The 49347-nt window shown below is 64.3% G+C and carries 49 protein-coding genes and 1 pseudogene; 26 read left to right on the plus strand and 24 right to left on the minus strand.

Going from position 1 to position 49347, the window contains the following annotated elements:
- Positions 1-97: 97 nt before the first annotated feature.
- Both AC0L3A_RS30600 and AC0L3A_RS30605 read right to left on the minus strand, forming a co-directional pair.
- Positions 98-508 carry a DUF2000 family protein gene (locus AC0L3A_RS30600; protein ID WP_007602437.1) on the minus strand — a complete coding sequence of 137 codons (411 nt, stop codon included), beginning with the start codon at positions 506-508 and terminating at the stop codon, positions 98-100.
- Between the two features lie 63 nt (positions 509-571).
- Positions 572-961 (minus strand): DUF4189 domain-containing protein, encoded by a 390-nt coding sequence (locus AC0L3A_RS30605; RefSeq protein WP_007602435.1) that lies wholly within the window; start codon positions 959-961, stop codon positions 572-574.
- 177 nt (positions 962-1138) lie between these two features.
- Here AC0L3A_RS30605 and AC0L3A_RS30610 point away from each other — a divergent pair, with 177 nt between their 5' ends.
- Positions 1139-1630, plus strand: a complete 492-nt coding sequence (locus tag AC0L3A_RS30610) for an avidin/streptavidin family protein (RefSeq protein WP_007602433.1) — start codon at positions 1139-1141, stop codon at positions 1628-1630.
- 51 nt (positions 1631-1681) lie between these two features.
- Here the strand turns inward: AC0L3A_RS30610 and AC0L3A_RS30615 are convergent, their stop codons facing one another.
- The 8 genes from AC0L3A_RS30615 to AC0L3A_RS30650 all read right to left on the minus strand — a co-directional run bounded on the left by AC0L3A_RS30615 (position 1682) and on the right by AC0L3A_RS30650 (position 8563).
- On the minus strand, positions 1682-3286 hold the full coding sequence (locus AC0L3A_RS30615; protein ID WP_219684946.1) for an NTP transferase domain-containing protein: 1605 nt from the start codon (positions 3284-3286) through the stop codon (positions 1682-1684).
- Positions 3283-3984, minus strand: coding sequence for an XdhC family protein (locus tag AC0L3A_RS30620; protein ID WP_219684945.1), 702 nt, complete (start codon positions 3982-3984; stop codon positions 3283-3285). The genes AC0L3A_RS30615 and AC0L3A_RS30620 overlap by 4 nt, the downstream gene beginning before the upstream one ends.
- Positions 3985-3986: 2 nt before the next feature.
- Positions 3987-4310, minus strand: a complete 324-nt coding sequence (locus AC0L3A_RS30625) for an XdhC family protein (protein ID WP_007602422.1) — start codon at positions 4308-4310, stop codon at positions 3987-3989.
- Between the two features lie 9 nt (positions 4311-4319).
- On the minus strand, positions 4320-5522 hold the full coding sequence (locus AC0L3A_RS30630) for a vWA domain-containing protein (RefSeq protein WP_007602421.1): 1203 nt from the start codon (positions 5520-5522) through the stop codon (positions 4320-4322).
- A 122-nt stretch (positions 5523-5644) separates the two neighbouring features.
- Positions 5645-6565 (minus strand): AAA family ATPase, encoded by a 921-nt coding sequence (locus tag AC0L3A_RS30635; RefSeq protein WP_219684944.1) that lies wholly within the window; start codon positions 6563-6565, stop codon positions 5645-5647.
- A gap of 61 nt (positions 6566-6626) precedes the next feature.
- Positions 6627-7433, minus strand: a complete 807-nt coding sequence (locus AC0L3A_RS30640) for an FAD binding domain-containing protein (protein ID WP_007602419.1) — start codon at positions 7431-7433, stop codon at positions 6627-6629.
- A 33-nt stretch (positions 7434-7466) separates the two neighbouring features.
- Positions 7467-7952, minus strand: coding sequence for a (2Fe-2S)-binding protein (locus AC0L3A_RS30645; protein WP_007602418.1), 486 nt, complete (start codon positions 7950-7952; stop codon positions 7467-7469).
- 164 nt (positions 7953-8116) lie between these two features.
- Entirely contained in the window at positions 8117-8563 is a 447-nt protein-coding gene (locus AC0L3A_RS30650) for an SRPBCC family protein (RefSeq protein WP_007602417.1), read from the minus strand.
- 182 nt (positions 8564-8745) lie between these two features.
- Here AC0L3A_RS30650 and AC0L3A_RS30655 point away from each other — a divergent pair, with 182 nt between their 5' ends.
- The 3 genes from AC0L3A_RS30655 to AC0L3A_RS30665 all read left to right on the plus strand — a co-directional run bounded on the left by AC0L3A_RS30655 (position 8746) and on the right by AC0L3A_RS30665 (position 11415).
- Positions 8746-10101 (plus strand): 3-carboxy-cis,cis-muconate cycloisomerase, encoded by a 1356-nt coding sequence (locus AC0L3A_RS30655; protein WP_473255752.1) that lies wholly within the window; start codon positions 8746-8748, stop codon positions 10099-10101.
- A gap of 35 nt (positions 10102-10136) precedes the next feature.
- On the plus strand, positions 10137-10919 hold the full coding sequence (gene pcaD, locus AC0L3A_RS30660; RefSeq protein ID WP_007602415.1) for a 3-oxoadipate enol-lactonase: 783 nt from the start codon (positions 10137-10139) through the stop codon (positions 10917-10919).
- Between the two features lie 103 nt (positions 10920-11022).
- Positions 11023-11415, plus strand: a complete 393-nt coding sequence (locus AC0L3A_RS30665; protein ID WP_354159062.1) for a carboxymuconolactone decarboxylase family protein — start codon at positions 11023-11025, stop codon at positions 11413-11415.
- Here the strand turns inward: AC0L3A_RS30665 and AC0L3A_RS30670 are convergent.
- Entirely contained in the window at positions 11377-11913 is a 537-nt protein-coding gene (locus AC0L3A_RS30670; protein ID WP_007602413.1) for a hypothetical protein, read from the minus strand. The genes AC0L3A_RS30665 and AC0L3A_RS30670 overlap by 39 nt on opposite strands.
- Positions 11914-12257: 344 nt before the next feature.
- Between AC0L3A_RS30670 and AC0L3A_RS30675 the strand changes: the two genes are divergently transcribed.
- The 5 genes from AC0L3A_RS30675 (at position 12258) to AC0L3A_RS30695 (ending at position 17349) form a co-directional block, all read left to right on the plus strand.
- Positions 12258-13175, plus strand: coding sequence for an ABC transporter permease subunit (locus tag AC0L3A_RS30675; protein ID WP_354159066.1), 918 nt, complete (start codon positions 12258-12260; stop codon positions 13173-13175).
- 9 nt (positions 13176-13184) lie between these two features.
- The gene (gene livM / locus AC0L3A_RS30680; protein WP_354202571.1) at positions 13185-14504 is read left to right on the plus strand and encodes a high-affinity branched-chain amino acid ABC transporter permease LivM; all 1320 of its coding nucleotides are present in this window, start codon (positions 13185-13187) and stop codon (positions 14502-14504) included.
- Entirely contained in the window at positions 14501-15334 is an 834-nt protein-coding gene (locus AC0L3A_RS30685) for an ABC transporter ATP-binding protein (RefSeq protein WP_007602409.1), read from the plus strand. Before livM ends, AC0L3A_RS30685 begins: the two co-directional genes overlap by 4 nt.
- Positions 15331-16071, plus strand: a complete 741-nt coding sequence (locus tag AC0L3A_RS30690; protein ID WP_007602407.1) for an ABC transporter ATP-binding protein — start codon at positions 15331-15333, stop codon at positions 16069-16071. Before AC0L3A_RS30685 ends, AC0L3A_RS30690 begins: the two co-directional genes overlap by 4 nt.
- A gap of 159 nt (positions 16072-16230) precedes the next feature.
- Entirely contained in the window at positions 16231-17349 is a 1119-nt protein-coding gene (locus AC0L3A_RS30695; RefSeq protein ID WP_007602405.1) for a branched-chain amino acid ABC transporter substrate-binding protein, read from the plus strand.
- Between the two features lie 82 nt (positions 17350-17431).
- On the opposite strand, the gene AC0L3A_RS30700 is transcribed toward AC0L3A_RS30695, so the two are convergent.
- Positions 17432-17818 carry a response regulator gene (locus AC0L3A_RS30700; protein WP_473255755.1) on the minus strand — a complete coding sequence of 129 codons (387 nt, stop codon included), beginning with the start codon at positions 17816-17818 and terminating at the stop codon, positions 17432-17434.
- Positions 17819-18056: 238 nt separating this feature from the next.
- Here AC0L3A_RS30700 and AC0L3A_RS30705 point away from each other — a divergent pair, with 238 nt between their 5' ends.
- Genes AC0L3A_RS30705 through AC0L3A_RS30715 form a run of 3 tightly spaced genes read left to right on the plus strand, consistent with a single transcriptional unit; the run spans position 18057 to position 22184 of the window.
- The gene (locus AC0L3A_RS30705; protein ID WP_473255756.1) at positions 18057-20867 is read left to right on the plus strand and encodes a PAS domain S-box protein; all 2811 of its coding nucleotides are present in this window, start codon (positions 18057-18059) and stop codon (positions 20865-20867) included.
- A gap of 58 nt (positions 20868-20925) precedes the next feature.
- Positions 20926-21921 carry a P1 family peptidase gene (locus AC0L3A_RS30710; RefSeq protein ID WP_473255757.1) on the plus strand — a complete coding sequence of 332 codons (996 nt, stop codon included), beginning with the start codon at positions 20926-20928 and terminating at the stop codon, positions 21919-21921.
- A gap of 50 nt (positions 21922-21971) precedes the next feature.
- Complete coding sequence (locus AC0L3A_RS30715; protein ID WP_007602387.1) at positions 21972-22184, plus strand: KTSC domain-containing protein; 213 nt, start codon at positions 21972-21974, stop codon at positions 22182-22184.
- 12 nt (positions 22185-22196) lie between these two features.
- Here the strand turns inward: AC0L3A_RS30715 and AC0L3A_RS30720 are convergent, their stop codons facing one another.
- On the minus strand, positions 22197-22991 hold the full coding sequence (locus tag AC0L3A_RS30720; RefSeq protein ID WP_473255758.1) for an EF-hand domain-containing protein: 795 nt from the start codon (positions 22989-22991) through the stop codon (positions 22197-22199).
- 250 nt (positions 22992-23241) lie between these two features.
- On the opposite strand from AC0L3A_RS30720, the gene rpe reads away from it, so the two are divergent.
- From rpe to AC0L3A_RS30740, 4 genes are all read left to right on the plus strand, one after another.
- Positions 23242-23943: a ribulose-phosphate 3-epimerase gene (rpe, locus tag AC0L3A_RS30725; RefSeq protein ID WP_473255759.1), complete on the plus strand. Its 702-nt coding sequence runs from the start codon at positions 23242-23244 to the stop codon at positions 23941-23943.
- 150 nt (positions 23944-24093) lie between these two features.
- Positions 24094-24234 carry a hypothetical protein gene (locus AC0L3A_RS30730; protein WP_354128091.1) on the plus strand — a complete coding sequence of 47 codons (141 nt, stop codon included), beginning with the start codon at positions 24094-24096 and terminating at the stop codon, positions 24232-24234.
- Between the two features lie 4 nt (positions 24235-24238).
- Positions 24239-24415 carry a hypothetical protein gene (locus tag AC0L3A_RS30735; protein ID WP_219684962.1) on the plus strand — a complete coding sequence of 59 codons (177 nt, stop codon included), beginning with the start codon at positions 24239-24241 and terminating at the stop codon, positions 24413-24415.
- 21 nt (positions 24416-24436) lie between these two features.
- Positions 24437-24628 (plus strand): hypothetical protein, encoded by a 192-nt coding sequence (locus AC0L3A_RS30740; RefSeq protein ID WP_007602380.1) that lies wholly within the window; start codon positions 24437-24439, stop codon positions 24626-24628.
- A 24-nt stretch (positions 24629-24652) separates the two neighbouring features.
- Here AC0L3A_RS30740 and AC0L3A_RS30745 read toward each other — a convergent pair whose 3' ends face one another.
- The 5 genes from AC0L3A_RS30745 to AC0L3A_RS30765 form a co-directional block, all read right to left on the minus strand.
- Positions 24653-26077: a bifunctional serine/threonine-protein kinase/universal stress protein gene (locus tag AC0L3A_RS30745; RefSeq protein WP_007602379.1), complete on the minus strand. Its 1425-nt coding sequence runs from the start codon at positions 26075-26077 to the stop codon at positions 24653-24655.
- Positions 26078-26083: 6 nt separating this feature from the next.
- On the minus strand, positions 26084-26824 hold the full coding sequence (locus AC0L3A_RS30750; protein ID WP_473255761.1) for a metallophosphoesterase family protein: 741 nt from the start codon (positions 26822-26824) through the stop codon (positions 26084-26086).
- Between the two features lie 117 nt (positions 26825-26941).
- A complete protein-coding gene (locus tag AC0L3A_RS30755; protein ID WP_473255763.1) occupies positions 26942-27547 on the minus strand; it encodes a hypothetical protein in 606 nt (201 codons plus the stop codon).
- Positions 27540-28226: a hypothetical protein gene (locus tag AC0L3A_RS30760; RefSeq protein WP_007602364.1), complete on the minus strand. Its 687-nt coding sequence runs from the start codon at positions 28224-28226 to the stop codon at positions 27540-27542. The genes AC0L3A_RS30755 and AC0L3A_RS30760 overlap by 8 nt, the downstream gene beginning before the upstream one ends.
- Positions 28223-29011 carry a MotA/TolQ/ExbB proton channel family protein gene (locus AC0L3A_RS30765; RefSeq protein ID WP_473255764.1) on the minus strand — a complete coding sequence of 263 codons (789 nt, stop codon included), beginning with the start codon at positions 29009-29011 and terminating at the stop codon, positions 28223-28225. Before AC0L3A_RS30765 ends, AC0L3A_RS30760 begins: the two co-directional genes overlap by 4 nt.
- Positions 29012-29190: 179 nt before the next feature.
- On the opposite strand from AC0L3A_RS30765, the gene AC0L3A_RS30770 reads away from it, so the two are divergent.
- From AC0L3A_RS30770 to AC0L3A_RS30795, 6 genes and pseudogenes are all read left to right on the plus strand, one after another.
- Positions 29191-30561, plus strand: coding sequence for a sensor histidine kinase (locus AC0L3A_RS30770; protein ID WP_473255766.1), 1371 nt, complete (start codon positions 29191-29193; stop codon positions 30559-30561).
- Positions 30562-30568: 7 nt separating this feature from the next.
- On the plus strand, positions 30569-31219 hold the full coding sequence (locus AC0L3A_RS30775) for a response regulator transcription factor (protein ID WP_354202564.1): 651 nt from the start codon (positions 30569-30571) through the stop codon (positions 31217-31219).
- Positions 31220-31459: 240 nt separating this feature from the next.
- Positions 31460-32497, plus strand: a complete 1038-nt coding sequence (locus tag AC0L3A_RS30780) for an MBL fold metallo-hydrolase (RefSeq protein WP_473255779.1) — start codon at positions 31460-31462, stop codon at positions 32495-32497.
- A gap of 102 nt (positions 32498-32599) precedes the next feature.
- Entirely contained in the window at positions 32600-32899 is a 300-nt protein-coding gene (locus AC0L3A_RS30785; protein WP_007612080.1) for a hypothetical protein, read from the plus strand.
- Positions 32900-32985: 86 nt separating this feature from the next.
- A pseudogene (locus AC0L3A_RS30790) lies at positions 32986-33102 on the plus strand (DNA-binding response regulator); the annotation flags it as partial.
- A gap of 180 nt (positions 33103-33282) precedes the next feature.
- The gene (locus AC0L3A_RS30795) at positions 33283-34479 is read left to right on the plus strand and encodes a calcium-binding protein (RefSeq protein WP_473255768.1); all 1197 of its coding nucleotides are present in this window, start codon (positions 33283-33285) and stop codon (positions 34477-34479) included.
- Between the two features lie 133 nt (positions 34480-34612).
- On the opposite strand, the gene AC0L3A_RS30800 is transcribed toward AC0L3A_RS30795, so the two are convergent.
- Positions 34613-35200 (minus strand): TetR/AcrR family transcriptional regulator, encoded by a 588-nt coding sequence (locus AC0L3A_RS30800; protein ID WP_473255769.1) that lies wholly within the window; start codon positions 35198-35200, stop codon positions 34613-34615.
- A gap of 578 nt (positions 35201-35778) precedes the next feature.
- Here AC0L3A_RS30800 and purB point away from each other — a divergent pair.
- Together purB and AC0L3A_RS30810 are read left to right on the plus strand one after the other, a co-directional pair.
- Complete coding sequence (gene purB / locus AC0L3A_RS30805; RefSeq protein ID WP_473255771.1) at positions 35779-37086, plus strand: adenylosuccinate lyase; 1308 nt, start codon at positions 35779-35781, stop codon at positions 37084-37086.
- A 106-nt stretch (positions 37087-37192) separates the two neighbouring features.
- A complete protein-coding gene (locus AC0L3A_RS30810; RefSeq protein WP_473255773.1) occupies positions 37193-38365 on the plus strand; it encodes a M20 aminoacylase family protein in 1173 nt (390 codons plus the stop codon).
- A 115-nt stretch (positions 38366-38480) separates the two neighbouring features.
- Here AC0L3A_RS30810 and AC0L3A_RS30815 read toward each other — a convergent pair whose 3' ends face one another.
- The 4 genes from AC0L3A_RS30815 to AC0L3A_RS30830 all read right to left on the minus strand — a co-directional run bounded on the left by AC0L3A_RS30815 (position 38481) and on the right by AC0L3A_RS30830 (position 46092).
- Positions 38481-40313: a caspase family protein gene (locus AC0L3A_RS30815; RefSeq protein ID WP_473255780.1), complete on the minus strand. Its 1833-nt coding sequence runs from the start codon at positions 40311-40313 to the stop codon at positions 38481-38483.
- Between the two features lie 23 nt (positions 40314-40336).
- Positions 40337-42169, minus strand: coding sequence for a caspase family protein (locus AC0L3A_RS30820; RefSeq protein ID WP_473255782.1), 1833 nt, complete (start codon positions 42167-42169; stop codon positions 40337-40339).
- A gap of 5 nt (positions 42170-42174) precedes the next feature.
- Entirely contained in the window at positions 42175-44019 is a 1845-nt protein-coding gene (locus AC0L3A_RS30825; RefSeq protein ID WP_473255774.1) for a caspase family protein, read from the minus strand.
- Between the two features lie 165 nt (positions 44020-44184).
- Entirely contained in the window at positions 44185-46092 is a 1908-nt protein-coding gene (locus tag AC0L3A_RS30830; protein WP_473255775.1) for an acyl-CoA synthetase, read from the minus strand.
- A gap of 259 nt (positions 46093-46351) precedes the next feature.
- On the opposite strand from AC0L3A_RS30830, the gene AC0L3A_RS30835 reads away from it, so the two are divergent.
- Entirely contained in the window at positions 46352-47446 is a 1095-nt protein-coding gene (locus tag AC0L3A_RS30835) for a SecDF P1 head subdomain-containing protein (RefSeq protein ID WP_354128084.1), read from the plus strand.
- 275 nt (positions 47447-47721) lie between these two features.
- Positions 47722-48528 (plus strand): Crp/Fnr family transcriptional regulator, encoded by an 807-nt coding sequence (locus AC0L3A_RS30840; RefSeq protein ID WP_219684973.1) that lies wholly within the window; start codon positions 47722-47724, stop codon positions 48526-48528.
- Positions 48529-48544: 16 nt separating this feature from the next.
- Here the strand turns inward: AC0L3A_RS30840 and AC0L3A_RS30845 are convergent, their stop codons facing one another.
- Positions 48545-49186 carry a glutathione S-transferase family protein gene (locus tag AC0L3A_RS30845; protein WP_473255776.1) on the minus strand — a complete coding sequence of 214 codons (642 nt, stop codon included), beginning with the start codon at positions 49184-49186 and terminating at the stop codon, positions 48545-48547.
- Between the last annotated feature and the right edge of the window lie 161 nt (positions 49187-49347).

Below are 49347 nucleotides of genomic sequence, written 5' to 3' on the forward strand. Positions count from 1 at the left end.
GCCGCACAAAAAAATACCCCATATCGAGCCTCACTCCCGCTCGGCCAATTAAGCAAAGCCCTCGCAAGCGGGAGAGGTGAAACAACAAGCACCCGCCTCAACTATGAAACCTCAGCCCATCGACGATCTTGTCGATCACCTTGCGCTCGGCGCGCACGGCGAGACCGACGAGGTTGAGATCGGTCCGCGCCACCGCCCTCACCGCTTCGCGGTTGGCAGCATCGTGCGTGGTCTTAAACATGTCCTCGGTATAGACCGCCGGCTTGACGCTGCGCGTCAGCGCCCGATCGAGCGCACGCGTCAATGCGGGACCGTCGGCGCCATAGATCAGGATCGGCTGACCGATCAGCGCGTGATATTTCGTACCCGACGCGTCCTCATAGGGCTCGCCGATGCATTCCGGAAAGGCCGCGGCAATGCCGCTGGTAAGGAAGGCCGCGACGTTGAGCTTCTGCCAGGCCTGAAGATCGGTGCGGATCACGACGGCGATCTTGGTATCGAACTGCATGCAACTCCTCGACTGTCATTCCGGATTCGACGCTACGCAACATCGGAATGACGGCAACAGGAATCAACCCTTCGCGTCGCAGGCCCAGGCGCGGATCACGCATTCCTTGCCGCCGTATTTGTAGCATTCGCGCGTGGCGGCATTGAGCGTGGCCGAGATCTTCGGCTTGACGGCATAGCCATAGGCGCCGCAGGGATTGGAAAGATCGACCGACATCGCGGCGCAGGCGCGCTTCATCGTCACGGTCGTGCAATCGCCCTTGCACTGCTTCTGCGCCGCCGCACGCGCATCGTGCTCGGCGCCATAATCAAAGGCCTGGCCATAGGCGCCGCACTTGCCGACCGCAAATGCTCCGGCGGCGTGCGCATCCGTGATATGGCGAGCGCCCGCGACGCAGACGGACAGCGCAAAGAAAAACATCGCGCAACGGCGCGCGACGACGTTCGAAGCCATGAAAAACCCCTCCCCCCAAGGCAGGCGAAGGCGACTCTAAGCGTCGGTCGTTTCCACTTGGTGAACGCGTGGTTGAAAAGCCGCGCCGGAATAGCGGCATGAATATGCACTTTATAGTTGTGTTTTTCAATCGCGTTATTTAAGGTCGTGAAGCTCAGAGAGCCGGAGGAAGCGACCATGCGCCACATCAATGCAATGCTGTTCGGAATGCTCGCGTCGGCCTGTCTCGTCGGACCCTTGCCCGCATATGCGCAGTCGGTGAACTGGACCTGGACCAACCAGTATGGCTCGACCCTGGCCATCACCAACGTCAACACGACGACAGGTGCCATCACGGGGACCTATACCAACAATGCTGCGAACAGCTGCGACGAAGGCAAGCCGCAAGGCGTGACGGGTTGGCTGGCCTACGGTAGCACTGGCACCGCGATCAGTTTCTCGGTGAACTTCCTTGGCTGCGGATCGACCACCGTGTGGACCGGACAATTGAACAATTCATCGGGATTCCAGGGATTGTGGTATCTGTCCATCGCAGAAGCCGTCGCGTGGAACGGCATCAGCGCGGGCGCCGACACGTTTACGTTCAACACCGGCGACAAGACCCTGTTGACGAAGAGCGGTGTCGAGCTGAAGGCCGGGGTCGAGAAGCTATCGAATACGAAGAAGTAGGCGAGCCGCGGACATCGGCGCTGTGCGCCTTTGCCCACTTCTACGGCAGCGTCAGCCCCGCCGTGCCGCTTCCAATGCCTGCGGCGTGTCGATGTCGAGAAAGGCGCTCTCGCCGTCGACCGGCACTTCGGCGACCGCCTCGGTGTGCTTCGCGATCAGGTGACGCGCGCCGACATCGCCGTCGAGCGTCATCAACTCCTTGAAGAAGCGGCGCGACCACAGCACGGGATTGCCGCGGCGGCCCTCGCTGACGGGCACGACGATGAGATTGCCGCGATCGGGTGCGAACGCGTCGATGAGACGGTCGATCAGACCGGCATCGATCAGCGGCATGTCGCCGAGGCAGACCACAGCGCCGTGGCAAGCTTCGGGAACGGCCGCGATGCCCGCCTTGACCGAGCTTGCGATGCCGCCGGCGAAATCCGGATTCTTGACGATACGCACCTTCAGACCTTGCAAGGCTTGCTCGATCAGCTCGGTCTGATGGCCGGTGACGACGATGACCTCCGATGCTTTCGAGGCCAGCGCCTGCTCGGTCGCAATCCGCACCAGCTTCTTGCCGTCGAGCTCGGCCAGTAGCTTGTTCGGCCCACCCATCCGGGTCGAACGGCCCGCTGCGAGCACGATGACCGCGACGTGGTTGTTGCCCTCGATCTCCGGTTTTGCGCGCGGCTGCGGGCGCGTGACGATCTCCATGAGGAGGCCACCGACGCCCATGCCCATCAGCTCGGACCGCGTCACCTTGATGCCGGCCAGCAGCCGCATCAGTACCCAATCGAACCCGTTCTCGACCGGCGAGCGCGCGCAGCCGGGCGCGCCCAGCACCGGCACGGTGCCGGCCCGGGCAATCAGCAGCAGATTGCCGGGATCGACCGGCATGCCGAAATGCTCGATCTCGCCGCCGATTTCGGTCACGGCCGCAGGGATCACGTCGCGGCGGTCGGCGATCGCAGATGCCCCGAACACGATCACGAGCTCGGCGCCAAGTCCCAGTAATTCCTTGATCGCAGCCGAAAGCGCCTGCTCCTCATGCGGGACCCGCCGCTCGGCGATGATGCCGGCGCCGGCCGGCGCCAGCCGCTCGGCGGTGACGCGCAACGTCTTGTCGATCACCTTGGAGGACAGGCCGGGCAGCAGCGTCGAGACCACGCCGACACGCTTGATGACGTAAGGCGCGATCTTCAGAACGTCGCGACCCGCGGCCTTTACCGCGGCATCACGCAAGTTTCCTTCGACGCCGAACGGGATGATCTTGACGGTGCCGACCATCTCGCCCTCGACCACCGGCTTGAAGGCCGAGAGCGTGGCAAAGGTAATGGCCTCGTCGATATTGTTGATGCGATCCACCGCGGCGCGATCGATCACCAGCACGCCCGGGCGCGCGGCGAACAGATTGGCGCGACCGGTGAAGGCCCGCTCGACATGAATGCCATCACCACCGACGGCGAGCGCGATGCTGGCAGCCGCGATGTCCTCGGAGACATCGCCCTCCTCCATCCGCACCACCACGATTTCCTGGATGCCGGCGCGCTCCAGCGCCTCGACCTCGGTGGGCCCGATCGTCGTGCCCTTCTTCAGCACCAGCGGTCCCTGGCGCAGGGTGTGGACGGTCACCCCGCCGATCGCATCCCTGGGGCTCGCTGGGCCGAACTTCATGCGGCTTCTTCTTTTTCCTTGGGCGGCAGCCGAAGCACCGCCGTGATCTCGGCCATGATCGACACCGCGATCTCGGACGGCGAGACCGCGCCGATCGCAAGCCCGATCGGCGCGTGGATGCGCGCGATGTCGCTCTCCTTGGCGCCCTGCGCCCGCAGCCGGTCGCCGCGCTTGGCGTGCGTCTTTCGCGAGCCGAGTGCGCCGATATAGAAGCAGTTGCGCTCGAAGGCGTGCAGCAACGCGGGGTCGTCGATCTTGGGATCGTGCGTCACCGCGACGAATGCCGTGTAGGCATCCACATTGAGCGGCGGCAGCGCCGTGTCGGGCCATTCCGCGACCAGTGGAACGTCGGGGAAGCGCTCGGGGCTCGCAAAGGCCGTGCGCGGATCGACCACGGTGACGTCGTAGCCGAGCGAGCGCGCCAGCGGTGCCAGGGCCTGGCTGATATGGACGGCGCCGACGATGACGAGCTTCGCGGTCGGGGCATAGACGTTGAGGAAGAGCTTCTTGCCGCCGGCTTCGACGCTGGCGCTTTTGCCCATGCGAAGCTGCTTGTCGAGTTCGGCGCGCAGGGGATCCTTACTGAAGTCCTCGGCCTTCACCAGGCGCTGCTCGCCGCTTTCGGTGTCGGTCACCAGGATCACCGGGCGGCGGGCGGCGCGCTCGGCATTGAGTTCGTGCAGGATTGCGAGCTTCACGGCTAGCCGACTTTCTCGACGAAGACGCGGATGGTGCCGCCGCAGGACAGCCCGACATTCCAGGCAGTCTCGTCGGCAACGCCAAACTCCAGCATCCTGGGCTTGCCGCTCTGGATCACATCCATGGCCTCGGTGACCACGGCGCCCTCGACGCAGCCGCCGGAGACGGACCCCAGGAACGTGCCCTCGTCATTGATGACGAGGCTCGAGCCCGCCGGACGCGGTGCCGAGCCCCAGGTCTCCACCACGGTGGCGAGCGCGACGCCACGACCGGCCTTCTGCCAGTCCTCCGCCGCCTTCAGAATATCCTCGTCGCGATCGAGCATGGCTACCTCTCAGGCTGCGGAGCGGATCAGGCTGCGGTGATGCGGCGGCAGCGGCCCGGAGAGTGTGATGATCAGCTCCTGGATCGAGCTCAAATTATGTACCGGACGGAATTCGTCAACGTGCGGGAGCATCATTTTGATGCCCTGCGCCTTGGCCTCGAAGCCGCCGAACCGCAGCAGCGGGTTGAGCCAGATCAGCCGCCGGCAGGAGCGGTGCAGCCGGTCCATCTCGAAGGCCAGCTTGGAATCGGCCTCCCGCTCGAGCCCGTCGGAGATCAGCAGCACGATGGCGCCCTGGCTCAGCACGCGCCGCGCCCACAATTTGTTGAAATTGTGCAGGGACGCCGAGATCCGGGTGCCGCCGGCCCAGTCCTCGACGGAGGCCGAGCAGCTCGCCAGCGCCTCGTCAGGGTCGCGCTGGCGCAGCGCCCGGGTCACGTTGGTGAGGCGAGTGCCGAACAGGAACACCGAGACACGTTTTCGCGCGTCCCCTATGGCATGCAGGAAATGCAGGAACAGGCGGGTGTACTCGCTCATCGAGCCCGAGATGTCGAGCAGCGCCACGATCGGCGCCGGTTTCTCGATCCGCCCGAGGCGATGGATGTCGATGATGTCGCCGCCAGTGCGCAACGAGGCACGCAGCGTGCGGCGGAGATCGAGGCGCAGGCCGCGGGGATCGGGCCGGTGCCGACGCGTCAGAAGCTCGGCCTGCGGCAACCGCATTCGCTCGACGGCGCGGAGCGCTTCGGTGATCTCGGCCGCGCTCATCTGCGCAAAATCCTTTTTCTGAAGGATTTCCTTGTCCGAAACCGACAGGCGCAAATCCTGCTCCTGGTGCTGTGGCGTCTCCGTCATGCGCGGCTGCGACATCGCTTCCTGCACACGGCGCGAGCCTGCCTGCGGCTTCTTCTTGGCCTGCTCCGGCAACGGCACCGAATCCAGCATGTGCTTCCACTCTTCCGAGGCGCGGAAGAATAGGTTGAAGGCCTGCTTGAAAATCAGCGCATGCTCGTGGCGCTTGACGAAGATCGCCTCAAGCGTGGTGAAGACGTCGGCGCGGTTGCCGATGTCGATCACCTCAAGCGCGCTCATGGCATCGATGACCGCACCCGGCCCGACCGGCATGCCGGCCGAACGCAGCGCGCGGGCGAAGCCCACGATGTTGTCGGCGAACTGCTCGGTCTGCTCAGGCGCCAGGTGATTGATGGCCATAGTCTGCTGTCTCTGCCGTCATTCCGGGGCACGCGAAGCGTGAACCCGGAATCCATTTATCCATAATCCCCGCCGCACAATGGATTCCGGGCTCGCGACTTCGTCGCACCCGGAATGACAAGTTAGTCGCTCGTCGCTTCCTTCAGCACCTTCTGCAAGGTGTCGCCCTGCATCCGCGTGATGTCGTCCTGGTATTTGAGCAGCGCGCCCAGCGTGTCGCCGACCACTTGCGGGGTCAGCGAGCGGGCGTCGAGCTCCGACAGTGCGGTGGCCCAGTCGATGGTCTCGGCGACGCCCGGCGATTTGTAGAAATCCTGATTGCGCAGTGCCTGGACGAAGCGCACGACCTGCTGCGACAATTTTGCGGAGATGCCCGGCACGCGCGACTTGACGATCGCGAGCTCGCGATCGGCGTCGGGATAGTCGACCCAGTGATAGAGACAGCGCCGCTTCAGCGCGTCGTGGATCTCGCGGGTGCGGTTGGAGGTGATGATGACAATCGGCGGGCTCGGCGCCTTCACGGTGCCGAATTCGGGAATCGTCACCTGGAAGTCGCTGAGGATTTCGAGCAGATACGCCTCGAACGCCTCGTCGGCGCGGTCGAGCTCGTCGATCAGAAGGACCGGCGGCCCGGCGACGTCGGGCTCCAGCGCCTGGAGCAGCGGTCGCTTGATCATGTAGCGATCGGCGAAGATGTCGGACGACAATTGATCGCGATCGGTGTCGCCGGCGGCCTCGGCCATCCGGATCGCGATCATCTGCGCGGCGCTATTCCACTCGTAGACCGCCGAGGAGACGTCGAGGCCTTCGTAACACTGCAGGCGGATCAGCTTCCGCCCCAGTGCCGCCGACAGCACTTTTGCGATCTCGGTCTTGCCGACGCCGGCCTCGCCTTCCAGAAACAGCGGCCGACCCATGCGCAGCGACAGATAGGTCACCGTGGCCAGCGATCGCTCGGCGAGATAGCCGCGCGACGTCAGGAGTTCGAGCATCGAATCGACCGATGCCGGCAAGGCACCGGACGTGTTGGCCACTGAGGTCATGAAAAAGCCAGTCTCGCTACGCCCTCACCGGGACAAGTTTGGGCCGAGGCGTGAGGATCACTCACTCCTTGGCGTTGGCGGCGTCGAGGGCACGCCGCGTCAGCACGCCGATGAGGTGCGCGCGGTATTCGGCGCTGCCATGGATGTCGCTGTTGAGGCCGTCCGCCGGCACCTCGATGCCGTCAAGCGCTTTCGCGGCGAAGCGCTTTTTCAGGGCTTCCTCGAACGCGGTGACACGGAACACGCCTTCGGAGCCGGCGCCGGTGACCGCGACGCGCACGTCGGAGGGACGCCGCGCCACGAACACGCCGACCAGCGCGTAACGCGAGGCCTGGTTGCGGAACTTGATATAGGCCGCCTTCTTCGGCAGCGGGAACATCACCTTGGTGATGATCTCGTCGGCTTCGAGCGCCGTCGTGAACAGGCCTTGGAAATACTCCTCTGCCTTGAGGCGGCGCTTGTTGGTGACGATGGTGGCGCCCAGCGCCAACACGGCAGCCGGATAGTCGGCAGTCGGATCGTTGTTGGCGAGCGAGCCGCCGATCGTGCCCTTGTGGCGCACGGCGGGATCGCCGATCTGGCCGGCAAGGTTCGCGAGCGCCGGGATCGCCTCGCCGACGATAGCCGAGGTTGCGACCTCGGCATGCCTGGCGGTGGCACCGATCACGAGCGCGCGGCCCTTCATCTCGATCGTGTTGAGCCCATCGATATGGGAGAGGTCGACCAGATGCGGCGGGCTGGCGAGGCGCTGCTTCATGACGGGAATCAGCGTGTGGCCGCCGGCGATCACCTTGGCGTCTTCGTTCTTCACCAGGAGGTTGGCGGCCTGCCGAACTGTCCCGGGGCGATGGTATTTGAAGTCGTACATCTGAATGTCCTGATCGCAGAGTGCGCGCGCGGTTTACGCGAGATCGGATTTCGCCATCGCCTTGGCGCCGGCGGAGATCGAGGTGACGATGTTCTGGTAGCCGGTGCAGCGGCAGAGATTGCCTTCCAGCTCCTCGCGGATGGTGTGGTCGTCGAGCTCGTTGCCCTTGCGATGGACGATGTCGATCGCGGTCATGATCATGCCGGGCGTGCAGAAGCCGCACTGCAGTCCATGGTGTTCGCGGAAGGCCTCCTGCATCGGATGCAGCGGCGCGCCGTCGGCGGCCAACCCCTCGATCGTCTTGACCTCGTGGCCATCGGCCATCACGGCGAGCGTGGTGCAGGACTTCACGGCCTTGCCGTCCAGATGCACGACGCAGGCGCCGCACTGCGAGGTGTCGCAGCCGACATGGGTGCCGGTGAGCCGCAGATTCTCGCGCAGGAACTGCACCAGCAGGGTGCGGGGATCGACGTTGGCCGTGACAGGATTGCCGTTCACGATGAGGGAGATTTTTGCCATAAGCACTCTCTATCAGCGCCCCGACGGGTCCCGTCGAAGCGGTTCTTATAATTATTCCGACCCATCATATGGGCCATTATGCCCCGGGGCAACATCACCGGGAATGCAAGGCGCCATGACAAAACGCGATATGCCGGAAGGCGCAATGCTTGAGGTATCGGCCCTCAGCCCTGTACCGCCTTGGCGAAGTTCGCGAAAAATTCGTCGGCCAGTTTCTTGGCGGCGCCGTTGATCAGGCGCTGGCCGAGCTGCGCCAACTTGCCGCCGATCTGGGCCTCGACCTCGTAGGACAAAAGCGTGCCGCCGTCCTTCTCCGCAAGCTTAACCACGGCGCCACCCTTGGCGAACCCAGCCACCCCGCCCTCGCCTTCGCCGGAGATCTTGTAGCCGTTCGGCGGATCGAGATCGGACAGCGTGACCTTGCCCTTGAAGCGCGCCGACACCGGACCGACCTTCATCTTCGCCGTCGCACGAAAGCCGCCATCCTCGGTCTTCTCCAGCTCCTCGCAGCCGGGGATGCAGGCCTTTAGCACCTCGGCATCGTTGAGCTTGGCCCACACGGCCTCGCGCGGCGCCGCAAGCTGGACTTCGCCGTTCATCGTCATGGCCATTGGGTGCCTCCCGGGATACCGAACTTGGATCGCGCAACTATAAGGCAGCTCAAGTACCGCACGGAGGCGGCAAAAGAAAGGGTGGCCTCGTCACTTGCAATGCATATTCGCAACTGCAAAAAGCTTGCGCCGCCGGTTTGGGATTGGCACAGGCGGGTCATGGTGGTTAGGTCCCGCACAATATGAGCACATCCCTCTCCCCCCTGCTCGCGCCGATGCTGTCGAGCGTGGCCATGCGCGCGGTCTGCGACGACCGGTCGACCCTCCAGAACATGCTCGATTTCGAGGCAGCCCTGGCCCGAGCCGAGGCGGCCACGGATGTGATTCCCGCGTCCGCGGTGGGCCCAATCGAAACCGCGTGCAAGGCCGATGCCTTTGACATGGCTGCGCTGGCCGAGGCCGCGACGCGATCCGGCAATCTCGCGATCCCCCTGGTCAAGATTCTGACCGCCAATGTCGGCAGGGCCGACGCAGAGGCCGCCCGCTACGTGCATTGGGGCGCGACCAGCCAGGACGTCATCGACACCGCGACCATGCTCACGCTTCGCGCCGGCATCGATGCATTGGACGCCGATCTCAGCCGCGCCATCAAGGGCTTTGCCGCACTGGCGCGGGCCCACCGCAACACGGCAATGGTGGCGCGAACCTGGCTCCAGCACGCCCTGCCGATGCCGTTCGGCCTGAAGGCCGCCGAATATGCCGCAAGCCTCGCCCGCGCCCGCTGCCGCCTCAGGCGGCTCTCCCGCGAGGGCCTCGCACTGCAATTCGGCGGCGCGGCCGGCACGCTTGCAGCCCTTGGCGACAAGGGGCTCGTCGTTTCCGAACGGCTGGCGCAGGAGCTGAACCTGCCGCTGCCCGAAGCGCCCTGGCACACCCATCGCGACCGCATCGCGGAAGCCGCGTCGAGCTTTGCGATTCTCGCCGGAAGCTGCGGCAAGATCGCGCGCGACGTCTCGCTGCTGATGCAGACCGACGTTGCCGAGGCGTTCGAGCCGGCAGGGGAAGGCCGCGGCGGCTCCTCGACCATGCCGCACAAGCGCAACCCGGTCGCGGCCGCAAGTGCGCTCGGCTGCGCAACCATGGCGCCGCAGCTCGCCGCGACGATTTTCGCGGCCCAGGTGCAGGACCATGAGCGCAGCGCTGGCCCGTGGCACGCGGAATGGCCGACGCTGCCGCAATTGATGCTGGTCACCTCCGGTGCCCTCGCAGCCATAGTCGACATCGCGGAAGGACTCGATGTCGATGCGGCGCGCATGCGCAGCAATCTCGATGCGACCCACGGCCTGATCATGGCGGAAGCGGTCACCTTTGCGCTGGCCGAGACGATCGGCAAGAGCGATGCGCATCATCTCGTCGAAGCCGCGAGCAAGCGCGCGGTCGCCGAGAAGAAGCATCTGCGCGAGGTGCTCGCAGCCGATTCGCAGGTCACTGCGCATCTTTCGCCGGAAAAAATTGCGGCGTTGTTCGAGCCGATGGCCTATCAAGGCGCTTCCCAAGCCCTGATCGACCGTCTGCTCGACAGCCTCGAACGCGAATAAAACAGTCCTGAGCGCAAATAAACGGAGACGCCCGCATGCCCATGATCGATGCCGACGGTTGCCTGATCAACGTCTCCGTCGAGGGCCGCGACGGCGGGCCGACGCTGATGCTGTCAAACTCGCTCGGCTGCACGCTGCAGATGTGGGAGCCGCAGATGAAGGCACTGACGCAGATATTCCGCGTCATCCGCTACGACCGCCGCGGCCACGGCAAGTCCAACGTTCCGCCTGGCCCCTATACGATGGAGCGCTTCGGCCGCGACGTGCTGGCCATCCTCGACGACCTCAATATCGAGAAAGTGCACTGGTGCGGCCTGTCGATGGGCGGCATGGTCGGGCAATGGCTGGGCGCGAACGCGCCGGAGCGCTTCGGCAAGCTCATCCTCGCCAACACCTCCTGCTACTATGCCGAGCCAACCAAATGGCTCGAGCGCATCGACGCCGTGAAGAAGGGCGGCATCGCTTCCGTCGCCGATGCCGTTATCGCCGGCTGGCTCACCCAGGATTTCCGCGAGCGCGCGCCCGACATCACCGCCAGGATGAAGGCGATGCTGCTGGCCTCGCCGGTCGAAGGCTATCTCGCCTGCTGCGAGGCGCTGTCGACGCTCGACCAGCGCGCGCTGCTGCCGAAGATCAAGAGCCCGACACTGGTGATCGCCGGCCGCCACGACATGGCGACGCCGATTTCGGCGGGTGAATTGATCCGCTCAAGCATTCCCGGCGCGAGCATGACCATCATCGACGCCGCCCACATTTCCAATGTCGAGCAGCCGCACGCGTTCACCGACGCGGTGGTGGGCTTTTTGACGCAACGTTAGTCACAACCGTCATTGCGAGCGCAGCGAAGCAATCCAGAAATCCCTCCGCGGTGACAGACTGGATTGCTTCGCTACCTCGCAATGACGGAGAGGAGGATAGAGAATGGACGACCAGAAACGCCGCGATGCCGGCATGAAAGTGCGCCGAAAAGTGCTGGGCAATGCCTGGGTCGACAAGTCGATCGCGGGTCGCAATGCATTCAACACCGATTTCCAGGACATGATCACCCGCTACGCCTGGGGCGAGACCTGGACGCGGCCGCATTTCGACGAGCGCACGCGGCGGGTGCTGGTTATCGGCACCATGGTTGCGCTTGGCCAATGGGACGAATTCCGCCTGCATGTGCGCGCGGCCCTCGCCGAGGGCGGCTTCACGCCCGACGACATCAAGGAAATCCTGCTGCAGCAGGCGATCTATTGCGGCGTGCCGGCGGCGAACCACGCCGTCAAGGAAGCCTCAGCGATTGTGCAGGAGCTCGGCCTGCTCAAGACCTAGCGGCGGAGTGGCCTCTACGGTCTTCTGAACGATCTTGGGCGCCGCCTCGGGCCGTTCGATCACCACCACGATGGCGGCACCGAGCAAGAGCAGGAGCTCGGTGGCGTGCAGCCGCAGCGCGGCCATCTCGCCGACCTTCGAAGCCATGATCATGCTCGCAAACGAGATCAGGCTGCCGATCGCAAGCGCAATGCCGAGCGCTTCGTCGCTACCCCCGTTCTTGCGGATGCGGGGAATGCAGAGCAGCGCAAGGTAGATCGCAAAGAACGCCACCACCGTCAGTCGCCCCAGTGCCAGCAGCCAGGCGGCGCGCACCGTGTCCATCCCCGCCATCTGGAGATGGTCGCTGAGGAAAAGCGCCACTGCGACGCTCGGCCGCTCATAGAGGCCGTGCACCGGCGCCACCATGATGTTGAAGGCGACGAGGGTCCAGGCCGGGATGAAATAGGCCGCCAGAAGTGCGCCGTTGACCGAACCGATCCGCCAGTTTCCGAACATGCCGCTTCCCGCTTCGTTTGGTCCGCGCCTTCGATGGAAGGCTTTGCCGGGAGCTAACTCGCATCAGACTGTGGCGGCAATTTAAACCCTTTGTTTACCTTAACCGGCACCCACAGGCTTCCAATTGGGGCACCGGGGGAACCGGTTCCGCCCATTGCGGGGGGAACCAGAGCGCCAAATGATCTCTGTAAAAGCCTTGATGCGGAGGCGGGGCCGGTTGCAGCCGCCAGTTCCCTCCTGTTACAAAACGAGAATGCTTAAGGGCTGCCGGGGCCCGAGAAGAAACCAGCACTCTCTCTCGAAGAGCTCCCTTTGAGCCGCGTCAGATTTGGGTACGGCAGCCTATGGATTATTTCGCCCAGCAGCTCATCAACGGCCTCGTGCTCGGCTCGATCTACGGGCTGATCGCGATCGGCTACACGATGGTCTACGGCATCGTCGGCATGATCAACTTCGCCCATGGCGATGTCTTCATGATCGGCGGCTTCATCGCGCTGATCACCTTCCTGCTCCTGGTCTCGACCGGCCTGACTGCGGTCCCGGTGATCCTCTTGATCGTGATCCTGGTCTCGATGGCGGTCACCGCCCTGTATGGCTGGACCATCGAGCGCATCGCCTACCGTCCGCTGCGCCACTCCTTCCGCCTCGCGCCGATGCTGTCGGCGATCGGCATGTCGTTCGTGCTGACCAACTATTCGCAGGTGGCGCAAGGCGCGCGGGTGAAGCCAGTGCCGCCAGTGATCACCGGCGGCTACACGCTGCACGAGAGCGCCGATGGCTTCATCATCCAGCTCTCCAACATCCAGATCGTGGTGGTCATCACCACCATCGTGCTGCTGGCGATCTTCACCTGGCTGGTGTCGCGCACCCGGCTCGGGCGCGACATGCGCGCCTGCGAGCAGGACCAGACCATGGCGGCGCTGCTCGGCGTCAACGTCGACCGCACCATCTCCATGACCTTCGTGATCGGCGCTGCGCTCGCCGCAGTGGCCGGCCTGATGTACCTGCTCTATTACGGCCTGGTCGATTTCTTCATGGGCTTCGTCGCCGGCATCAAGGCGTTCACCGCGGCCGTGCTCGGCGGCATCGGCTCGCTGCCCGGCGCCATGCTCGGGGGGCTGGCGATCGGGCTGATCGAGACGTTCTGGTCGGCCTATTTCTCGGTCGAATACAAGGACGTCGCCGCGTTCTCGATCCTGATCGTCGTGCTGATCTTCATGCCGACCGGCCTGCTCGGCCGCCCCGAAGTCGAAAAAGTCTGACGGTCGCGCGTGAAAACTCCCTCGATCAATACGGCCAAAACTGCATCGGGCATCCCCGCTCTCCTGAAGACCGCCTGCGTCAACGCGCTGATCGCGCTGGTGCTGTTCTCGCTGATGGTCGGCGTCCGCACCGAAGCCGGTTCCGACGGCCAGCTCACCTATTGGACGCGCTTCGGCGAGGTCGCCTCCCTCGTCGCCGCCGTGTTCGGCGGCTCGATCGTGCTCGAGCTGCTCAAGCAATGGATCGGACCGAGCGGCGCCGAGAAGCTGGTGCCGCCGGCGGTGCAGAGCGGAATGTCGTTCCTCGGCCGCTATCTCGCACCGGCGCTCCTGATCTTCACGCTGCTGGTGCCCGTGATCTTCTATGACCAGCGCTACATCCTCGATCTCGCCATCCTCGTGCTCACCTATGTGATGCTTGGCTGGGGGCTGAACGTCGTGGTCGGGCTGGCCGGCCTGCTCGATCTCGGCTACGTCGCCTTCTATGCGGTCGGCGCCTATTCTTACGCGCTGCTCGCGACCAATTTCGGCTGGTCATTCTGGATCTGCCTGCCGCTAGCGGGCGTCCTCGCCGCATTCTGGGGCGTGCTGCTCGGCTTCCCCGTGCTGCGCCTGCGCGGCGACTATCTCGCCATCGTGACGCTCGCCTTCGGCGAGATCATCCGCCTCGTCATCATCAATTGGCAGGATCTGACAGGCGGGCCCAACGGCGTCTCCAGCATTCCCCGCCCCTCCTTCTTCGGTATCCCCCTCGACAACAGCGACAACGGGCTCGCCGCCAGGCTCGGCATCGAATATTCGCCGACCCACCGCATCGTCTTCCTGTTCTACCTGATCCTGGCGCTCGCGCTGCTCACCAACTGGGTGACGATCCGGCTGCGCCGCCTGCCGATCGGCCGCGCCTGGGAAGCCCTGCGCGAGGACGAGGTCGCCTGCCGTGCGCTCGGCATCAACACCACGACCACCAAGCTCACGGCATTCGCGACCGGTGCGATGTTCGGCGGCTTTGCCGGCGCGTTCTTCGCAACCCGCCAGGGCTTCATCAGCCCGGAATCCTTCACCTTCCAGGAATCGGCGCTGGTGCTCGCCATCGTCGTGCTCGGCGGCATGGGCTCGCAGCTTGGCGTGGCGCTCTCCGCGCTCGCCATGATCGGGGGCTTCGAGCTGTTCCGCAGCCTCGAGAGCTACCGCATGCTGGTGTTCGGCATGGCCATGGTGCTGATCATGATCTGGCGGCCGCGCGGCCTGATCGGCCATCGCGCGCCGACCGTGTACCTGACCAAGGCCCACGCGATCTCATCCGACCTCGTCAAGGAGGGGCACGGATGAGCCGCGACCAGATTCTCGAGGTCGACCGGCTCACCATGCGCTTCGGCGGTATCGTCGCAGTCCAGGACCTGTCGTTTGCTGCAGAGCGGAACAAGATCACCGCGCTGATCGGACCCAACGGTGCCGGTAAGACGACGGTCTTCAACTGCATCACCGGGTTCTACAAGCCGAGCGGCGGCGCCATCCGCCTCAGCCATGACGACGGCAAGGTGATCGCGCTGGAACGGCTGAACGATTTCCGCATCGCCAAGCAGGCCAAGGTCGCCCGCACCTTCCAGAATATCCGCCTGTTTCCCGGCATGACCGCGCTGGAAAACCTGATGGTGGCGCAGCACAACGCGCTGATGCGCGCCTCCGGCTTCACCTTGCTCGGGCTCATTGGCGCGCCCGTCTACCGCGGCGCCGAGAAACGCGCGATCGATCTCGCCACCGACTGGCTCAAGCGGGTCAATTTGCTCGATCGCGCCGACGATGCCGCCGGTAATTTTGCCTATGGCGACCAGCGACGGCTCGAGATCGCACGCGCGATGTGCACCGAACCCGCGCTCTTGTGCCTGGACGAACCCGCCGCCGGCCTCAATGCGCGCGAGAGTGCCGCCCTGAGCGAACTGCTGCTGTCGATCCGCAACGAGCTCGGCACCTCGATCCTGCTGATCGAGCACGACATGTCTGTGGTGATGGAGATCTCCGACCACATCGTGGTGATGGACCACGGTGTGAAGATCTCTGAAGGCTCCCCGCGCGAGGTTCGCGACGATCCAAAGGTGATCGCCGCTTATCTCGGCACCGATGAGGAAGAGGCGGTGGCCGTGATGGAGAGCGGGTCGTGACATCGCCCACTGCCCTGCTCGCGGTCCACGGCCTTCGCGCCTCCTACGGCAAGATCGAGGCGCTGAAAGGCGTCGACCTCGATATCAATGCCGGCGAGATCGTGGCGCTGATCGGCGCCAATGGTGCCGGCAAATCGACGCTGATGATGACGATCTTCGGCAAGCCGCGCGCCCGCGCCGGCCAGATCCTGTACGAAGGCCGTGACATCACCGAAGTGCCCACCCACGAGATCGCGCATTTGCGCATCGCGCAATCGCCGGAAGGCCGCCGCATCTTCCCGCGCATGAGCGTGGCGGAAAATCTCCAGATGGGGGCGGACGCCACCGAATGCACCGACGCGGAACGCGAGACGACGCTACAACGCGTGTTCACGCTGTTTCCGCGGCTGAAGGAACGCTACGGCCAGCGTGGCGGAACCCTGTCCGGCGGCGAGCAGCAGATGCTGGCCATCGGCCGCGCCTTGATGAGCCGTCCTCGCCTGCTCCTGCTCGACGAGCCCTCGCTCGGTCTGGCGCCGCTGATCGCGCGCCAGATTTTCGATGCGATCCGCACCCTGAACCGGCAGGATGGCCTGACCGTGCTGATCGTCGAGCAGAACGCCAACCATGCGCTCAAGCTCGCCCATCGCGGCTATGTCATGGTCAATGGCCTGATCACGCTGGCCGGGACCGGCGCCGAGTTGTTGCAGCGCCCCGAGATTCGCGCCGCCTACCTGGAAGGCGGCCGGCACGGTTGAGGCCGCCCAAGGCGAACCCGTGCTGCCGAATGTGGCGAGATATCTCTGCCCATGCCCGTATTTTGCCGGTGACTTCTCCTCGAATTCATTCAAGAATGGCGCCGGTTTGAACCGGGTATGCCCGGTAACTTCCACAGGCGACCACCCTCGAGGTATCTCATGAAATCACTGAAGCTCATCGGTCTGGCATTCGGCGCATCGATCGCGCTGTCGAGCGCAGCATTCGCGCAGGATGTCACCGTCGCAGTCGCAGGTCCGATGACCGGCGGCGAGTCCGCTTTCGGCCGCCAGATGAAGAACGGCGCCGAGATGGCCGTAGCCGACATCAACGCCGCCGGCGGTCTCAATGGCAAGAAGCTCGCGCTGTCCGTCGAGGACGACGCCTGCGATCCGAAGCAGGCGCGCTCGATCGCCGAGAAGATCGCCGGCGCGAAAATCCCGTTCGTGGCCGGGCATTATTGCTCGTCGTCGTCGATCCCGGCGTCGGAAGCCTATGCCGACGGCAACGTGCTCCAGATTACTCCCGCCTCCACCAATCCGAAGTTCACCGATAGCGGACTGTGGAACGTGGCGCGTGTCTGCGGCCGCGACGACCAGCAGGGCCTCGTCGCCGCCCAGTACATCGCCAAGAACTACAAGGGCAAGAATATCGCCATCCTCAATGACAAGACCACCTACGGCAAGGGTCTTGCGGACGAGACCAAGAAAGCGCTCAACAAGGCGGGCGTCACCGAGAAGATGTACGAGTCCTACAATAAGGGCGACAAGGACTTCAACGCGATCGTCTCGCGACTGAAGCGCGACAACATCGATCTCGTCTATGTCGGGGGCTACCATCAGGAGAGCGGCCTGATCTTGCGCCAGATGCGCGACCAGGGCCTCAAGACCGTGCTGATGGCCGGCGACGCGCTCGCCGACAAGGAATACGCCTCCATCACCGGCCCGGCCGGCGAAGGCACGCTGTTCACCTTCGGCCCCGATCCGCGCAACAAGCCGACCGCGAAGAAGATCGTCGAGGCCTTCAAGGCCAAGAACATCGATCCCGAGGGCTACACGCTCTACACCTATGCGGCGATGCAGGTCTGGTCGCAGGCGGCCAAGAAGGCCGGCACCACCGATGCCAAGAAGGTCATGGCGGCCATCAAGGCCGGCAAGTGGGACACCGTGATCGGGCCGATCGAGTATGACGCCAAGGGCGACATCAAGCAGCTCGACTACGTCGTCTACAAATGGGACGCCAAGGGCGGCTACGCCGCGATCAGCGGCAACGGCACCTAAGCACGGTTGCCGGGGCCTGAAGGCCTCATCAAATCATCATCGCGCCCCGGCTTGCCCCGGGGCGTTTCTTCCTGCGTCAGGATCAGACGGCTGCGGGCAGCGCGCCGTCCGCCGCGACTTGGGCCTTCCTTAGCGCTTGAAGAAGATCGTTCGGCCGAAACGGCTTTTGCAGGCAGACCACGTTGGCAAGGTGAGGCGATTGTTCCATGAAATCCAGCGCCGTCATCCCCGACACGGCAACGACCGGGAGGGTCGGTGCAAGCTCGCGCAGGGTCGCGATGACCTCGACGCCGCTGGTATCGCCGAGGAAAATGTCCACGATTGCCGCATCGAAGCGGGCCTCGGTGAAGGCTTTTGCCCCGGCTGCGCCGCTATCGGCCTCAACGACGTCGTAACGGTTGACGCGCAGCACGATCGCGACCATCGCCCGGACGTCCTTCTGGTCGTCGATGATGAGAACGCGGGGCATAGGAACAACTCCCGGATCGTGAAATCAAAATGCTGATTCAAACCTGGAACCCGTAGCAACGGGAGAGCATTATAGCACCGTCCAGTAAAGCGCATCTTACCCGATCCCCTGTGCGCGTTCCCCCCAAAATTAAGTAAGCTGTAACCTTCGGTTGAGTCGCGGTGGGTTTTGTCATGATGCGTGCCCAGAACCCGCTACCATGGACGGAAACTGATTAAGCCAAATGAGATTGGCAAAAATGCTCAAGACCGATCTGCGAGAGCTGCACGTGTCCGCGCCGACCGATCGGAACACATTCCTTTCGACGCTGCCGGCCACCCCGAAAGACCGCACCGCAGCATTGACGATCGTGGGCGTCTCCTCGATCCTGTTCGCAATGGCCGTGCCCTTCGCAGGTATCCCGCTGCTGCCTGTGCCAGCCTTCGTCGCGAGCTATCAATCCGCTCTCGTCGTCGCGGACATCGTGACGGCGGTCCTGCTGTTGTCGCAGTTTGCGGTGCTCAGGACCCGCGCGCTGCTCGTGCTCGCGGCCGGCTATCTGTTCACCGCCGCCGCGGCCGTGGTCCACGCCCTCACCTTCCCCGGACTCTTTTCGCCGACCGGGTTGCTGGGGGCCAACCAGCAGACCACGGTCTGGCTCTACATGATCTGGCACGGCGGCTTCCCACTCTGTGTGCTGGCCTATGCCTGGCTGAAGGAGGCCGAGGGCGGCGCCAGGATCGCGGGCTCGGCAAGCAAGGCGATCTACGCCAGCGTGGTCGGCGTCGTCGCGGTCATGATCGTCTTGACCTGGGCCGTCACTGCCCAGCACGACCTGCTTCCGGTCCTGCTGCGCGATGGCCGTTACACGCAGATCATGATCGGCGTGGTGTCCTTTGTGTGGTCCTTGAGCTTCGCCGCGCTGGTCTCGCTGTGGTTCCGCCGTCCGCATTCGGTCATCGATGTATGGCTCATGGTGGTGATGTGCGCATGGCTGTTCGACATCGCGCTGTCGGCGATCGTCAACGTCGCGCGCTTCGATCTCGGCTTCTACGCCGGTCGTGTCTACGGCCTTTGCGCGGCGACCTTCGTGCTTGCGGTGCTCCTGATCGAAAATGTCCGCCTCCAGGCGCACACGCTGGGCCTCGTCGGCAGGCTGCGCCAGCAGTCGGCATTGGATCGCGACTACTACGGCAAGCGCCTTGCCCTGTACGGCGCCGTCGTCGAATCCGCCAATGATGCCATCATCACGAAGACGCTCGACGGCGTCATCACGGGCTGGAACAAGGCCGCCGAACATCTGTTCGGCTATGCCGCCGCGGAGGCCATCGGGCAGCCCATCGACATCATCGTCCCGGAGGACCGCAAGGCCGAGGTCAGGGGTATCCTGAACCGGGTCGGCGGCAACGAAACGATCGCCCAGCACGAGACGGTCCGGATCCGCAAGGACGGCCGGCGCGTCGATGTCGTCCTCAATGTTTCTCCGCTCAAAACAGCCAGCGGAGAGATCATCGGCGCCTCCAAGATCGCCCACGACATCACGGAAGAGAAGCAGGCACGAGAAAAACTGCGCCGCGAGGTCGAGGAGCGGGAGCGGATCTTCGAGACCTCACAGGACCTGATCCTGGTCACCGACGGTTTTGGCAATTTCATCCAGGTCAGCCCGAGCGTGAAGACCATTCTCGGCTTGAATCCGGAAGACATGATCGGGCACAGCGCCACCGAGTTCATTCATCCCGATGACCTCCAGAAGACGCGCGACGAGATGCGCGCGGCGCGGCGTGGCGCGGTCAAGCGCAGCTTCGAGGCACGCTACTACCATTACGACGGTCACGAGGTCACGCTGAACTGGATGGGCACCTGGTCCGAGCCGGTCAAGCGCCATTTCTTCATCGGCCGCGACCTCACCGAGAAGCAGGCAGCCGAGGCGCAGTTCAGGCACGTCCAGAAGATGGATTCCATCGGTCAACTGACCGGCGGTGTCGCGCACGACTTCAACAATGTGCTGACCGTCATCACCGGCACCATCGGCATTTTGGCGGACGCCGTCGCTGACCGTCCCGAACTCGCCGCCATCACCAAGCTGATCGACGACGCCGCCGAGCGCGGCGCGCAACTGACCAAGCATCTGCTCGCCTTCGCCCGCAAGCAGCCGCTCCAGCCGCGCGAAATCGACGTCAACGCATTGACGCTCGAGGCCGCAAAGCTCCTGCATCCCACGCTTGGCGAGCAGATCACCATCATGCCGCAGCTCACCGAAGATGCGTGGCCGGCACTGATCGACCCGGGTCAGCTTTCCACCGCGATCCTCAATCTCGCGCTGAACGCGCGCGATGCCATGCCCGACGGCGGCACGCTGGTGCTGGAGACCCGCAACATCTTCCTCGACGACGGCTATGCCAGCATGAATCCCGACGTGGTGGCCGGCAATTACGTCATGATCGCCGTCAGCGATACCGGCTCCGGAATCCCGCCGGAGTTGATGGACCGGGTGTTCGATCCCTTCTTCACCACGAAGGAGGTCGGCAAGGGCACCGGCCTCGGGCTCAGCATGGTGTTCGGCTTCGTCAAGCAGTCCGGCGGACACATCAAGATCTACAGCGAGGAAGGCCACGGCACGAGCGTGAAGATCTACCTGCCGCGCTCGAGCGGCGTGCAGGAGACCGAATTCGAGGCGCTCCAGAACGCACCCGTCACCGGCGGCCGCGAAAAGATCCTGATCGTCGAGGACGACGCGCTGGTACGGCAATATGTCGTGACTCAGATCAAGAGCCTCGGCTATACCGCCCTCGAAGCCGCCAACGCGGCCGAGGCCCTCGTCATCATCGACGCCGACAAGAACATCGACCTGCTGTTCACGGACGTCATCATGCCCGGCAGCATGAATGGCCGCCAGCTTGCCGATGAGGCGGCTCGCCGCCGCCCCGACCTGAAGACGCTGTTCACCTCGGGCTACACCGAGAACGCCATCGTTCACCACGGGCGGCTCGATTCCGGCGTGCTGCTGCTGGCAAAGCCCTACCGCAAGTCCGAGCTCGCCAAGATGCTGAGGACCGCCCTGGCGGGTTGAGCCTGCGGCATCCCTGCGATATCGCTGAAGCGGACGCCTTTCAGCCTGCGGAGCCGCCTTGAAAAACCTTCTCACCGATATCGCCGGCGTCCGCGTCGGCCATGCCGAGGATGCGGAAATCGCCACTGGCACGACCGCAATCATCTTCGACGCCCCCGCGGTTGCGGCCATCGATGTTCGCGGCGGCGGACCCGGCACGCGCGAAGACGCGTTGCTCGACCTCGCCAGCACCGTCGATCGCGTTGACGCGATTGCGCTGTCCGGCGGCTCCGCCTTTGGAATCGACGCCGGCGGCGGCATCCAGGCCTGGCTCGCCGAACAAGGCCGCGGCCTTCGGATTCGCGAAGCGGTGATTCCGATCGTGCCGGGCGCGATCGTTTTCGACCTGCTCAACGGTGGCGACAAGGCCTGGGGACGCTTCGCGCCCTATCGCGATCTCGGCTACGCCGCAGCGTTGGCTGCCAGCGACGATTTCGCACTGGGCAGCGTCGGCGCCGGCCTTGGAGCCACCACCGCAACCTTCAAGGGCGGACTGGGGTCAGCCTCCGCGGTCCTGGCCAATGGTATCAAGGTCGCCGCGATCATGGTCGTCAACGCGGTCGGCAGCACAACCGTTGGCGAGGGGCCTTGGTTCTGGGCTGCGCCGTTCGAGGAGAACGGCGAGTTCGGCGGGCGCGGCCTGCCGTCCGCGTTCACGCCGGACATGCTGGCGATGCGCATCAAGGGCGGCGCTGCGGCGAGCGCACGTGAGAACACCACGATCGGCCTCGTCGTCACTGATGCCACGCTCACCAAATCCCAGGCCAAACGTCTCGCGATGATCGCGCATACCGGGTTCGCCCGTGCGATTTATCCGGTGCATGCTCCAACCGATGGCGACGTGCTGTTCGCCGCCGCAACGGGCGAGAAGCCGATCGAGCCGCTGGTTGGCCTCACCGAGCTCGGAACCGTCGCCGCCAACGTGGTCGCACGCGCGATCGCGCGCGGCGTCTATAATGCGACGGCCCTGCCGTTTGCCGGCGCACTGCGGGCGTGGAAGGATCGGTTCGGCTAGAAACGAAATGGCGGAAACGGCGTTACCCCGAGGGAACGAGGCGCACCGCCATGCCGTCTTCCGTGATCCGGTTTGTCCGCTATGCGCCCGCGACGCGCGAACTGAAAGTGACTTTCGTCAGCGGACGCCTCTATGTCTACGAGGACGTCCCGCCCGAGGTCGCCGCCGCATTCAAGGCCGCGCGCTCAAAGGGTACCTTCTTCAATCAAGAGATCCGCGATCGGTATGTCTACCGTGACATCACTCACGAATATGCGGGCTAGCCGTGAGCAGGGTTACACGCTCATCGACATCGATGAACCTGCAGTCGCTGAGGCGCCTTGTCCCTGCCCGCCCTGCCGCTGCATCAACTGCGCGAACAGATCGTACGCCGAATTACGAGAGCTGGAGGCGCCCGGGACCGTCGTCGACATCTTGAAGCCGTCGGCGTAGGTGACGGTGGTGGTGGTCGATCCGTCGGCGCCGGTCGTCGAGGTCGAGGTCGAGCCGCCCTTGGCCTGCGAGGAGGAATCCGAGCCGCTGCCGGACGCATCGCCTGCACCTTGCGCGTGATGGTGGCCGCGATGGCCGCTCTTCAGCGCCTTCGACATCTCATCGAGGCTGACGCTGCCGTCCGTGTTCGAATCCAGCTTCGAGAAAACGTCGTCGGCCTGCGCGAGGTTGGTGCCGCCGGCACCGAGCGCATTCTCGAATTCCGATTTGGTGATCTTGCCGTCGCCGTCCCCATCGATCTGCGAGAACAGATCCTTCAGGGCGGCGTCGCGGCGCGTCGAGGACGAGGACGTCGAACTCGACGAGGTCGAGCTGGCGGCGCTGCCGGTGCTGTCCGAGGATTGGCTCTGCGCGGCGAACAGCGCGTTCATCGTCTCCGGCGAGATCTGCGGGGTTTTGCCCGCATTGACCGACGAGGTCGCGCCGGTCGTGCTGTTGCTGCCGCTGTCGATCGCGAACGGATTGGTCGCAGGCTTTTGCGAGGACCCCGTCTTCTGCGTCGACGAGGACGATTTCGAATTTGTCAGCGACTGGATCGCGTCGAGCGCGCTCGATACGGCCCCAAGAGCGAACAACATTGCACAACTCCAACCGATGCGGCATGCCGCGGCCAATGTTCTGTTCAGGTGAAGTCAGCAAGCGCCGTGCCAGCGCAAAAAGCTCAATGAAATCCGCTTTCACCGCACTTTGCACGGCCGGGAACACCGGCAATTCATGCCGGGCGCGGCAGAAATTTCCGCCCACAGGAAGCACGCCGCCCCTGCATTGCCCGGCTGAGAGGCCCATGTTAGGCGAGTCCATCTTTCACGGCCGCCACGGGAAACCGCCATGACCCAAGCCTTCGCTCCCCGCCCCCTGGCAATCGCGCCCTCGATCCTGGCTTCGGATTTCTCCAGGCTCGGCGAGGAGGTGCGCGCCGTGGAGGCCGCCGGAGCCGACTGGATCCATCTCGACGTCATGGACGGGCACTTCGTTCCCAACATCTCGTATGGCCCCGACGTCATCAAGGCGATGCGTCCGCACACCAAGAAGATCTTCGACGCGCATCTGATGATCTCGCCCTGCGACCCCTATCTCGAGGCCTTCGCGAAAGCCGGCTGCGACCACATCACCGTGCATGCCGAGGCCGGTCCTCATCTGCACCGCTCGCTTCAGGCGATCCGCGCACTCGGCAAGAAGGCCGGCGTTTCGCTCAATCCGGGCACGCCGATCAGCGCGCTCGAATACGTCCTGGACCTGGTCGACCTCGTGCTGGTGATGTCGGTCAATCCCGGCTTCGGCGGCCAGGCCTTCATCCCCTCCGCGATCGGCAAGATCCGCGACATCCGCGCAATGACAGCGGGCCGCCCGATCGACATCGAGGTCGATGGCGGCGTCGGGGCCGACGTCGCAGGTCCCCTGGCCGCGGCCGGCGCCAACGCGTTCGTCGCGGGCACGTCCGTGTTCAGGGGCGGCACGCAGGACGCCTACAAGACCAACATCGCCGCAATCCGCAACGCCGCCGCGGCTGCACGCGGCGAGGCGATCTGAGGGCCCGCACAGCTCCGCAGACGTGCGGCTTCTACGGGTGCTGCGGCGCGCAATGCCTAAATTTGCAACCTTGATCCGTACTCCTCCGGGCTTCCCTGATTCGCGCAAATCACCGCTAGTGATTCTTGCCTATTTTCGCGGGAGCACATCATGACGACGACCCTGGTTTGGACTGGCGTGGCGTTGTGGCTTGGTTTTTGTGCGTTTGTTGTGTTTGGTCCATCGGCCGGACCGGTGAAGGTCTCGGTACGCTCGACCCGCATCGCCCGCCGCGACTGGTATCGGGCCTGACCCCATGCAGATCGCGCTGGTGAAGCGTCAGCCGAAGCGTCGGTGCCGCATCCCGCGGCGCCCACATCCCGACCTCGATTTCTTCTTCGGTCGGCTCGAACGCACCGAAGGCGAGATGCGCGACGACACCGGGCCCGAGACCGGCCTGGATCACCCGCTCCGGTCACCGCGCCGGCAATGAATTCTTTTCTGGACCAAGCTCATGAAGCCGCATTGCCCGAACTGCCTGAAGGAAATGACCAAGGCATCTGCGTCGCGTAATCTGTTCAACTGCGAGCCCTGCCGCGAGATCATCCAGTTCTTCGGCGGCAGCGCGGATCACGGCGAGCCGGGGCCGCAATTCTCCTGGCCGATCCGCCGCAAGCGCTCCGTCCACACCGCTCACGCGGCCTGAACCTCCACGATCCAGAGCGCGGCCCTATCCGACCTCCTCGCCCGCATCCGCAGCCATTCGCGGCGGCCGGACCACGGTGACGGTGCAGGCCGCTTCCGAGGCCACCTTGGCCGAGACGCTGCCGAGCAGCGTGCGCCTGAACGAGCCCTGCCGCGCGCCGATGATGACGTGGTCGACGTGGTTGACCTCGCAAAACTCCAGGATGGCCGCCGCGGGATCGACGGCTTCCAGCACGTGAGCCGACAGCCGGCTCTCATCGAGCTTGAGCGGAGTGGCCCAGTGCCTGAGCGCCACCAACCGGTCGATATGCTTGTTGGAGCCCTGCTCATCCAGCGTCCTGTCAATCGCGATGCGGTTGAGCTTCAGCACGTTGAGACATGCGAGCCGCGCCGACGGCAGCGTGGCGAGAATGCGTTCCGTCGTCATGCGCAGAGCCTCGTTCAACTCCGGCTCGCCTTCCGCCGTATCGAGCGCGACCGCAACGATCGGGCTCGATGCGATTTGGGCTGCGACATCCGATTTTGCGCGGGGCGCCATGACACCCTGGTTGAACCGGCGGCGCCATGCGACGCTGAGCGGATCGCGCTTCATTCGCTCCGAGCGCATCGTGAGCCTGATTTGGTCCGGATGGGTCAGATCGAAGGCGAGTTGCGACGCCGTCGGATAGCGCCGCACCGGCTCGATCTCGAGGCATCGCAGCGCCACCTCCTGGAGCCAGGGCGGATAGTCGGCGCGAAGCGAGCGCGGCGGGTGCGGATCGCGCCATAGCCGGCGCCGCATCGCACGCAGCGTCTCGCCCTCGCCGAACGGCCGCTCGCCGGTCGTGAAGAAATAGAGCAGCACGCCCAGCGAGAACAGATCGCTGCGCGGATCGTCGCGCACCCCTGACAGCCGTTCCGGCGCCATATAGGGCGCGGTGCCGTAAGGCAGGCGGAATTCCTCCTGCAACAGGTCCGGCAGATGGTTGTGATGCGACAGGCCATAGTCGATCAGCACCGCCTCGCCGCTCTCGCGGAACATGATGCTGCTCGGCTTGATGTCGTGATGGATCACGTTCTGCCGGTGCAAATCCGCGAGCCCCGTCGCGATCCTGGCGACGAGCTGCCGCGCCTCGTCATACGGCAGCGGCAGGTCGGGCAACCGCTTGTAAAGCGTGGTCCCGGAGATGCGCTCGATCACGACATAGGCCTGGTGGGCGAAATCGCCGGTGCCGAAACATGAGGGCACGTGCGGCCCGGCCAGCCGCGGCAGGATCATCATCTCCATCTCGAAGGAGACGATCGCGGCAGGGTCCTCGCCCTCCGACACCCGCGGAATTTTCATCAGCAGCGGCACGTCGAGGCCGGGACGGGTGACGGTCCACAGCGTCGCCATTCCGCCGGCATGGACGCATTCGCCGATCGTGTAGCCGTCGATCGCTGCGCCTGATTTGACGAGGGGTTTCGGCATCGGCCTCTAGCGCCCCTGCGACAGCCGGTCGGCGAGCCAATGCGGCAGGCCGTTCTCACGGATCCGGTTCGCGGCCGTCTCGACGTCGTAGGGCGCGCGGCAATAGGTGATCTGGCACGAGACCGTGTCGAACAGCGCGAAAGCCGCGGATGGATCGCTATCGCGCGGCTGGCCGACCGAGCCGAGCACAGCAAGCCATTGCCGCCCGCGCAGCAGCGGTACGGAGACGTCGGTCTTGGGCACGAGTCCCGACATCTTCGCCGTCACCGACATCGAATAGATCGCCGGGCGGTGGATGTGGCCGCAGAACGTGACATGAGCTGGCGTCGCGATCAGGCTTTTGGCGGCGTCCGCGGTCGATCGGACATAGTGCCAGCTCCGGGGGCTCGAGGCTTCCGAATGCACGAACAGGCGATCGCCGTCCTCCACCAGCATCGGCAATTCCGCCAGGAACCGCCGCTGCGCGGCGTCGAGCCGGCCGCGGGTCCATTCGATCGCGATTTGCGCCTCGGCATTCATGGTCTCGGCCGAGGAATTCACCGCCTGGTCATGATTGCCGCGCACGGCGACGGCGCCCTGGGCGACCAGCTCCATCGCGGTATCCACCACCCATTCCGGATCGGCGCCATAGCCGACAAAGTCGCCAAGCAGGATGAACCGCTCGGCGCCGCGCGCCCGCGCGACCTTCAGGCACGCCTCGAACGCCTGCCGGTTGCCGTGGATATCCGAGAAGACAGCGAGAAGCACGCACCCTCCAACCCTCGAACCTTATTGGGAGCCGATAAGGCCAAATTGAGGGAGGTCAAGAACATGCGCCAGCGGCGCGCGGTTTGCCAGCGGTGCCCTGTTGCGATGGTGAAGAGCCTATTGCTCGTCCTTCGGCGGCATCCGGGGCGGCGGAATCGGGGTGAACACAGCGCCCTGCGCGCCGGCCGGTGGGGCCAGGAATTCGCCGGTCGAGGAATCGCCTCCGCTCGTCTCCATGATGGTCTTGGGCGTCACATACTCTCTGACCATGTCGATCAGGCTGCCATCGCCGCCGCCGAAATCGGCGGCCCGGCCGCCTTGCGGATGTCCCAGCGCGATCTCGTTCTCCGCCGCGTGGGTCTTGTCGGCCAGCCTGTCATTGTAGGGCACACGAAAGGCGCGCGGGATGCCGCTCGGCCGATTGTCCTCGTCGAGCTGCTCGACCCAGAGATAGATCGAGCCGGGATCGCCCTCGAGCGAATGCGGCTCGACGATGCGGGCCTTCAGCAGCTTGAAGGAGACCGGCAGCCGGTCGGCGCTGGCCCAGCCGAGCAGCCCGCGCATTTCCGTGAAGCTGACGACATAGAAGGCGCTGGTCACGACCACCGCGACCGCCTTGAACGACCAGTGCAGCCGCGCATAGACGAGCACGACCAGCAGCAGTGCGCCGATCACGGCGTAGGCTATCGATAGCGTGAGGATGACCGTCTGCAGGCTAGTCACGGCGCACCCTCACAGCGTTCCTGCTTACGCCGGTGTTCGGGTCGAGATCGGCGCCGTTGCGCCAGCCGCTGCGGAACGTCTCCAGCAGCGATTTCGGCCGCTGGTCCACATTGACGACCTTGCCTTCGGCATCGAGCCGGAACCGGACCGCGGTCTTCTCGTCGCCGGTGTGATCGACCGTGAACTTGTTATCGAAGATCACCTGCGCCGTCGGATTGAGTTTTTGCACCTTCACATTGGCCGTCACGGGCTCGCCGGTGGTGGCCACGAAATGTGAGACATTGACGGTGTATTCGCCGGCGACGATGCCGCGCACCGTGACGATCTCCTCGCGGATCGGCGAAGCAATCTTCTTGCCGTTGACCATGATGAAGTCGTTGGCTCCGCCCCGGTCGTCGCGATCGAGCGTGAGGAAGCCGGCCTCGCGGTGGCGATACCAGGCGATGTTGCCGGCGGGATCCTGCACGAACAGGTCGAGATCGTCGGGGTGGCTGTCCGGCCAGTCCAGCGTGATCATGAACTCGGCCTTGGAATCGATCTTGCCGTCCTTGGCGTCCGGCGAGACCGCGAGCAGCGCGAGGAAGAACAGGAAAGCGATCACCTGGAGCGCCTTGAACAGCATCACGCCCAAGGGATCGAACGGCTCCTCGCGCGGATAGAGACCGAAATCATCCATCATGTCGCGATTCCAGCACCCTTGATTCCAGAACCCTTGCGCTCCAGCACCGGCGTCACATAGGTCTCGGTCAGCACCACTGCATCCGAGAACACCTTCTGGGTCGCGGCATCCAGCATGTAATACTGGATGCGGACCAGAATCGAGCCGACGAGACCCGCCAGCGTCGTGTACATCGCGACCGCCATGCCGTCGCTCATCAACCCCATCGAGGATCGCATCGCGACCTTGTCAGCGGCATCCAGCCCCGCGATCGGCGCCAGCATGATGATGAAGCCGACGATGGTGCCGAGCAGGCCGAGCTTCATCAGCGTGTCCGAGACAAAGGCGCCGAAGCCGTTGGAGCCGCGCAGCCGGTCGGCGAGCGTGCGCAGCAATAGCGTCTGGTCGAGGGGGCGGTAGTCCTGCGCCGCCGCCTTGGTCACGAGACTCTCGATGTGGTCCCGCACCAGCCCGCGTGGCAGCGCGGCTGCGCCGCCGGCCTCGAGCGCCCTGCCGCCCTCGAGCGCCGCGAGCACCGCGCGGCAGCGCCGGGCTGCCGCGCCCTCACGGGCAATGGCCCGCGTACGCAGGAAGCAGTGACCGCAAGTGACGACATAGAGCAGCGCGATCAAGCTGGAAATGTAGGTCCGGTCCGAGGTCAGCATCAGGCGGATCAGGCCGAACCGCCACAGCAGCACGACGGCGAAGATCGAAAGCCCGGTGAAGATCATCCAGAACAGGAGCGCACTGCGCTCGGATGGGTCGGCAGCAGGCCCCGCGATCGGCCCAATCGTCATCGAACTCATGCTGCACCGCTCCTGGCCGTGAATACCGCCCATTAGATCAAAGCCGCCGCGCCCGGTCCAAAGAGCCATGCCCAATCCGGCTTGGGAAATTTGCCCGAGCTGCCATCCTGCCGATCCCCGCAATTGGCAAGGCGCGGCGGCGTTGTTAGGCTGACCTTAGCAAACTTTGGGGTGATCGCATGCGCCTTGTGCTTCAGCTTGTCGCCCGTCTGTTTCTCATCGTCGTGCTCTGCCTTGGTGCGGCGACCATCTGGGCCACGTTCGACGCCTATCGCAGCGTCGACCGGGCGACCGCGGCCTCGGCGCAGCGGGTCGCCCAGGCGCTTCAGGCCCTGTATTGGCACGAATTCTTGTTGCGTAGCAGCAGAACACGCGAGCAGCTTCTGCCGGTTCCGGAGTGGCGCACGCTGGAGACGATGAAGCTGATCTCCCCTGGCGTCTGCGTCGAATTCCAACCTGCCATCGCATTCGAAAAGCCGCTCTGCGGCCAGAGTGAGGGGCTCGGCAAGGCGCCGCCGCGCTGGTTCGCGTCGATTGTGCCGACCTTCCTTGGCAGCCATGCCGAAGTGATACGGCCGGTCAGTCCCCGCGCGGCGACCGCCGGAACGGTGGTCGCGACGCCGGATGAAGCGGCCGCCATCTCGCTCGCCTGGGAGTACATCCTCAACGTGATCGACGTGGCGCTTTTGATGGCGGCGGCGATCGCGCTCCTGGCTTCGCTCGCGATTGCGCATGCGCTGGCGCCGGCGCGCACGATCGTGACCGCCTTGCAGCGCATGGCCCGCGGTCAGTATCGGACGAAACTGCCGCGCTTCCGCTCGATGGAGCTGGCGATGATCGGCAGCGCCGTCGACGAGCTCGGCGGCCGGTTGGAGGAAGCGACCGAACAGCGCGCGGCGCTGACGCGGCGCCTGATCGAGATCCGCGACGACGAACGCCGCGCGCTCGCCCGCGAGTTGCACGACGAGTTCGGACAAAACCTCTCGGCCATCCTCGCCTTCGCCAACACCATCGAGACGGCGAGCACGAAGGCAGACAAGCGCAACGACATCGTGCAGGACGCGCGGATGATCTCGCAGGCCACGCATCATCTGATGGCCTCGCTGCGCGACGCGCTGAAGCGCCTGCGCAATCCCCTGCCCGCCGAGCTTGGACTGGAGGCGAGCCTCGTGAATTTGGTGGATAGCTGGCGCTCGCAGAGCTCGGTGCGGCCGACGATTCAGCTCGATCTCAGGGGCGACCTCACCGACATCAGCGGCCCGGCCGCGACCACCGCCTATCGCGTCGCGCAGGAATGCCTGACCAACGCGCTGCGCCACGGCACGGCACGCGAGATTTCTCTGCACGTCGAGCGGCGCACGGGCGACGACGATGCATTGCTGATCCGTGTCGATGACGATGGCGGCGGCGACGCGGCACGCGTTGCGCAGTCGGTGGGCTTCGGCCTCATCGGCATCCGCGAGCGCGTCGCAGGAGCCGGCGGATCATTCTCGATCCTGCCCGCCCGAGGCGGACTCAGCATCGCCGCCACCATCCCGCTCGCCGCGTGAGGCCGGGATGAACGAGATTATGGCAACAGGCATCTCCGTGCTGTTGGTCGACGACCATCCGATCGTGCGGCAGGGCTATCGGCGCGTGCTGGAGAGCCAGGGCGATCTGCATGTCGTGGCGGAAGCCGACAACGCCGCGGATGCCTACAGCGCCTTCAAGGCGCGCGATCCCGATGTGGTCTTGCTGGATATCTCCATGCCCGGCGCGAGCGGGCTGGAAGCCATCCGCAACATCCGCGCGCGGAGCCCGCGGGCGCGGATCCTCGTTTTCACCATGCACAACGAGGCCGTGCTGGTGAAGGCAGCCTTCAGTGCCGGCGCCAGCGGCTTCGTCACCAAAAGTAGCGAGCCGTCCGCGGTCGTGTCCGCGATCCGCAGCGTGGCGCGCGGCGAACGCGCCATGAGCGACGACATCGCGCACATCCTGGCCGAGGACAGCCTGTCGGCGGGCTCTGCGCTGGATCAACTGGGAGAACGCGAGATCGAGATTCTGCGCCAATTCGCCGGCGGCGCCACGACCGAACAGATCGCAACGAATCTCAATCTCAGCGTCAAGACGGTGCAGAACTATCACTATCTGATCAAGACCAAGACCGGCGCGCGCACGGATGCGCAGCTCGTACGATTGGCGGCGAATTGCGGACTGACGAAGATCTAGAGGGTGACGGCGTGCCGTTCGCTGCGACCAGAATATCTGGTCCCCGACTGGCCACCCCCAACGAAGGTCTCCAAGTCTCTCTTAGATTGTGCTACGCTCCACCACAGGCACGGCATCCAGCATCAAGCGGCCAGTGGATGTGTGTCCGGCTCCGATCTTTCGACTGGAGCCAATTTGGACGGCTCTCGAAGCCGCCCTCGTTCCCGTTGTATGTCTTGCACGACAACAGGAGACGCTTCCATGAACATCAGGGACAGCCTTCTTGCAGCACTGATCGCCTCCAGCGTTTTCGCGACCGGGCTTACGGAAAGCGCGGCAGCTGAGGCGAAAGACCAGATCACCATTCTCTATGACGCCTTCGGCACCAATGACGCGATGACAAAGGACTGGGGTTTCTCCGCCCTTGTCGAAATCGCGGGAAAACGCATCCTGTTCGATACGGGTAACGATCCCGAAATATTCGCGGCGAACGTGACGGCCAAGGGAGTTGATCTCTCGGACCTCGACTTTGTCGTTCTTTCGCACCGCCACTCCGATCACATGGCGGGCTTGTCCTACCTCCTGAGCATCAATCCAACCGTCAAGATCTACGCGCCAAAGGAGGGATTTGGCATCTACGGCTCGTCCTTGCCGTCCAGCTTCTACCGCAAAGACGAGGCCTTGCCGCCAGAGATGCGGTACTATGCCGGCAAACCTCCAGCGACGATGAAGTTCGGCACGGCATGGGCCCACGCGAACTTCGAACTGATCGATCAGACCACCGAGATCGCTCCCGGTATCACACTTATCTCGCTGATTTCCGACGCACCGGGGACGAGAGAACTCAAGGAGCTGTCCTTGGCCGTCAACACGGCCGACGGCTTGGTCCTTCTGGTCGGTTGCTCGCACCCCGGGATCGAGCGCATCGTCGAAGCGGCGACGGGTATCAATCCCAGGATTCATCTCATCGCGGGAGGATTTCATCTGGTCGTCGCACCTGACGAAGCTATCGCGAAAGTCGTTACCGCCCTGAAGGACAGATTCAAGGTCGACAGCGTAGCCCCGGGACATTGCACCGGTGAGCCGACTTTTGCCGCGCTCAAGACGGCGTTCGGCGACAACTATCTCTACGCAGGCCTCGGCACGTCGATTCCGGTTGCAACGGTTGCGGGCGTGAATGTCAGACGCGGGGAAGGTCCGACGCTTGACGACCTTGCGACCTATCGCAAACTCGCGGGGCGCGAAGACCCGTTCGGCATATTGCGGTTGCGCAGCTCGCGGTTGGCACCCGCGCTTTAGGGCGCTGGCGCGCGGCTCGCACCTTTAGATCACGTGTGGCCGGATAGAATTGGAACTGACGCCGTCGCGCCGTGGTTAGTAGCGGAGTGAGGGAGTTGCGCCATGAGTAAGGCTATCCGCGAAGCCATCCATCATCCCCCGATCATCACTGTCGGCGAGCTCATCGATGAACTCTGCCGTCTGCCAGACACAGCGACGATCCAATTCCACTGCCCCATTCTCGAACAGGAACTTGCGTTCTACCGCCTTCGAAAGCGGTCAAAGGACGTGGTCGAAATCGAAGTCAATACCTATCCGGAAAGCCCGTCGGTCGTGCCATCGGCCAACGCCGCCCTACGCGCGCGAAAAAAGACTCATCATCCGCGCTCGCTCGGCAATGGCAGCGTTGCCCATAAGGTCTGAGATAGAACCGCGACAGGTCACGTCAGGTGTGACGGCTTCGGAACGCGTGAAGGAAGTTGGCCTACGCCTTCAGCCCGCGCAATACCAGCGTGAGCGTCAAGACGGTGCAGAACTATCACTATCTGATCAAGGCTAAGACCGGCGCGCGTACGGATGCGCAGCTGGTGCGGCTCGCAGCGGCTTGCGGGCTGACGAATTTCTAACGTCGGTCGAGTTCCGCCACCCGCGCCGAAGTTCCTTTGGTCGCAATGAAATCCAACCCAAAGCAAATCTCCGCCATCAACTCCGAGCAGATTCGACGTCAAGCGCGGCCACAGCGCGTCTCGCAAAGAGCTCCGCTGCTTTCAGGCCCCGCGACTGAAATGAAATCGGAGTGAAGCGACATGCACCAACTGCCAAACGACACAATCGCAGTCACACTGCCGGACTTCGGGCAGTCCATGACCGTGCTCGGAGATCCCGGGTTGGCAACCGACGACTGGGGCGGAAACGATGCGCTGACGGCAGCCATATCGAGTCTCAACTCGAACGTGACGCTCGTTGGGGAAGACCTGGCGGCTATGCATGGCAATTCTCACGGAGGAAACGACAGTCTCCTGGTGAGCGTGGATGGCGGCTGGGATAGTGCCGTTGCCGTTGGCGATGCCCAATCCATGGCGGACAACAGCCAGGGCGGTAACGACACCCTCAATGTCGATGCCCACAACTCGCTCTACACCAATGTTTATCTCTATGGCGATGTCCAAGGCGACATGTCGGGCAACGCGGGAGGCGGAAATGACACACTGACGGCGTCGACCGGTTGGAGATCGTTCGGGTCGCTCAGCGGGGACGCTGGTGGTGCCATGAGCGGCAATGCGCACGGCGGAAATGATACGCTGGGCGCGACGGATTATGGGATAAATGGCGGCGGCGACGCACTCAGCGGCGATGCCACTGGCGCCATGACCGACAACGCGGTCGGCGGGAACGACATCCTGACCTTTGCGGCGAGCAGCGATGCCCAGCTCGGAGGAGGAAGCCTGTCGGGGGATTCGGGAACGTCCATGTCCGACAATGCCCAGGGCGGGAACGATATCCTCACCGCCTTCGTCGATGGCGAGCGAGCTGCTTTCAGCACGACGTTGTACGGTGACGCTCCCACGATGTCGGGCAATGCTCACGGCGGGAACGACATCCTCACCGGCGGATCGAGCCCCGATCGCCTGGCGGGCGATGCGATGAGCTACGCTCCTTCCTCACCCGGCTCGATCACCGGAGGCACGGATACCCTCAACGGTGGCGCCGGCAATGATCTCCTGTGGGGCGGGCCCAACAACGACACGTTCGTCTTCAACACGGGCTCCGGCCAGGACATCATCAACGACTTCAATCAAGGTAACCAGGCTGTCGGCAGCACCACCACCGAACATGACCTGATCAACCTGCATGACTACGGCTTCGCAGACTGGGCAGCCGTCTCCAGCCTCATCGGCGACAATAGCGCCGGCGATGCCGTGATCCACCTCACCGCCAACGATACGATCACGTTGGACGGCGTGCACACGGCGGCCCTGCATCCAACGGACTTCGTCATCTGACGGGCTCACAGCCAAGCAGGATGATGGGATGGTGGTCACGAGAGAATCGTCGAGGCCAAGCCCGTCATCCTGCCAAAGGCATGAGCAGGAGCGGATCAAGCGCCAAGCTGCGATACGCGTTGGCTCCGCAACCTCACGCCGCCTTCAGCCCGCGCAATACCAGCGCCAGCGTCGCATCGACACGCGCCGAAAGATCGGCGTCCTTCCACTCGTCGGCGTGGGCCGGATGGTGGAAGCGGACGGTCGCATCGAAGATGGCGCGTGCGGTGGCCTTGACGTCGCCCACCTCGAACACGCCCTGCTTCACGCCGTCGGTCAGGATCGCCGCGATCTGGTCGATCATGGTGTCCTTGTGACACTTGACGGCTGCACAGGCCTCGCGCGCCAGAGTCAGATAGGTCTCGAACATCTCGGGGTCGTCGAGCACGCGCGAACGCTTGGCGGCGAACAGGGTGCGCAGCCAGCGGTCGAGCCGCGCCAGCGCCGGGCCCTGCTCTTCGGCGAGTTGGCGTAAGGGGGCGTCGATGCGGTCCAGCCAGCGTTTGGCGACAGCCTCGCGCAGCGAGGCCTTGCTCGGGAAATGGCGGTAGACGCTGCCGTGGCTCACATCAAGCGCGCGGGCGACGTCGACCACGGTGGCCTTGGCGAGTCCGTAACGCCGCAGCACGTCCTCGGTGACTTCGAGGATCCGCTCCGGCGTCAAGATAACGGCTTCGTTCATGCCAGCACCATGTTCCCGTTGAGGGCTCAGTTACCCGGCGACGGAGCTGCTTCCGAAGCGCCCGTGCCGGTCGTTTCGGAAAGCTCTCGCCCTAATGAGGCAGTTTTGCAGCCTGCGCCGCGATTTGGCGCGCCACCAGTAAATTGAGCCAGTGCCCAATCGTCCCGGTCAAATTGATGATTTCGGTCGTCATTGTCGTAAGTCTCCAATCAATTGGCGGTCCCCGTTGTTCAATTGCGGCCCTCAATCCCCCATTTGCTTGGGACGTCGGGCTCCCGGGATGCCGCCAGACGCCCAATTGGAGCGTCCGCGAACGGATATACACGTCTCGCTGACAGATTTCAATATCTGTCAGTCAATGGTTCGTGATTGACAGTTAATTTCTGCAGCTCCGGGGCGCCGGGCTGGCCCGTCGCCCGCCACGTCCGGGGCGATGAACCTCGCCCAGCCCAATCATCCCCCGCTACCTTGCCGGCGCCGTTTGTTTCGCCCTCCCCGCTCTGCTAGATCACGGCGTAAAAAACATTCTGGCCGGTGTCGCCCTTTGGGTCGCCCGCCCACCTTCCTGGAGCAGTCCAATGATCCCCCGCTATACCCGCCCGGAAATGGCCTCGATCTGGGAGCCGCAGACCCGGTTCAAGATCTGGTTCGAGATCGAGGCGCATGCGGCGGACGCCCTTGCCGAGCTCGGCACGATTCCCAAGGAGGCCGCCAAGACGGTCTGGGCCAAGGCCAAGGACGCCACTTTCGACGTCGCCCGCATCGACGAGATCGAGCGCGAGACCAAGCACGACGTCATCGCCTTCCTCACCCACCTCGCCGAGATCGTCGGCCCCGAAGCGCGCTTCGTGCATCAGGGCATGACCTCTTCCGACGTGCTCGACACCTGCCTCAACGTCCAGCTCACCCGCGCCGCCGACCTGCTGCTCGCCGACCTCGACAAGGTGCTGGCGGCGCTGAAGAAGCGCGCCCTCGAGCACAAGATGACGCCAACCATCGGCCGCAGCCACGGCATCCACGCCGAACCCGTGACCTTCGGCCTCAAGCTCGCCTATGCCTATGCGGAATTCTCGCGCGCCAGGGAGCGCCTGATCGCGGCGCGGAAGGAAGTAGCGACCTGCGCCATCTCCGGTGCGGTCGGCACTTTTGCCCAGATCGATCCGCGCGTCGAACAGCATGTTGCCAAAGCCATGGGTCTCGTTCCCGAACCCATCTCGACACAGGTCATCCCCCGCGACCGCCACGCGATGTATTTCTCGACGCTCGGCGTGATCGCTTCCTCGGTCGAGCGTTTCGCGGTGGAGATCCGCCACATGCAGCGCACCGAAGTGCTGGAAGCTGAGGAGTTCTTCTCCGAAGGGCAGAAGGGTTCGTCCGCGATGCCACACAAGCGCAACCCGGTGCTCTCGGAAAACCTGACCGGCCTGTCGCGCATGGTGCGCGCCTATGTGACGCCGGCGCTGGAGAACGTCGTACTCTGGCATGAGCGCGACATCTCGCACTCCTCCGCCGAGCGCATGATGGGGCCCGACGCGACCGTGACGCTCGACTTCGCGCTGGTGCGCCTCGCCGGCCTGATCGACAAGTTGCTGGTGTACCCCGCCAACATGCAGAAGAACCTCGACCGCCTCGGCGGCCTGGTGCATTCCCAGCGTGTTCTGCTGGCGCTGACGCAGAAGGGCGCAAGCCGCGAGGACGCCTACAAGCTCGTGCAGCGCAACGCCATGCCGGTCTGGCGCGGCGAAGGTGACTTCCTCCAGCTTCTGAAGAAGGACGCTGAAGTGAAGAAGTATCTCACCGACGCCGAAATCGACGAGCAGTTCGACCTTGCCTATCACTTCAAGCACGTCGACACGATCTTCAAGCGCGTGTTCGGCGAGAGCTGAGCGTCATTCGTAGCCGGGGTGAGCGCAGCGATACCCGGGACTTCTCTCACAAAGATACCGGATGTCTCTTCGCTCATCCGGCAACAACAACAGAGACGGAGCCCTCATGCCCATCGTCAACCGCGTTGCCGCCCTCTCCGACGAAATGGCCGCCTGGCGGCATGACTTCCACGAGAACCCGGAGCTGCAATACGACGTCCACCGCACCGCCGGCATCGTCGCCGACCGCTTGCGCGAGTTCGGCTGCGACGAGGTGGTGACGGGCATCGGCCGCACCGGCGTCGTCGGCGTGATCCGCGGCCGCAAGTCCGCCTCGGGCAAGACTATTGGCCTGCGCGCCGACATGGACGCGCTGCCGATCATGGAGACGTCGGGCGTGCCTTATGCATCGAAGGTCCCCGGCAAGATGCACGCCTGCGGCCATGACGGCCACACCGCGATGCTGCTCGGCGCCGCCAAATATCTCGCCGAGACGCGCAACTTCGACGGCACGGCCGTCGTGATCTTCCAGCCCGCGGAAGAAGGCGGTGGCGGCGGCAAGGCCATGGTCGAGGATGGGCTGATGACGCGCTGGAACATCCAGGAGGTCTACGGCATGCACAACATGCCGGGCCTGCCCGAAGGAAATTTCGCGACCACGCCGGGCGCGATGCTCGCCTCCTCCGACAACATCCAGATCACGGTCCACGGCAAGGGCGGCCACGCCGGCGCGGGTCCGCACAAGTCGATCGACAGCGTGCTGATCGGCGCGCAGATCGTCAACGCGCTGCAATCGATCGTCGCGCGCAATGTCGATCCGCTGAAATCCGCCGTCATCTCGATCACGCAATTTCACTCCGGCACGGCCTTCAACATTATTCCGGAGATCGCCGAGCTCGGCGGCACCGTGCGCACGCTCGACCCTGAGGTGCGCGATCTGGTCGAGCGCCGCATCGGCGAAGTCGCCGACAGCGTCGCCCGCGCCTATGGCGGCTCGGCCGAGACGAAGTACACGCGCATGTATCCGGTGACGATGAACCATGCGCGCGAGGCCGGCCTTGCCGCCGACGTCGCCCGCGACATCGTCGGTGCCGAGCGCGTCAACGACAAGTTCGTTCCGATGATGGGCGCCGAAGACTTTTCCTTCATGCTGGAAGCGCGCCCCGGCGCGATGATTCTGGTCGGCATGGGCGACGGCAACGAGTGCCACCACCCGTCCTATGTCTTCAACGACAACATCCTCGGCCACGGCGCGTCGTATTGGGCGCGTCTGGTGGAGACGCGGATGCCGGCGGGTTAGGGCAGGTCTCGTAGGGTGGGCAAAGCGAAAACGTGCCCACCACAAACTTCTCCGCTGCGAATGGTGGGCACGGCGCTTCGCGCCTTTGCCCACCCTACGATTAACTTGGCAAGAATCAATTGCACGTCTCGTAGTTGCCGCCGCCGCCATTTGGGGAGCCGTTGCCCCTTCCAAAAGTAACCCCGCTCGCAAGTTTGCATCCCGGCCGCACCGGCCGGCAACCGGCAGAGTTGCAGATGATCTGCCCCGACGCCTGCGGTTTTGATGGCGCAGCCTCGGTCTGCTTGCGCTCGGCATCCTGCTTCCGGGAATCCTCCCGTGTCGCCACCGGCTTCTTCTCCGGCACCTTCTCGCACTCGTTGTCGTCGCCGACGCGATAACCGGCACGACAGGTGATCTTCACGCATTGATCGCCATCGGCCTTGAAGCCGAAATTGCACACCAGCGGGCAGACGCGTCCCGGCTTCGCCTTCAGTGCATCCAGGGCATCGACGCTCGCAAGCTTCGCGTCGAACTTGGTGCCGGCATATTTGTTGAACAGTGACAGCGAGCGCTGCGATGCGGCGCTCCAGTCGCCGTCAGCGGTGGCCGACAGGCAGCCGACCCGACGCAGTTCGCTCTGCACGGATTTTGCCAGATCAGCCGCCGACAAGGTGGATGTGGGCGGCGGCGAAAGGGCGGCGACCTTCTGAGTATCGCCTTCAGGAATCTGCCGATCGTCCGGCTGCTTTGCGGCTTGGGCCGCCTTTTCCGCAGCCTGCCTGGCGGCAAGCTCGGCCTTGGCCTTCTCCGCCGCCTGCTTCTCGGCCTGTGCTTTCGCTGCAGCCGCCTCGGCCAGCTTGCGCTGCTGCTCCGCCGCATCCGCTCTTGCCTGCTCGATCTGCTTCTGCTTCTCCGCCGCGATCCGGGCCTCTTCGGCGGCTTTGGCCGCCGCGGCCGCCTTGTCCTGCTCGGCTTTCTGGGCGCGTTCGGCAATGAGCCTTGCCTTCTGCTGCTCGGCTGCATTGGCTTTTTGCTCAGCCGACGCGCGCGTCTCCTCGGCGCCGATCTTGTTCAATTGGCCCTTGGCGAGATTTGCATAGAACCCCTCGGGATATTGCGCCAGAAACGCTTCCCAACCGTCCCGCGTGCCGAGTTGGAGCGCAAGTTCATAGTCCCGCCGGAGTTCAGACTGGGGATTTGCCTGCGGACCAGTTGCGATCGGCTTGGCAGGAACCAGCGGCGCGTCATCGCCGCCCAGCGAGCCATACACGAAGGGCTCCTGCTTGTTCCCGGTGCTCCTCAACACGTCATCGCGCACGAAGCCGAACGCCTTGCGCAGGTCCAGGCCGGGCTTTGGGAGGTGCTCCACCAGCGCCGTCGCGAACGGGCTGTTTCTGGAATCGCCATCAGACGCCGTCGAGCCCGCCTTCGCCGCAAACGCGATCATGGTGTTGGGACTGGCCGGCTCGACCTTGGCAAGCCCGCGGCCGATTGCGCGCGAAGCCACCGTGCGCTTCATCGTCTTGGAAAAGGGATTATCGCGGCAGGCATCGAGAATGACCAGCCGCAGCTGTTTGGCCGGCTCGATGCTCACCAGCACGCGGTCGATCGGCAACGCCTCATCGTAGACGTCGGTGTCGGTCTCGAGCGCGGCATCGATCGGGATCAAATAGTTGGTGCCGTCCACCTCGATACCATGACCTGCGTAGTAGACGATCGCGACATCGGCGTCTCGCGTCCGCGCGCCGAACTCGCGCAGCGCCTTGCGCATTTCGGGCGCGTTCAGATCCTGCCTGACGTCGACGGTGTCGAAGCCGGCTTTCCTGAACATGCCGCCCATCAGGATCGCGTCGTTCACGGGATTGCCGAGCTTGGGCGCGCTCTTGTAGGCGGAATTGCCGATCACGAGCGCGACGCGCTTGTCGGCACAGGCCGGCCCGCAAGCGAGCCAGGTCGCAAAGACCATTACAGCGACGAGCCGATACACACTCAATTGCAAACCTCGGTGGTGACGCTCGATCCTATATTGAGCTTCGTCGTTCCGAGACGGCAGCCCTTTGCGACCGGCCGGCATCCCGCGTTGTTGCAGATCATCTGTCCAGACGCTTGGGACTTCGGCGCTGCGGACTCGGCGTCTTTCCGGTCCTGGTCGCGCCTTCTGGGCTCGTCGCGGGCGGTAGGCGGCGGCTTTCTCTCCGGCGCCTTCTCGCACTCGTTGTCGTCGCCGACATGATAGCCGGCGCGGCAGGTGATCTTCGCGCATTGATCGCCGTCGGCCTTGAAGCCGAAATTGCATACGAGCGGACAGACTCGTCCCGGCTTCGCCTTCAGCGCATCGAGCGCATCGACGCTTGCAAGCTTCGCGTCGAACTGGGTGCCGGCATATTTGTTGAACAGCGTCAGCGAGCGTTGCGATGCGGCGTTCCAATCGCCGTCAGCGGCGGCCGACAGACAGCCGACACGGCGCAGTTCACTCTGGACGGATTTCGCGAGATCGCCGGGCGGCGGCGAGCTTGGCGGCGGCGACAGCGCGGCGACCTTCCTGCTTTCGGCGTCAGTCACCTGCTTGTCCGCCGCCTGCTTGTCCGCCGCCTGCTTCGCGGCCGCTTCAGCTGCCGCCTTCTCCATCGCCCGCTTCTCCGCGAGCGACTTGGCCGCGGCGGCTTCCGCCAACTTGCGATCTCGTTCGGCCGCCTCCGCCTTGGCCTGCTCGACCTGCTTGGCCTTCTCGGCCGCGATCCTGGCCTCTTCCGCGGCTTTCGCAGCGGCGGCAGCTTTCTCCTGCTCGGCCTTCTGGGCTCGTTCGGTCGCGAGCCTCGCTTTCTCCTGTTCGGCCAGACGCGCCTTCTCGGTCGCCACCGTGCGATCCTCCTCAGCGGCAATCTTCTTCAACTGCACACGAGCGAGGTTGGCGTAAAAGCCGTCCGGATAGGTCTGGAGGAATGCTTCCCAGGCCTCACGCAGGCCGGCCTGAAGCGCAAGCTCGTAGTCTTTGCGCACACTGTCCTGCGGGTTTGCCTGCGGACCTGCTGCGACTGGCCTCAGCGGCACCAGCGGCACGTCGCTGCCGCCCAGGGAGCCATAGACATACGGCTCCTGCTTGTTGCCGGTCTTCTTCAAGACGTCGTCACGGACAAACCCGAATGCCTTGCGCAGGTCGAGCCCGGGCTTCGGCAGATGATCGGTCAGCGCCACCGCGAACGGGCTGTTGCGGGAGTCGCCATCCGACGCCGTCGATCCCGCCTTGGCCGCAAAGGCGATCATCGTATTCGGACTGGTCGGCTCGACCTTGGCAAGTCCGCCACCAATCGCGCGCGAGGCCAGGGTGCGCTTCATCGTCTTGGCGAAAGGGTTGTCGCGGCACGCATCGAGGATGACGAGACGGAGTTGTTTGGCCGGTTCGACCGCATACAGCGCGCGATCCAACGCGACGGTCTCGTCGAGGACGTCGCCGTCGGTTTCCAGCATGGCATCGGTCGGAACGAGATAGTTGCTGCCGTCCAGCTCGATGCCGTGGCCCGCATAGTAGATCACCGCCATGTCGGCATCGCGCGTCCTGGCTGCGAACTCGCGTAGCGATCGCCGCATTTCGCTGGCATTGAGGTCCAGCCGGACCTCGACCGTATCGAAGCCCGCATTCCTGAACATGCCGCCGACGAGGCCGGCGTCGTTCACAGGGTTCGCGAGCCGCGGTGCGTTCTTGTAGGCGGAATTGCCGATCACAAGCGCGACGCGCTTGTCCGCGAGAGCGGGGCTACAGCTCGCAAGAACAAGAAAAACAAGAGCCCTGAGGCCGAGGGCGCAATTTCGGAAGGCAGGCATCGCCATCAGTTACACACCTCGCCGGTGATCTTGACGCTGGCGTTGCTGGGATGGGGAACCAACCCGAGCCGGCATCCCTTGGCAATCGGCCTGCATCCCGCGTTGTTGCAGATCATCTGCCCGGACGCTTGCGATTTCGGTGCCGCAGATTCTGCGTCCTTTCGGTCTTGGTCGCGCCTTCTCGGCTCGTCGCGGGCGGTAGGCGCCGGCTTCTTCTCCGGCACCTTCTCGCATTCGTTGTCATCGCCGACGCGATAGCCGGCGCGGCACGTAATTTTCACGCATTGATCGCCGTCGGCCTTGGAGCCGAAATTGCAAATGAGCGGACAGACCCGTCCTGGCTTCGCCTTCAGCGCATCGAGTGCGTCGACACTGGCGAGCTTCGCGTCGAACTGGGTGCCGGCATATTTGTTGAACAGTATCAGCGAGCGCTGCGAGGCTGAATTCCAGTCGCCGTCCGCAGCCGAGGCAAAGCAGCCGACGCGGCGCAATTCGCTCTGCACGGACTTTGTCAGATCAGCCGCCGACAATGTGGATGCCGGCCCCGGTGAAAGCGCTGCAACTTTTTGCTCGACCTCAGGCATCTGCCGATCGGCCACAGGCTTTGCGGCCTGCTCCGCCCTCTCGGCGGCCTGCTTGGCGGCAAGCTCGGCCTTGGCCTTCTCCGCTGCCTGCTTCTCGGCTTGTGCTTTTGCCGCGGCAGCCTCAGCCAGCTTGCGCTGGTGCTCGGCCGCGTCCGCCCTTGCCTGCTCGATCTGCTTCTGCTTCTCCGCCGCGATGCGGGCCTCTTCGGCAGCCTTGGCCGCCGCAGCCGCCTTGTCCTGCTCGGCCTTCTGGGCGCGTTCGGCAATGAGCCTTGCCTTCTGCTGCTCGGCCGCATTGGCTTTTTGCTCGGCCGACGCGCGCGTTTCCTCGGCGCCGATCTTGTTCAATTGGCCCTTGGCGAGATTCGCATAGAACCCCTCGGGATATTGCGCCAGGAAGGCTTCCCAACCGTCCCGCGTGGCAAGCTGCAGCGCGAGCTCGTAATCCCTGCGAATAGAATCCTGCGGATTTGCCTGCGGACCGGTTGCAGCCGGCTTGGCAGAAACCAACGGCACGTCATCGCCGCCCAGCGAGCCATACACGAAGGGCTCCTGCTTGTTCCCGGTGCTCCTCAGCACGTCGTCGCGCACGAATCCGAACGCCTTGCGCAAATCTAGGCCCGGCTTGGGCAAGTGCTCGACCAGCGCGGTGGCGAACGGGCTGTTCCTCGAATCGCCGTCGGACGCGGTCGAGCCCGCCTTGGCCGCGAAGGCGATCATGGTATTGGGGCTGGTCGGCTCGACCTTGGCGAGCCCGCGCCCGACCGCGCGCGAGGCCAGCGTCCGCTTCATGCTCTTGGAAAACGGATTGTCGCGGCAGGCGTCGAGGATGATCAGACGAAGCTGCTTGGCCGGCTCGACCGCGAACAGCGCGCGCTCGACCGGGATGGTCTCGTCGAGCACGTCGCCATCCGTCTCCAGCGTCGCGTCGATCGGAATGAGATAGTTGGTGCCTTCCAGCTCGATGCCGTGGCCGGCGTAGTAGATCACCGCCATGTCGGCATCGCGGGTCCTGCCGGCGAACTCACGCAACATGCGCCGCATCTCGCTCGCACTGAGATCCAGCCTGACGTCGACGGAATCAAATCCCGCCTTCTTGAACATGCCGCCGACCAGAGTGGCATCGTTGACGGGGTTGCCGAGCTTGGGCGCGCTCTTGTAGGCGGAATTGCCGATGACAAGCGCAACCCGCCGGTCCGCATGGGCCGGTCCGCAGGCGAGGCCAATGGCCAAAATCAACAAAGCAAATATCCGAAACGGAATCACTTGCGTCCCCCCGGATGCAATTCCACGAGACTATTCGGACCATCGCTCAATTACCAATTCTTCCTATGTGATATTTGTCACATAAGAGGCTCTCTCAGGGGTATGGATAATGCGGCGAAGCGTCGCCCTGCCTTCGAGCTGACGCCAAAGCCTCTGTTGAGTCCGTTACATTTGCACCACCTCGTGGCGCATCACGAACGGCGCAAGCAGTGCGTGCACCTCGCTTGCAACCGCCTCGCGCTGATCCGCCGGCAGGCCCGCCAGCGTTACGGTGGCGATCGAGCCGTGGCTGCCGTGAGCGCCGACCCGGACCTTGCAGTCGATGCCACGCTCAGTGAGCGGCGTCAGCACCTTCGTGAACACGCGCTGGGCTGCGTCCCAGCGCAGCTGCGGCTTGAACACTTTGCCGACGCCGGTCACCGGCATCGGATCGATCGGGATGACCTGCACCGGGACAGCCGCGCGCTCCGGAGTACGCTCGCGCACCCATGTCTCCAGCTCGCCGGGTTCGACGGTCGCGCCCGGCTTCAGCTGCACGTACCCCACCGGCAGCTCGCCGGCATAGGCGTCGGGCTGGCCGACCACCGCGGCGAAGCCGACCGCGGGGTGCCGGAACATGATCTCCTCGATCGGCGCCGGATCGATGTTATGGCCGCCGCGGATCACGAGATCCTTGGCGCGGCCGGTGATCCAGAGATAGCCGTCGGCATCGAGCCGGCCGAGATCGCCGGAATTGACCCAGACCTCGTCAACGAAGGCACCCTTGTTGTGCTCGTCGTTGAGATAGCCGCCGAACACGCCGGGCCCGGCCATGATGACGACACCGATCTCGTCCGGCGCGCAGTCGCGGATCAGCTTGCCGTCGGCATCGAGCTGGACGATGCGGACCCGCGCGTAAGGCATGGGAAGGCCGACCGAACCGAGTCGGATCGGCCGTGACGGATAGGCCAGCGTGTGCACGCTCGAGGTCTCGGTCATGCCGTAGACCTCGACGACCGGCAGCTTGAGCTTGTCCTGGATTGCAGACCCCACCGCGACCGGGATCGCCGAGCCGCCACCGGCTGCATATTTCAGGCTGGAGATGTCGGCATTCCCAGGCGGCACCGCGAGCGTTGCGGCGAGCACCGTCGGCACGCTCGACAGCGCTTCGGGCTTGAAGCGCTCGACCAGCGCCCAGATGTTCTTCACCGCATTCGGATTGCGCCAGCCGCTCGGCGACAGCACGACCAGCGAACCGCCTGCCGACAGCGTCGTCAGCACCTGCGTCAACGAGCCCCCGACGTGAAACAGCGGCATGCCAAACAGCATGTTGGCGCCCGGCTTCGACTTCAGCAGCAGATTGAGTGCCCAGGCCTGATAGACTTGGTTGACATGCGTGTGCCGCACCAGCTTTGGCGTGCCGGTGGTGCCGCCGGTGTGGAAATAAGCGGCGATGTGGCTGCCCAAAATCTTTCGCCCGCTGATCAGGCGGTCCGAAGGCTGCTGCCTGATCAGGTCGCTGAAGGCATAGATGCCGTTCGCCGGATCGCCACCGCCGAACACCTGCACGACCGCCTTGAGGTGCTTGAGTTGCGGCCTGATCTGCTCGACTTTCTGCCAGATGTCTGTGCCCGGCATCGGCCCGAGCGCCACCAGGACTTTTGTGTTCGCCGCTTCCAGAATCTCCGCGATCTGGTGCGGCTCCAGCAGGGGGTTGACGGGATTGGCGATACCGGCGGCCTCCGCGCCGAACAGCGTTACGAAGGCGTCCGGCACCAGCGGCAGCATGAAGCTGACGACGTCGCTCTTCTCGACGCCAAGCGCGTGAAACATGTTGGCGGCCTGCGTGACGCGCGCGATGAAGTCGCGGTACGTGACGACGACCGGCGTGTCGGCGGGATCGGCATTTTGCAGGAACTGGATCGCCGGCCCGTCGGGATTACGGGCCGCCCCGAGCCTGATGGCGTCGTAAGTGCTCTCGGCCGCGACGCGATCGGCGTAAGCGACCTGCTCGAAGGCCCGAACTTCGGCGTCCGTCGCCAGGTCCGGATAGTCGCTGCCGATGAGCCGATCGAGCGCGTGGATGCCCGCCATGGAATTCCGTCCTCCCTCAGATGCATGTCCCCGCGCCCTGTCTTTTGACTTTTGGGGCTGGCGGGGCCTCGACCGATTGGCCGGCCGAGCATGGGCAGAATGATGGATGATTTGGCGTTCGTCCATGATCTAACGTCCGCGACAATGGGCTCTGGCACAGGCCTTTGAACCTGCGCGCCCGATCCGGGGACCAAGAACTGGCATCGGACTCACATTGCAGCGCCCTTGCCAGCGCCCTGCCGCAAGACTCGAGGTGATCATGACTACGCCCCCGCGGGATTGCGCCACCCGGCTGTTCATCGCGTTCGCCGTCACAACGGGGATATTGACTTCGGTGATCGCCCTGCCCCGCGCGGCACTCGCCGAGGACGGCCAGCTCGACAAGATGCGAGCCAAGATCTCGGCCTTCATCGGCGACAAGATGGAGAAGCTCGGCGGGTCTCGCATCGTCTACAAGGTGGACACCGATGGCCTGCGCGAGAGCGTCGTCACGGATTTGCGCGACGACGTCTACAAGACCCTGCGCGAGGGCAAGATCGCCTTCTCCAGTCTCGCGATTCGCGACGGCGGCGTCGAGTTGAAGATTGCCGACGTCAAGGGCCGCGAGCAACTCGCACGCAAGCTCGCGTCGGCAGCGGAAGGATTGCCGTCGCATGCACTCGCCGTGACCGACGCCGGCGACGGACTGGTCAGGCTCGCGCCGACCAATGCGGCATCCGCCGCGCGGTTGCACGAACTCGTCGAAGATGCCATCGCCATGATCGAGCAGCGCCTGAAGGAGGCCGGCGTCCAGCTCGCCAGCGTCCAGCCCGATGGCACCGACCGCATCCGAATCTTCCTGCCCGGTGTGATGGAGCCCGAGCGCGTCACCGCGGTCTTCGCCCGAAGGGTCAAGGTCGGCTTCCGCCTGATCGACCTCTCGATGCCGGCGGAGCAGGCGCAATCCGGCACGCCGCCGACAGGCACGGAAGTCCTGCCCGGCTTCAAGGACAAGACCCTTTATCTGGTCGCCAAGGACAACGTGCTCGACGGCGACGACATCAGCTATGCGGGCCCGGGGTTTGCGAGCGCCACGAAAGAGCCGATCGCCTCGTTCCGCTTCAACGGCCGCGGCACGCGGCGCTTTGCCCACATCACAGAAGAGAATATCGCAAAGCCCTTCGCCATCGTGCTCGACGGTAAGGTGATCTCCGCTCCCGTGATCCGCGAGCCCATCACCGGCGGCTCAGGCCAGATCTCCGGCAATTTCACCCTGGAGGAAGCAAACAGCGTCGCCATGCTGCTGCGCGCTGGTTCGCTGCCCGGGCACCTCAGCCTGGTCGAGCAGCAGGTCGTGCCGCCCGCCAAGCCCTAAGGCGGGGATCGCCCCCACGCACGCCTGGTCCCGTCCCGGCCTGTCGGGCGCCGAGGTCCACCACGCCGAGGCTCGGACCCAGTGGTACCCGAATCGCGGGCGCGCCACGGCCATACGCACCGCCAAACAGGCAATTGCCGAAACGCCCGATCAGGCTAAAATTTGCTTCTTGCGGCACGGCGGCCCAAAGCTTCATTCAAGCGGTCGTCGTTCGATTTCGGCTATAGGTGTCGAGAATACGACCGTGACTGAAGGCCTTACACGGGGATAGTACCATGCCGTCCGGCAGCGCAGACATTTCGTCGATCCTCGATCGCATTCTCGAGGCGGCAACGGATAATCTCAGGATCGCGAAGATCCTGGTCCAGATGGGCCTCGATCCGAACAACGTGACCTATGACTCGATCTTCAATCGGATGCTGGAGATCTTCGTCCAGAACATCACGCTGGCCAATATGTTCGCCGCGGTCGGCGCCGGCTTCTTCGTCGCCACCCTCCTGATGCGAACGATGGTGCCGCTGCGCGTCGCCAACATGGTCGGCTGCGCGCTCTTCGCCGTGTTCGGCGCGCTCTCCGCCAACGTCTCGACCTTCCTGCTCTATCTCCTGCTGCTACCGATCAATGCCTTGCGCCTGCGGCAGATGCTCAAGCTCGTCAAGAAGGCGCGCCATGCGGCCGAAGGCGACATGTCGATCGAATGGCTCAAGCCGTTCATGACCGAACGCAAATATCGCCGCGGCGACACGCTGTTCAAACTCGGCGATCCAGCCAAGGAGATGCTCCTCACAGTCACCGGCAAGTTCCTGGTCAAGGAGATCAATATCGAGATCATGCCGGGCGCGCTGATGGGCGAGCTCGGCTTCCTCACGCCGGGCAACCGGCGCACCGGAACGATCGAATGCATCGAAGACGGGCAGGTGTTGACGATTACCTATGACCGGTTGCTCGAGATCTACTTCCAGGATCCACAGTTCGGCTATTACTTCCTGGTATTGACCAGCCAGCGCCTGCTGCAAAACATCGATCGGTTGCAGAATCAGCTGGCGACGGAGCGGGCGGCCACCACGAACAGGATCGCGTGATCGATTGGGCGGCCGCTCAGTTCAAGAGCAACGCCATGCCCGGATCGCCCTTCTCCATCGCACGCCGATAGCCCGCCCGCGCACTGATGCGGCCGAGATATTCGACCACGTTCGGACAGCGCTGGAGGTCATAGGGCTGGAAGTAGCGCATCGTGGTGAGCGAGAAAACTGTCATGATGTCGGCGGTCGTGAAGGCGCTGCCCGCAAGGTACTCGGCCTCGCGAAGCCTTGCGTCGAGAAGATCGTAGGCCCGATCGAGACGCCCCTTCATCGCGAGCAGGGTCGGATTGTCCTTGGCGAGATCCAGCCGGCTCAGGATCATCATCCGCCCCATGCCGGGTTGCAGGGTGCCGTTAGCGAAATGAAGCCAATACAGAAACTGCGCGAAGGCGGGATCAGTGGGACCGAGCACGAGTCGGCCATTGCCATATTTTGCAACGATGTAGTCGACGACGGCGCCGGATTCCGCGAGCACCAGCTCGCCGTCGGTGATCACAGGCGCCGTGCCAGCGGGATGCAGTGCCTTGTACTCGGCCGGAGCCAGCATGGTGACGGGATCGCGCGCATAGCGCTTCAACTCGTACGGAATCCCCAGCTCCTCGCACAGCCAGACGATTCGCTCGGACTGCGACTTGCCGAGATGATGGACGGTGAGCATGAGGCCTCCTGGACAGATGATTTCGGCGATTGCGCCGGCATGTGCTTGTCGTGATGCTGCATCATACTCCGTCATTGCGAGCGCAGCGAAGCAATCCAGAATTGATCTTCCCCCAAAAAAGTGGACATGGATCAAGCCGATTTTAGCTCCATCTCGACCGG

Source organism: Bradyrhizobium sp. MI1.3 (assembly GCF_055811695.1).

Bases quoted from the DNA above. Each gene is read 5' to 3' on its own strand.
- AC0L3A_RS30795 (WP_473255768.1), top strand. From the start codon at position 33,283: ATGCACCAACTGCCAAACGACACAATCGCAGTCACACTGCCGGACTTC.
- AC0L3A_RS30675 (WP_354159066.1), top strand. From the start codon at position 12,258: ATGGATTATTTCGCCCAGCAGCTCATCAACGGCCTCGTGCTCGGCTCG.
- pcaD (WP_007602415.1), top strand. From the start codon at position 10,137: ATGCCCATGATCGATGCCGACGGTTGCCTGATCAACGTCTCCGTCGAG.
- AC0L3A_RS30610 (WP_007602433.1), top strand. From the start codon at position 1,139: ATGCGCCACATCAATGCAATGCTGTTCGGAATGCTCGCGTCGGCCTGT.
- AC0L3A_RS30735 (WP_219684962.1), top strand. From the start codon at position 24,239: ATGCAGATCGCGCTGGTGAAGCGTCAGCCGAAGCGTCGGTGCCGCATC.
- AC0L3A_RS30630 (WP_007602421.1), bottom strand. From the start codon at position 5,522: ATGGCCATCAATCACCTGGCGCCTGAGCAGACCGAGCAGTTCGCCGAC.
- AC0L3A_RS30765 (WP_473255764.1), bottom strand. From the start codon at position 29,011: ATGAGTTCGATGACGATTGGGCCGATCGCGGGGCCTGCTGCCGACCCA.
- AC0L3A_RS30845 (WP_473255776.1), bottom strand. From the start codon at position 49,186: ATGCTCACCGTCCATCATCTCGGCAAGTCGCAGTCCGAGCGAATCGTC.
- AC0L3A_RS30830 (WP_473255775.1), bottom strand. From the start codon at position 46,092: ATGGCGGGCATCCACGCGCTCGATCGGCTCATCGGCAGCGACTATCCG.
- AC0L3A_RS30700 (WP_473255755.1), bottom strand. From the start codon at position 17,818: ATGCCCCGCGTTCTCATCATCGACGACCAGAAGGACGTCCGGGCGATG.
- AC0L3A_RS30840 (WP_219684973.1), top strand. From the start codon at position 47,722: ATGCCGTCCGGCAGCGCAGACATTTCGTCGATCCTCGATCGCATTCTC.
- AC0L3A_RS30835 (WP_354128084.1), top strand. From the start codon at position 46,352: ATGACTACGCCCCCGCGGGATTGCGCCACCCGGCTGTTCATCGCGTTC.
- AC0L3A_RS30625 (WP_007602422.1), bottom strand. From the start codon at position 4,310: ATGCTCGATCGCGACGAGGATATTCTGAAGGCGGCGGAGGACTGGCAG.
- AC0L3A_RS30655 (WP_473255752.1), top strand. From the start codon at position 8,746: ATGAGCACATCCCTCTCCCCCCTGCTCGCGCCGATGCTGTCGAGCGTG.
- AC0L3A_RS30815 (WP_473255780.1), bottom strand. From the start codon at position 40,313: ATGGTCTTTGCGACCTGGCTCGCTTGCGGGCCGGCCTGTGCCGACAAG.
- AC0L3A_RS30730 (WP_354128091.1), top strand. From the start codon at position 24,094: ATGACGACGACCCTGGTTTGGACTGGCGTGGCGTTGTGGCTTGGTTTT.
- AC0L3A_RS30670 (WP_007602413.1), bottom strand. From the start codon at position 11,913: ATGTTCGGAAACTGGCGGATCGGTTCGGTCAACGGCGCACTTCTGGCG.
- AC0L3A_RS30640 (WP_007602419.1), bottom strand. From the start codon at position 7,433: ATGTACGACTTCAAATACCATCGCCCCGGGACAGTTCGGCAGGCCGCC.
- AC0L3A_RS30760 (WP_007602364.1), bottom strand. From the start codon at position 28,226: ATGATGGATGATTTCGGTCTCTATCCGCGCGAGGAGCCGTTCGATCCC.
- AC0L3A_RS30720 (WP_473255758.1), bottom strand. From the start codon at position 22,991: ATGTTGTTCGCTCTTGGGGCCGTATCGAGCGCGCTCGACGCGATCCAG.
- AC0L3A_RS30715 (WP_007602387.1), top strand. From the start codon at position 21,972: ATGCCGTCTTCCGTGATCCGGTTTGTCCGCTATGCGCCCGCGACGCGC.
- purB (WP_473255771.1), top strand. From the start codon at position 35,779: ATGATCCCCCGCTATACCCGCCCGGAAATGGCCTCGATCTGGGAGCCG.
- AC0L3A_RS30600 (WP_007602437.1), bottom strand. From the start codon at position 508: ATGCAGTTCGATACCAAGATCGCCGTCGTGATCCGCACCGATCTTCAG.
- AC0L3A_RS30780 (WP_473255779.1), top strand. From the start codon at position 31,460: ATGAACATCAGGGACAGCCTTCTTGCAGCACTGATCGCCTCCAGCGTT.
- AC0L3A_RS30650 (WP_007602417.1), bottom strand. From the start codon at position 8,563: ATGGCCATGACGATGAACGGCGAAGTCCAGCTTGCGGCGCCGCGCGAG.
- AC0L3A_RS30605 (WP_007602435.1), bottom strand. From the start codon at position 961: ATGGCTTCGAACGTCGTCGCGCGCCGTTGCGCGATGTTTTTCTTTGCG.
- AC0L3A_RS30685 (WP_007602409.1), top strand. From the start codon at position 14,501: ATGAGCCGCGACCAGATTCTCGAGGTCGACCGGCTCACCATGCGCTTC.
- AC0L3A_RS30665 (WP_354159062.1), top strand. From the start codon at position 11,023: ATGGACGACCAGAAACGCCGCGATGCCGGCATGAAAGTGCGCCGAAAA.
- AC0L3A_RS30820 (WP_473255782.1), bottom strand. From the start codon at position 42,169: ATGCCTGCCTTCCGAAATTGCGCCCTCGGCCTCAGGGCTCTTGTTTTT.
- AC0L3A_RS30810 (WP_473255773.1), top strand. From the start codon at position 37,193: ATGCCCATCGTCAACCGCGTTGCCGCCCTCTCCGACGAAATGGCCGCC.
- AC0L3A_RS30770 (WP_473255766.1), top strand. From the start codon at position 29,191: ATGCGCCTTGTGCTTCAGCTTGTCGCCCGTCTGTTTCTCATCGTCGTG.
- AC0L3A_RS30785 (WP_007612080.1), top strand. From the start codon at position 32,600: ATGAGTAAGGCTATCCGCGAAGCCATCCATCATCCCCCGATCATCACT.
- AC0L3A_RS30740 (WP_007602380.1), top strand. From the start codon at position 24,437: ATGAAGCCGCATTGCCCGAACTGCCTGAAGGAAATGACCAAGGCATCT.
- AC0L3A_RS30705 (WP_473255756.1), top strand. From the start codon at position 18,057: ATGCTCAAGACCGATCTGCGAGAGCTGCACGTGTCCGCGCCGACCGAT.
- rpe (WP_473255759.1), top strand. From the start codon at position 23,242: ATGACCCAAGCCTTCGCTCCCCGCCCCCTGGCAATCGCGCCCTCGATC.
- AC0L3A_RS30695 (WP_007602405.1), top strand. From the start codon at position 16,231: ATGAAATCACTGAAGCTCATCGGTCTGGCATTCGGCGCATCGATCGCG.
- AC0L3A_RS30800 (WP_473255769.1), bottom strand. From the start codon at position 35,200: ATGAACGAAGCCGTTATCTTGACGCCGGAGCGGATCCTCGAAGTCACC.
- AC0L3A_RS30775 (WP_354202564.1), top strand. From the start codon at position 30,569: ATGAACGAGATTATGGCAACAGGCATCTCCGTGCTGTTGGTCGACGAC.
- AC0L3A_RS30745 (WP_007602379.1), bottom strand. From the start codon at position 26,077: ATGCCGAAACCCCTCGTCAAATCAGGCGCAGCGATCGACGGCTACACG.
- AC0L3A_RS30645 (WP_007602418.1), bottom strand. From the start codon at position 7,952: ATGGCAAAAATCTCCCTCATCGTGAACGGCAATCCTGTCACGGCCAAC.
- AC0L3A_RS30615 (WP_219684946.1), bottom strand. From the start codon at position 3,286: ATGAAGTTCGGCCCAGCGAGCCCCAGGGATGCGATCGGCGGGGTGACC.
- AC0L3A_RS30635 (WP_219684944.1), bottom strand. From the start codon at position 6,565: ATGACCTCAGTGGCCAACACGTCCGGTGCCTTGCCGGCATCGGTCGAT.